The 56264-nt window shown below is 45.1% G+C and carries 58 protein-coding genes (1 of these 58 running past the window's edge); 27 read left to right on the top strand and 31 right to left on the bottom strand.

Translation table 11 applies throughout. The annotated features are described in order from the left end of the window. The 3 genes from QUA02_RS19245 to QUA02_RS19235 all read right to left on the bottom strand — a co-directional run. Window positions 1-2011 carry the 5' portion of a dynamin family protein gene (locus QUA02_RS19245; protein ID WP_333029944.1) on the bottom strand. The gene continues 68 nt to the left of window position 1, outside the view, so 2011 of the gene's 2079 nt are visible here — the first part of the coding sequence; it begins with the start codon at window positions 2009-2011; its stop codon lies off the left edge, out of view. 228 nt (window positions 2012-2239) lie between these two features. Next, window positions 2240-2566: a hypothetical protein gene (locus tag QUA02_RS19240; RefSeq protein WP_333029943.1), complete on the bottom strand. Its 327-nt coding sequence runs from the start codon at window positions 2564-2566 to the stop codon at window positions 2240-2242. 206 nt (window positions 2567-2772) lie between these two features. Continuing rightward, on the bottom strand, window positions 2773-3297 hold the full coding sequence (locus QUA02_RS19235; protein ID WP_333029942.1) for a pentapeptide repeat-containing protein: 525 nt from the start codon (window positions 3295-3297) through the stop codon (window positions 2773-2775). Between the two features lie 228 nt (window positions 3298-3525). Between QUA02_RS19235 and QUA02_RS19230 the strand changes: the two genes are divergently transcribed. Continuing rightward, complete coding sequence (locus QUA02_RS19230) at window positions 3526-5064, top strand: SagB/ThcOx family dehydrogenase (protein ID WP_333029941.1); 1539 nt, start codon at window positions 3526-3528, stop codon at window positions 5062-5064. 45 nt (window positions 5065-5109) lie between these two features. Here the strand turns inward: QUA02_RS19230 and darG are convergent, their stop codons facing one another. From darG to mnmE, 3 genes are all read right to left on the bottom strand, one after another. Next, window positions 5110-6144 carry a type II toxin-antitoxin system antitoxin DNA ADP-ribosyl glycohydrolase DarG gene (darG, locus tag QUA02_RS19225; protein ID WP_333029940.1) on the bottom strand — a complete coding sequence of 345 codons (1035 nt, stop codon included), beginning with the start codon at window positions 6142-6144 and terminating at the stop codon, window positions 5110-5112. Window positions 6145-6168: 24 nt separating this feature from the next. Continuing rightward, complete coding sequence (darT, locus tag QUA02_RS19220) at window positions 6169-6795, bottom strand: type II toxin-antitoxin system toxin DNA ADP-ribosyl transferase DarT (protein WP_333029939.1); 627 nt, start codon at window positions 6793-6795, stop codon at window positions 6169-6171. 86 nt (window positions 6796-6881) lie between these two features. Next, window positions 6882-8267: a tRNA uridine-5-carboxymethylaminomethyl(34) synthesis GTPase MnmE gene (gene mnmE, locus QUA02_RS19215; protein ID WP_333029938.1), complete on the bottom strand. Its 1386-nt coding sequence runs from the start codon at window positions 8265-8267 to the stop codon at window positions 6882-6884. A 622-nt stretch (window positions 8268-8889) separates the two neighbouring features. On the opposite strand from mnmE, the gene QUA02_RS19210 reads away from it, so the two are divergent. Together QUA02_RS19210 and QUA02_RS19205 are read left to right on the top strand one after the other, a co-directional pair. Beyond that, window positions 8890-11088, top strand: coding sequence for a tetratricopeptide repeat protein (locus QUA02_RS19210; protein WP_333029937.1), 2199 nt, complete (start codon window positions 8890-8892; stop codon window positions 11086-11088). Between the two features lie 196 nt (window positions 11089-11284). After that, window positions 11285-13474, top strand: a complete 2190-nt coding sequence (locus QUA02_RS19205) for a tetratricopeptide repeat protein (RefSeq protein WP_445305186.1) — start codon at window positions 11285-11287, stop codon at window positions 13472-13474. Window positions 13475-13582: 108 nt separating this feature from the next. On the opposite strand, the gene QUA02_RS19200 is transcribed toward QUA02_RS19205, so the two are convergent. The 3 genes from QUA02_RS19200 to QUA02_RS19190 all read right to left on the bottom strand — a co-directional run bounded on the left by QUA02_RS19200 (window position 13583) and on the right by QUA02_RS19190 (window position 17486). Beyond that, on the bottom strand, window positions 13583-15010 hold the full coding sequence (locus QUA02_RS19200) for a protein adenylyltransferase SelO (protein ID WP_333029934.1): 1428 nt from the start codon (window positions 15008-15010) through the stop codon (window positions 13583-13585). Window positions 15011-15124: 114 nt separating this feature from the next. Continuing rightward, window positions 15125-15676 carry an REP-associated tyrosine transposase gene (locus QUA02_RS19195; RefSeq protein WP_333029932.1) on the bottom strand — a complete coding sequence of 184 codons (552 nt, stop codon included), beginning with the start codon at window positions 15674-15676 and terminating at the stop codon, window positions 15125-15127. 193 nt (window positions 15677-15869) lie between these two features. Further along, window positions 15870-17486 carry a Ppx/GppA phosphatase family protein gene (locus QUA02_RS19190; RefSeq protein WP_333029930.1) on the bottom strand — a complete coding sequence of 539 codons (1617 nt, stop codon included), beginning with the start codon at window positions 17484-17486 and terminating at the stop codon, window positions 15870-15872. Window positions 17487-17581: 95 nt separating this feature from the next. Between QUA02_RS19190 and QUA02_RS19185 the strand changes: the two genes are divergently transcribed. Together QUA02_RS19185 and QUA02_RS19180 are read left to right on the top strand one after the other, a co-directional pair. Continuing rightward, window positions 17582-18466, top strand: coding sequence for a 4-hydroxybenzoate solanesyltransferase (locus QUA02_RS19185; protein ID WP_333029929.1), 885 nt, complete (start codon window positions 17582-17584; stop codon window positions 18464-18466). A gap of 184 nt (window positions 18467-18650) precedes the next feature. Continuing rightward, window positions 18651-19619 (top strand): S1 family peptidase, encoded by a 969-nt coding sequence (locus tag QUA02_RS19180; RefSeq protein ID WP_333029928.1) that lies wholly within the window; start codon window positions 18651-18653, stop codon window positions 19617-19619. Here the strand turns inward: QUA02_RS19180 and QUA02_RS19175 are convergent. Continuing rightward, window positions 19526-19816, bottom strand: a complete 291-nt coding sequence (locus QUA02_RS19175) for a tetratricopeptide repeat protein (RefSeq protein ID WP_333029927.1) — start codon at window positions 19814-19816, stop codon at window positions 19526-19528. The two genes, QUA02_RS19180 and QUA02_RS19175, sit on opposite strands and share 94 nt — an antisense overlap. A 358-nt stretch (window positions 19817-20174) precedes the next feature. Between QUA02_RS19175 and QUA02_RS19170 the strand changes: the two genes are divergently transcribed. From QUA02_RS19170 to QUA02_RS19160, 3 genes are all read left to right on the top strand, one after another. Further along, window positions 20175-20429, top strand: coding sequence for a hypothetical protein (locus QUA02_RS19170; protein WP_333029926.1), 255 nt, complete (start codon window positions 20175-20177; stop codon window positions 20427-20429). A 106-nt stretch (window positions 20430-20535) separates the two neighbouring features. Continuing rightward, entirely contained in the window at window positions 20536-20757 is a 222-nt protein-coding gene (locus tag QUA02_RS19165) for a DUF8778 family protein (RefSeq protein WP_333029924.1), read from the top strand. Continuing rightward, window positions 20715-21077 carry a type II toxin-antitoxin system PemK/MazF family toxin gene (locus QUA02_RS19160; RefSeq protein ID WP_333029922.1) on the top strand — a complete coding sequence of 121 codons (363 nt, stop codon included), beginning with the start codon at window positions 20715-20717 and terminating at the stop codon, window positions 21075-21077. Before QUA02_RS19165 ends, QUA02_RS19160 begins: the two co-directional genes overlap by 43 nt. A 20-nt stretch (window positions 21078-21097) precedes the next feature. Here the strand turns inward: QUA02_RS19160 and QUA02_RS19155 are convergent, their stop codons facing one another. Continuing rightward, window positions 21098-21295, bottom strand: a complete 198-nt coding sequence (locus tag QUA02_RS19155; RefSeq protein WP_333029921.1) for a hypothetical protein — start codon at window positions 21293-21295, stop codon at window positions 21098-21100. Window positions 21296-21324: 29 nt separating this feature from the next. Between QUA02_RS19155 and QUA02_RS19150 the strand changes: the two genes are divergently transcribed. Beyond that, the gene (locus QUA02_RS19150; RefSeq protein WP_332985543.1) at window positions 21325-21693 is read left to right on the top strand and encodes a GIY-YIG nuclease family protein; all 369 of its coding nucleotides are present in this window, start codon (window positions 21325-21327) and stop codon (window positions 21691-21693) included. Continuing rightward, complete coding sequence (locus QUA02_RS19145; protein ID WP_333029920.1) at window positions 21690-21935, top strand: hypothetical protein; 246 nt, start codon at window positions 21690-21692, stop codon at window positions 21933-21935. The genes QUA02_RS19150 and QUA02_RS19145 overlap by 4 nt, the downstream gene beginning before the upstream one ends. Before the next feature lie 151 nt (window positions 21936-22086). Here QUA02_RS19145 and QUA02_RS19140 read toward each other — a convergent pair whose 3' ends face one another. Beyond that, entirely contained in the window at window positions 22087-22413 is a 327-nt protein-coding gene (locus QUA02_RS19140; RefSeq protein WP_333029918.1) for a type II toxin-antitoxin system RelE/ParE family toxin, read from the bottom strand. Next, window positions 22410-22673 (bottom strand): type II toxin-antitoxin system ParD family antitoxin, encoded by a 264-nt coding sequence (locus QUA02_RS19135; RefSeq protein ID WP_333029917.1) that lies wholly within the window; start codon window positions 22671-22673, stop codon window positions 22410-22412. Before QUA02_RS19135 ends, QUA02_RS19140 begins: the two co-directional genes overlap by 4 nt. A gap of 233 nt (window positions 22674-22906) precedes the next feature. On the opposite strand from QUA02_RS19135, the gene QUA02_RS19130 reads away from it, so the two are divergent. The 4 genes from QUA02_RS19130 to QUA02_RS19115 all read left to right on the top strand — a co-directional run bounded on the left by QUA02_RS19130 (window position 22907) and on the right by QUA02_RS19115 (window position 24414). Continuing rightward, entirely contained in the window at window positions 22907-23158 is a 252-nt protein-coding gene (locus tag QUA02_RS19130; RefSeq protein ID WP_193971080.1) for a DUF433 domain-containing protein, read from the top strand. After that, a complete protein-coding gene (locus QUA02_RS19125; RefSeq protein ID WP_333029916.1) occupies window positions 23158-23502 on the top strand; it encodes a DUF5615 family PIN-like protein in 345 nt (114 codons plus the stop codon). Before QUA02_RS19130 ends, QUA02_RS19125 begins: the two co-directional genes overlap by 1 nt. A 145-nt stretch (window positions 23503-23647) precedes the next feature. Further along, the gene (locus tag QUA02_RS19120; RefSeq protein WP_333029915.1) at window positions 23648-23968 is read left to right on the top strand and encodes a hypothetical protein; all 321 of its coding nucleotides are present in this window, start codon (window positions 23648-23650) and stop codon (window positions 23966-23968) included. A 20-nt stretch (window positions 23969-23988) separates the two neighbouring features. After that, window positions 23989-24414, top strand: coding sequence for a hypothetical protein (locus tag QUA02_RS19115; protein WP_333029914.1), 426 nt, complete (start codon window positions 23989-23991; stop codon window positions 24412-24414). A 213-nt stretch (window positions 24415-24627) separates the two neighbouring features. Here the strand turns inward: QUA02_RS19115 and QUA02_RS19110 are convergent, their stop codons facing one another. The 4 genes from QUA02_RS19110 to QUA02_RS19095 form a co-directional block, all read right to left on the bottom strand. Next, the gene (locus QUA02_RS19110; RefSeq protein WP_333029913.1) at window positions 24628-24972 is read right to left on the bottom strand and encodes a type II toxin-antitoxin system PemK/MazF family toxin; all 345 of its coding nucleotides are present in this window, start codon (window positions 24970-24972) and stop codon (window positions 24628-24630) included. After that, window positions 24959-25168: a toxin-antitoxin system, antitoxin component, Xre family protein gene (locus tag QUA02_RS19105; RefSeq protein ID WP_333029912.1), complete on the bottom strand. Its 210-nt coding sequence runs from the start codon at window positions 25166-25168 to the stop codon at window positions 24959-24961. The genes QUA02_RS19110 and QUA02_RS19105 overlap by 14 nt, the downstream gene beginning before the upstream one ends. A 165-nt stretch (window positions 25169-25333) precedes the next feature. Further along, a complete protein-coding gene (locus QUA02_RS19100; RefSeq protein ID WP_333029911.1) occupies window positions 25334-25696 on the bottom strand; it encodes a type II toxin-antitoxin system PemK/MazF family toxin in 363 nt (120 codons plus the stop codon). Then, on the bottom strand, window positions 25681-25917 hold the full coding sequence (locus QUA02_RS19095) for a hypothetical protein (protein WP_333029910.1): 237 nt from the start codon (window positions 25915-25917) through the stop codon (window positions 25681-25683). The genes QUA02_RS19100 and QUA02_RS19095 overlap by 16 nt, the downstream gene beginning before the upstream one ends. A gap of 141 nt (window positions 25918-26058) precedes the next feature. On the opposite strand from QUA02_RS19095, the gene QUA02_RS19090 reads away from it, so the two are divergent. Both QUA02_RS19090 and QUA02_RS19085 read left to right on the top strand, forming a co-directional pair. After that, complete coding sequence (locus QUA02_RS19090; protein ID WP_333029909.1) at window positions 26059-26556, top strand: TIGR00725 family protein; 498 nt, start codon at window positions 26059-26061, stop codon at window positions 26554-26556. Between the two features lie 8 nt (window positions 26557-26564). Continuing rightward, window positions 26565-27086, top strand: a complete 522-nt coding sequence (locus QUA02_RS19085) for a thioredoxin domain-containing protein (RefSeq protein WP_333029908.1) — start codon at window positions 26565-26567, stop codon at window positions 27084-27086. A gap of 264 nt (window positions 27087-27350) precedes the next feature. Here QUA02_RS19085 and QUA02_RS19080 read toward each other — a convergent pair whose 3' ends face one another. Further along, entirely contained in the window at window positions 27351-27482 is a 132-nt protein-coding gene (locus QUA02_RS19080) for a hypothetical protein (RefSeq protein ID WP_333029906.1), read from the bottom strand. Window positions 27483-27666: 184 nt separating this feature from the next. Between QUA02_RS19080 and QUA02_RS19075 the strand changes: the two genes are divergently transcribed. Continuing rightward, on the top strand, window positions 27667-28551 hold the full coding sequence (locus QUA02_RS19075; RefSeq protein WP_333029903.1) for a substrate-binding domain-containing protein: 885 nt from the start codon (window positions 27667-27669) through the stop codon (window positions 28549-28551). A gap of 5 nt (window positions 28552-28556) precedes the next feature. Then, window positions 28557-30521, top strand: a complete 1965-nt coding sequence (locus tag QUA02_RS19070) for a sensor histidine kinase (RefSeq protein WP_333029900.1) — start codon at window positions 28557-28559, stop codon at window positions 30519-30521. Window positions 30522-30564: 43 nt separating this feature from the next. On the opposite strand, the gene wecB is transcribed toward QUA02_RS19070, so the two are convergent. Next, on the bottom strand, window positions 30565-31695 hold the full coding sequence (wecB, locus tag QUA02_RS19065) for a non-hydrolyzing UDP-N-acetylglucosamine 2-epimerase (RefSeq protein ID WP_333029898.1): 1131 nt from the start codon (window positions 31693-31695) through the stop codon (window positions 30565-30567). Between the two features lie 267 nt (window positions 31696-31962). On the opposite strand from wecB, the gene QUA02_RS19060 reads away from it, so the two are divergent. Then, window positions 31963-32532, top strand: coding sequence for a pseudouridine synthase (locus QUA02_RS19060; protein ID WP_333029896.1), 570 nt, complete (start codon window positions 31963-31965; stop codon window positions 32530-32532). A 54-nt stretch (window positions 32533-32586) separates the two neighbouring features. Here the strand turns inward: QUA02_RS19060 and QUA02_RS19055 are convergent, their stop codons facing one another. Beyond that, window positions 32587-33426, bottom strand: coding sequence for a hypothetical protein (locus QUA02_RS19055; RefSeq protein WP_333029894.1), 840 nt, complete (start codon window positions 33424-33426; stop codon window positions 32587-32589). Window positions 33427-33614: 188 nt separating this feature from the next. On the opposite strand from QUA02_RS19055, the gene ctpB reads away from it, so the two are divergent. Continuing rightward, window positions 33615-34934 (top strand): carboxyl-terminal processing protease CtpB, encoded by a 1320-nt coding sequence (gene ctpB / locus QUA02_RS19050; RefSeq protein WP_333029891.1) that lies wholly within the window; start codon window positions 33615-33617, stop codon window positions 34932-34934. 250 nt (window positions 34935-35184) lie between these two features. Here the strand turns inward: ctpB and QUA02_RS19045 are convergent, their stop codons facing one another. From QUA02_RS19045 to QUA02_RS19030, 4 genes are all read right to left on the bottom strand, one after another. Continuing rightward, the gene (locus QUA02_RS19045) at window positions 35185-36489 is read right to left on the bottom strand and encodes an Nramp family divalent metal transporter (RefSeq protein ID WP_333029889.1); all 1305 of its coding nucleotides are present in this window, start codon (window positions 36487-36489) and stop codon (window positions 35185-35187) included. A 196-nt stretch (window positions 36490-36685) separates the two neighbouring features. Then, window positions 36686-38683, bottom strand: a complete 1998-nt coding sequence (locus QUA02_RS19040; protein WP_333029888.1) for a heavy metal translocating P-type ATPase — start codon at window positions 38681-38683, stop codon at window positions 36686-36688. Between the two features lie 213 nt (window positions 38684-38896). Beyond that, the gene (locus tag QUA02_RS19035; RefSeq protein ID WP_333029885.1) at window positions 38897-39331 is read right to left on the bottom strand and encodes a VOC family protein; all 435 of its coding nucleotides are present in this window, start codon (window positions 39329-39331) and stop codon (window positions 38897-38899) included. A gap of 217 nt (window positions 39332-39548) precedes the next feature. Beyond that, window positions 39549-40058 (bottom strand): TIGR02652 family protein, encoded by a 510-nt coding sequence (locus tag QUA02_RS19030; protein WP_332985363.1) that lies wholly within the window; start codon window positions 40056-40058, stop codon window positions 39549-39551. Between the two features lie 106 nt (window positions 40059-40164). Between QUA02_RS19030 and QUA02_RS19025 the strand changes: the two genes are divergently transcribed. After that, complete coding sequence (locus QUA02_RS19025; protein WP_333029883.1) at window positions 40165-40710, top strand: gamma carbonic anhydrase family protein; 546 nt, start codon at window positions 40165-40167, stop codon at window positions 40708-40710. A gap of 193 nt (window positions 40711-40903) precedes the next feature. Here the strand turns inward: QUA02_RS19025 and QUA02_RS19020 are convergent, their stop codons facing one another. From QUA02_RS19020 to QUA02_RS19000, 5 genes are all read right to left on the bottom strand, one after another. Next, the gene (locus QUA02_RS19020) at window positions 40904-41191 is read right to left on the bottom strand and encodes a thioredoxin family protein (protein ID WP_333029881.1); all 288 of its coding nucleotides are present in this window, start codon (window positions 41189-41191) and stop codon (window positions 40904-40906) included. Between the two features lie 160 nt (window positions 41192-41351). Beyond that, on the bottom strand, window positions 41352-43034 hold the full coding sequence (locus QUA02_RS19015; RefSeq protein WP_333029879.1) for a SulP family inorganic anion transporter: 1683 nt from the start codon (window positions 43032-43034) through the stop codon (window positions 41352-41354). A gap of 213 nt (window positions 43035-43247) precedes the next feature. After that, window positions 43248-44246 carry an IS630 family transposase gene (locus QUA02_RS19010; protein ID WP_333029877.1) on the bottom strand — a complete coding sequence of 333 codons (999 nt, stop codon included), beginning with the start codon at window positions 44244-44246 and terminating at the stop codon, window positions 43248-43250. 129 nt (window positions 44247-44375) lie between these two features. After that, window positions 44376-45599 (bottom strand): RNA-guided endonuclease InsQ/TnpB family protein, encoded by a 1224-nt coding sequence (locus QUA02_RS19005; RefSeq protein WP_333029875.1) that lies wholly within the window; start codon window positions 45597-45599, stop codon window positions 44376-44378. 296 nt (window positions 45600-45895) lie between these two features. Further along, window positions 45896-46108, bottom strand: coding sequence for a hypothetical protein (locus QUA02_RS19000; RefSeq protein WP_333029874.1), 213 nt, complete (start codon window positions 46106-46108; stop codon window positions 45896-45898). On the opposite strand from QUA02_RS19000, the gene QUA02_RS18995 reads away from it, so the two are divergent. The 6 genes from QUA02_RS18995 to QUA02_RS18970 all read left to right on the top strand — a co-directional run bounded on the left by QUA02_RS18995 (window position 46108) and on the right by QUA02_RS18970 (window position 51177). Beyond that, on the top strand, window positions 46108-47028 hold the full coding sequence (locus tag QUA02_RS18995) for a ComEC/Rec2 family competence protein (protein WP_333029873.1): 921 nt from the start codon (window positions 46108-46110) through the stop codon (window positions 47026-47028). The genes QUA02_RS19000 and QUA02_RS18995 overlap by 1 nt on opposite strands. Window positions 47029-47066: 38 nt before the next feature. Next, a complete protein-coding gene (locus QUA02_RS18990) occupies window positions 47067-47387 on the top strand; it encodes an ArsR/SmtB family transcription factor (protein ID WP_332985369.1) in 321 nt (106 codons plus the stop codon). Window positions 47388-47671: 284 nt separating this feature from the next. Continuing rightward, window positions 47672-50083: a GH116 family glycosyl hydrolase gene (locus QUA02_RS18985; protein WP_333029947.1), complete on the top strand. Its 2412-nt coding sequence runs from the start codon at window positions 47672-47674 to the stop codon at window positions 50081-50083. A 75-nt stretch (window positions 50084-50158) separates the two neighbouring features. Further along, window positions 50159-50575: a XisH family protein gene (locus QUA02_RS18980; RefSeq protein WP_333029871.1), complete on the top strand. Its 417-nt coding sequence runs from the start codon at window positions 50159-50161 to the stop codon at window positions 50573-50575. Further along, window positions 50563-50898, top strand: coding sequence for a XisI protein (locus QUA02_RS18975; protein ID WP_333029869.1), 336 nt, complete (start codon window positions 50563-50565; stop codon window positions 50896-50898). Before QUA02_RS18980 ends, QUA02_RS18975 begins: the two co-directional genes overlap by 13 nt. 12 nt (window positions 50899-50910) lie before the next feature. Continuing rightward, window positions 50911-51177 carry a hypothetical protein gene (locus tag QUA02_RS18970; RefSeq protein ID WP_333029868.1) on the top strand — a complete coding sequence of 89 codons (267 nt, stop codon included), beginning with the start codon at window positions 50911-50913 and terminating at the stop codon, window positions 51175-51177. Here QUA02_RS18970 and QUA02_RS18965 read toward each other — a convergent pair. After that, the gene (locus QUA02_RS18965) at window positions 51146-51598 is read right to left on the bottom strand and encodes a leucine-rich repeat domain-containing protein (protein WP_333029867.1); all 453 of its coding nucleotides are present in this window, start codon (window positions 51596-51598) and stop codon (window positions 51146-51148) included. The genes QUA02_RS18970 and QUA02_RS18965 overlap by 32 nt on opposite strands. Window positions 51599-51686: 88 nt before the next feature. Next, window positions 51687-55961 (bottom strand): choice-of-anchor Y domain-containing protein, encoded by a 4275-nt coding sequence (locus tag QUA02_RS18960; RefSeq protein ID WP_333029866.1) that lies wholly within the window; start codon window positions 55959-55961, stop codon window positions 51687-51689. Window positions 55962-56264 lie beyond the last annotated feature (303 nt).

Raw genomic sequence — 56264 nt, 5'->3', positions numbered from 1 at the left:
CCTCCAATTTTTTCAAGCGCTCAGATTCAGCCTGACAATTAATCTCGCGAGATTCCTTTTGTTCGAGCAAATTATCTAATTCTGCTTTCCGAGAATTAATATCATCATTCATGCGATCGCCCACTTCCCGCCCGTAAACATCAAAACACTCTTTCACAGCATCGTGAATCGGCTGCCACTGCTCTTGTGCCACCTGCGGCAGATATTTCACTAACTCTTTTTTCGCCGCTTTCACCAACTGTTTGTGAGCTCCGTCTGCTTGCAAAACCCCAACACCCATCCCCAATAAAGCCAAGTACAGCGGCCCCAAAACAATCCCCGTAAAACTAGCAAAAATCGTACTGACGCTCAACACAGTAATTAAATTGAGCAGAATATTTTTCCAGTCAAAACCCGCTCCTGCCATTGCTACGCCCGCCAGGTTTCCGCTGGTTAACGAAAACAATCCCATCGCCCATTTTGCCCAAGCTGGCGAGTTATCTTCCTTCGAGTTGCTGACTGCTGCCGGTATCTTTTGCCCGGTCAGTTTTTCGGTGATTTTTTCAGTCACTTTCGTGTAAGATGCTCCGTAATTTGCCGCACTTTGCGATAGCTGCGAAAATGCTGAATTCATCTCTTGTTCGGCCGTGAGAGTCCAAGCTGCTAGTTTGTCGTTGATGTACTGCTCGAATGCTCGTCTGAGCGATGCTTCAAAGGCTTCTCGCTTGTCTTGGCTGAAGAAATCCAGAAATCTCAGCTCGGGTTGATACCGCAAGAAATCTGTTTCAAAGGTATTTTCTAAGTTGAGAACGTAGATGCGGAAAGAATCTGCGATCGCCCGCGATTTACTATCTCTAACTCCGATAATTTCCTGTTTAAATTCATCGCGGATTTGAGTCAACTTCTTAAATTCCGGCTCAACTGAATTAATCTTTTCCTTCAACTCGTTGACATCGCGATCGAGCAATGGTAAACGGCGCCCAACAGCTTCGCGGACGCGAGCAGAAATTTGACGCGCCAAAGTCCTCGCCGGACGCAGTTCGGAAATAGCCCTTTCCTGCGTCAAAAACGTATTCAGTGCCGCCATAAACTCGGGAAAACCAGTTCCTGCCAAATCCGCATCCGGGTTTTTCACTCGCAACCTGAGCGCCTTAATTGAAGTAATTGCAAACACTCGCTCGTCGTAAATATCGTGTCCTTCTGTTAAACAATATTCAGCCAAATTAACTTTAAAAACTCGCCGCAGTTTCTCTTCTGCTTCTGCCATTTCTTCAGTATCGTCCGGGTCAATCAAACTTTCCCGCACTTGATCCCAAGCATTGATCAGAAAGAAAATGCTCAATCCGCGATTTTTGATGTAATTTTCTAGATAGCGTCTTTCACCCATCGTGCAAGGCTGAGTTGCCCTGAGCACGAACAAAATAGCGTGGCAGTTGTTGATGTAACCTAGAGATAATTCGTTGCGGGCTTCTGTGTCGTTGAGTCCGGGACTGTCTACTATTTCTATGCCTTTTTCTAGCAAAGGCAAGGGATATTCTACTACGGCGCAGTCGATATCTGGAAATGCTGGTTTCTTTTCTTCTTCTAGGCGTTTTGCCTCAGCGGGGTCAATTGTATAGTTCTGTTTGAAACTTTTAAAATCTAGCTGTTTGGGGCTTTTGCCGTCATTGAAATAAACAGTTACTTTTTTTTCGGAACCGTAGCGCAAAATCGTCAGCAAAGCCGTACAGGGGTTGACATCGCTGGGCAGTAAGTTTTCCCCGATTAAGGCATTCAGAAAAGTGCTTTTGCCGCGTTTCATGTCGCCTAAAACAAGCAGCCTAAAGACTCCTTGGCGCAAGTTTTTGCTGGCGAGATTGATGTCGGCGTTTTCTGTTTCTAAACCGAGTTTTCCCGATGCTTCGCTTCCTTCTAGTTCGGATTGATTGATGGCTGTGGCGATGTTGCTGAGGCGATCGGCAATTTCTCGGCGGACGGTGGCTACTCGCTCTAAATCGTTGAGAAAATTGCTGGTTTCTACTTTAAGGTTCATGGTTTTTTATTGATAGTTTTCCGAGCGGTTTGTGCGAGAATAAGCTAAAAGCAACTTGATATCAAATCCGTGGCATCGGAATTCGTATTACCCACAGTCAGGACACGGCAGTGCCGTTTCCCTACAATTAATAGGCGTGATAGTTACATCTGTTTCGAGCTCTGATTGTTTGGGAGTAGGGAAACGGCATTGCCGTGTCCTCCGTTACTAAAAGTTTTGGGTGATTTTCTAGTTTTCTTCAACAAATATTTTGTAAGCAATCAAAGCAATCCCTCCAACTATCACCGCAGTTGCCAGCCAAGATGCGATGCGAACTGCAACGACAACAGCAATGACAATGCCTGTAAATTGAGCGGCTGCTATGATTTTTCGGCGCCATTGTTTGAGTTTGCCCTTAGTTTTGCTGTCTGGTTCTTCGTACTTGCTCGTTAGATGTTCGGGCACTGAGCGGTCGATTTCGGCTTCTAGTTCGCGGAGCCGAATTTCTTGTTCGCGCCTCCGCAGCTCTTGTTCTTTGTGCCGGAGTTCTCTTGCTTTTTTATCGGGAGAATTCATAACATTTACCCTGTTTGCCAGTTAAAAAGTGTGTTATTTATTGTCTGTGTTGCGGAGCGATAAGTTCTCTACAACTGTAACTCACATTTGCCGCCGTGTCGAGAGGTGTTAAGAAATTTCAAAAAGGGCGATTCCCTACGGGATAGCTACGCTTCACGACCTTTTAAGCCGATCGCCCTACGCCCTAGACTAGGCGGCGTTGCGAATCATCGATATCCTTCGGGGCCGATGGTAGTGCGATCGCAATCAGCGTCGGACAAATCAACCAAACGCGATCGAAATAAGTTGCACCCAGCTAATTGAGCTTTAGTTAACTTTGCTTTCTCCAAATTAGCTCGGCTCAAATCAGCATATCTCAAATCGGCATTGCTCAAATCTGCATTGTACAAATCCGCACCTTGTAAATTAGCTTTCTGCAAATTAGCACCTTGCAAATTAGCGTGGCGCAAATTAGCTCTTGATAAATTAGAACCTGACAAATTAGCTTCCGACAAATTGGCTTGATAAAGTTGAATATCGCCCAATTCAGCATCTTGCAACTCTGTTTTATAAAGATTGGCTTGAGTCAGATTTCCGTAGGGCAAATAAGCTCGCCTGAGAACGCTACCAGAAAGGTTTATTTCTGCCAAATCTGCTTGAAACAAGTTATCTCCACTTAAGTCAACTGCGTCAAAGTTTCGCTTGCCCTCAGAATACTGAGCGAGCAATTCCTCAGCGCTTAGCTTTTGCATTTTCATCCCTTTATGAGGACAGCTATTGCAGCCAATCCATAACGATAATTGATACTTATTTTTTTGCGTATTTATACTTAGGCATCTTCTTATGTTAAGCTTGTGTAACAACGATCGCACTTTTTCTAAGATTTTTTTTATATTTGTAAATTTCTGCCTTGCTCAACCAGTAAGCGGTCGGTAATGTCAAGATCGATAAACAAACCAAAGCCAATTCTCTACTGAAATATGCCAGAACTTCCTCTTTCCATTGCTGAGCACTACCACGAACAGACGAAATACGACCCTGAAACGATTGCTGCCAAAAGCAAACGGCTAGATTGGACAGAGCAACCTGTTCCGTTCAAAGAATATAAAATTGGAGCGTATTTTGACCTCAAGCCTTATCTAAAAGACCCCTCGGAGGATTCCGATGCGGCTCCAGATGCCGGTTGGTGGCACCGCTTGTCCAGCTTGTTGCTGTGCAGCTACGGGTTGACGGCGAAGGTGCAGACGGTAGACGACAGCTACCTGTATTTGCGATCCGCACCGTCTGCGGGCGGGCTCTACCCAGCAGAGGTTTATTTAATATCTCGCGGTACGCCGCATTTGCCGGCCGGACTTTACAACTATCAGTGCAGAACTCATTCACTTGTTCATTTTTGGGACAGCCAAATTTGGCCGGCGTTGCAAGCAGCTTGTTTTGGGTCGCCGGTGCTAGAAAATACCCAATTGGCGATCGCCGTTACCACTGTTTTTTTCCGTTCTTCTTGGCGTTACGAAGACCGAGCTTATCGGCGAATTTTCCTAGACACCGGTCATTTATTGAGCAATATCGAGTTAGCTTGCGCCATCAACGATTACCGACCTCACCTGATTGGAGGATTCGCCGACGAAGCGATCGATCAATTACTGTACATCGACTCGGAACAAGAAGGAGCGATCTGTTTAATTGGTTTAGCCGACTTGCTGGATATCGACCAAAACTTGCCAAAATTTAAAACAGCTTTCCCCGGAAACACCACAACAGATTACCCGCAAATTTCGGAAGGTCAACTTTTAGGATTCCTCCACAAAGCGACACAGTTAGAATCAGATCCCACCGGAGCTGATGGCTGGAAATTTGATGAAACTGAAGGGGAATTAGAGGATAAATACAACTTTCCATTTTGTACTAAAGTCTCGACTGTCACTCCTTCGATTCCTTGGGGGGTGAACCTGGAAACTTTAGAAAGCACTATGATCAAAAGGCGTTCTACCCGTGCTTATACAGGTGCTTCTTTGAGCTTGGGCGAACTGCTGGCCGTGCTCGATTTCACTTACCAGCCGCAGCACTATATCGACCAAGGATTAGACAGTTCTCCCGACTATTTCGATCTGAGTTTGATCGAGACTTTTATCGCTGTTTCGGGAGTGAATGGGTTAGAAGAAGGTTGTTACTATTACGCTCCGAAAGCTCAAGAATTGCGGCAAATTAGGTTTAAAAATTTCCGCAGGGAGCTGCATTTTTTGTGTTTGGGGCAAGACTTGGGCAGAGATGCGGGGGCGCTGTTGTTTCACACGGCGGATTTGAAGAGGGCGGTAGCAAAATATGGCGATCGAGTTTACCGATATTTGCACATGGATGCGGGTCATTTGGGCCAGCGGTTGAATTTAGCAGCTATTCAACTGCGTTTGGGTGTCAGCGGTATCGCGGGCTTTTTTGACGATCGGGTGAATGACGTTCTCGGTATTCCTGCGAGTGAAGCTGTGCTTTATATTACAACTCTGGGAAGACCTCGATCGTGAGCCAGAATGAGTCATCAGTCAGCATTAGTCAACGCAGAAAGTATCCTAACAAAACAAATTCTGCTCGCGAAGCCGCTGCCACGCTTTGCGAATATGTTGAGGCTTAAATAGTTCGCTCTTGCGAATGTTCCATTCGCGTACAAGTTCGATCGCTCTTTCGGAATCCTCTGCTGCTTCCCTATTTTCCTTAGCAACCCAGTGAACAGTTGCCAGCAGTTCCATTCCGTAAGGAGTTTCAAAACCGTTGATTAAGTTGCTAACACGCTCTAGTCGCTCAATAGCATCGGGGGCATTTTCTAAAAACTTCCGCGCCGCTATTTCACCGTCAGACAACACATAGATTTGTGCCTCTCTACTCCTGTCTCCATAACCTCGAATAAAATGCCCTTCCAGCTTCTGCAAAACATGATTGAGATTATTTGCATAAGGGCCGTACTTTTCTTTCACATACTGCAATTTTAGCGGTTCACCTGCTACCTGAAGAAAATAAGCTAGCTTTTGAATTTCCAGCATTGTCAACCGATAGCCAGGAATTCCGTACAGATGCAGCAAGCGAACAAACAAGGCACGAGCGCGAGTCATTTTTGGTTTTTCGGTAGCAACCTGCATCGTATCAGCTTCAGGATTACCCTGCGGTTCAAACAGCAGCACTTGCACGTTAGGCAGTTCCAAAAACGCCGATTCAATGAGAGGTTTTACCGTTTTCCAAGATAACCCGCCGTTCCCGCAACCCAGCGGAGGAACCGCAATGGAAGTGATGCCCAATTGCTTGATTTCTTGAATCAAAGCTGTTAGTCCAGATTTAATATCTTCAATTTTTGACTTGCCTTTCCAGTGGCGTTTTGTGGGAAAATTAATAATGTATCGGGGATTGAATAGATTGCCAGTAGATATTACAAACATTTGTCCTGGCTGCACTTCACCAGCGCGACAAGCCTTTTCATATTGGCGGAAATTTTCGGGATATGCCTGCTTGAACTGCAAGGCAATTCCTTTGCCCATAACTCCAACACAATTAACTGTGTTGACTAGGGCTTCGGCATTTACTTTTAACAGGTTGCCTTGCTGAATTTCAATCACTTTTATTTCCAAATCTTTCTTATCTTAATAATACCAATTATTGCGGACTATGACTGATGGCTTGTGTGTAAAATTTTGTAAAATATTCTCTACCTGTGTTTTTATTGTATCGCTCATAACTCCGATTTCTGTTATTAGCTGCCAAGGGAAAAAGTAGCGAACCAAAAACTCGGCTTGACGCCTGCGTTTTCTGTCATTATCTTCGTTTGTGTCATTCCAGTAAAGCGATTCCATGACATCCCAATCGATCGCACCTAGATAGTTGAGGTCGTCAAAAAAATCGGTAAATGTCATGACTGCATGACCGTCAGTAAAAACAAAAGATAAATCTTCAGCCTCGATATTCTCTATACTAGAAACCAGGTGAATAACTGCTGCCTGACCTTGAGTGTAGTTTTCTACATTGCCACGACTAATAGTATATAGCATCGGAGAGCGCGGAGCAAAATAAAATGGAACATAATCATGCAATACTCCACCTTCACCGCACGGAACATAAGTTGTAGCGCGACGATATTGGATATTTTCGTAGGCGATATTAGTGTAGTTAGTTTGTGTCTCAAACATAACATTGTAAGCGAACAATCCACCTTGAGAAATAATAGATTCTAGATTGTCAATGTGGGTGATGTGGTAAATAGGTATTGGCACTGCTGTTATCTGTTGGCTTTTTCAGGTTTAAGACACAATTATAATACCTGCTTACTTACTCAAAGATAAACAATTTTTTACCCTTGTTATTTGCCAATGCAAAACTTGCTAAATATTCTGTCCAGCACTGATTCTGTCACTTCTTCTCCCGTAACTTCACCCAATGCTTGAATTGCGCCGCGCAAATCTATTGTCCAGAAATCAAAAGGCAATTTGTTGCTAATAGTATCCGTGCACTGTTCCAGAGAAATTTTCGCTCTGGTTAAGGCTGCTGCTTGCCGCTGGTTGATTGCTAAGTCTGAGTTTGCTGCTTGCAAATTTCCGCCGCTGACGGCATCTAAGATTGCTGTTTCTAAGTCTTCTATGCCTCGATCGAGGGCGGCGGCTGCGGTAACTATGGGATGAATTTCAGGGGGAAAAGGTAATTCGGGAATTGTTTTTACTAGGTCGATTTTGTTGATAATTATAATTAGCTGGCGGTGCTTTACTTGTTCGTAAATTTCCGAATCTTCCTCTGTCCAACCCGCTTCCGCGTCAATTGTCAACAACACTAAATCGGCTTGTTTTGCTGCTGCGCGCGATCGCTCAACGCCGATTTTTTCTACCTTGTCCTCCGTCTCCCGAATCCCCGCAGTATCCAGCACCTGCACGGGAATTCCTCCGACAACTAACTGCGATTCTACCACATCCCGCGTCGTACCGGGCAAATCTGTGACGATCGCCCGATCGCTCTTACTCCACGCATTCAACAAACTCGACTTTCCCACATTCGGCCGCCCGACAATCGCCACTTTCAAACCCGTTCTCAACAATTCACCGCGATCTGCCGAGAGCAAAATTGTTGACAATTCCGCCAAAATATGATTTATTTGCAAAGAAGTTTTAGCTTCATCTAAAGGCGGCAAATCTTCCTCAAAATCAATTCTCGCCTCAATTTCTGCCAGCACATCCAAACAAGTTGCTCTCAGTTGGCGAATTGGCTGCGCTAATTTTCCCTGCAAAAGGGCCAAAGCACTTTGTGCAGCAGCCGGCGATTTTGCTCCCACCAAATCTGCAATACTTTCAGCTTGAGTTAAATCGAGCCTCCCGTTCAAAAAAGCCCGCAGCGAAAACTCTCCCGGCCCGGCCAATCTCGCCCCGTTTTCCAAACACAACTGCAAGACTTGCTGCACGGCCATAATGCCGCCGTGACAGTGAAATTCCACGACATCTTCGCGAGTGAAAGAACGCGGCGCTTTCATGATTAGCAGCAAAGCTTCATCGACTAATTCTTCAGTTTTGGGGCGGCGGATGTGACCGTAAAGAATGCGGTGAGACTCCCAGATTTGCCCTCCTGGGGCGCGAAACAGAGTTTTGGCAATTTTTAAGGCTGCGGAACCGGAAAGTCGCACAATGCCGACGCTGCCTTGTTGGGGAACTATGGCCGTGGCGATCGCTGCGATCGTTCCTCCTTTTGTTAGTGATTCAGACATTTTTATTGTTTACAGATTCCAAATTTATCTTAATGTTTGTTTTGGGCGATCGGGCAATTGCTGCTCTGTCTTCGAGGATATAAATCTCTGATTGGTTCTTCAAAAAATTAAAATAGCCGCCATTTTGTGCAAGCTGCACCAGTTCCTAAGTCAAAGAGTAGGGGAGAGTTGGTAATATTTTTCCTAGGCTCGTTAATTGCTCGTCGGCGGCGAGAGGTAAGATAACTTTAATTAGGGATTTAACCAGTTGTACGTTCATTTGACTGACCTCCGGCGTGGTTGTTAAATTATACATATTTCATTGACAGAATAAACAATTTCAGCGAATTTTTTGTAAGATATTAGAAGAGCGCAGCCGCGCTTGACTTACATAGGCAATCCGATCGCCCGTTTGCTCAGTCAGTGGATTTTAGATTTTAGATTTTAGATTTACTCCACAGATGAATCGGGGAGCTTCAACTCGGGTCTAAAATTTTGGGCGTCTCACGACTCCTGTCGGAAAGCAAATATTCGTTTTTGGGCGGGAGTCACGGCCCGATCGAACTTAAATTACTCAGCCAAATGTTTGGGCTATCGTGATTTCATGCGATAATGGAACATTAACAGGGTAGAGGGTTCTCGCATGATTGGTCAACTTCTCGACAGACGTTACCGCATCATTAAAGTCACAGACTCAAGTGAGGTGGGAAAAACTTATCTAGCAGCAGATACTCACCGTCCCGGGTATCCGCAATGCACTGTTAGAGAAATGCTGCTCCCCGGCACAAGTTCGCAAACTCCAGAATTAGTCAAAGTTATATTTCAAAGAAACGCAGAAATAATTGAAAAATTGGGAAAACACGACAAAATCCCCGAATTATTGGCATATTTTGAGGAAAATCAAAGTTTATACTTAATTGAAGAATTTATTGCCGGATCGCCTTTAAGTCAAGAACTAATACCCGGTGAACCTTGGTCTGAAGACAAAGTAATTGGTCTGCTATCAGAAATATTAGAAATTTTGGTGTTCATACACTATAAGGGTTTCATTCACCGCAGAATTCAACCAGACAGAGCGATCCGGCGCGAGTCAGACGGCAAATTTGTGTTGGTTGACTTTAGCTTAGACAAAGAAATTAACCCGGAACTCGCTAACTGTCATTTGTTGGCGCAAACCTCCCCGAACTCTCTTAAACGGCATGAGGCAAAAAAACAGGATTTGGGGGATGAGTCATTATACGTGCCGATCGAGCAATCGATCGGCAACCCCCGCTACAATAGCGACATCTACGCTCTAGGTACGATCGCCCAGCTTGCCGTGACGGGACTCTCACCCAACGAACTGAGTGCCTTAAAAAACAACAAAAGCGAAATTCCCTGGCGAAACCGGGCAACTTGTTCGCCTGTCCTAGCAGATATTATCGATCGAATGGTGCACCCCGACTGCGAGGAACGCTATCAGGAGGCCGCCGAAGTTTTGGCAGACCTCAAACAAATCGCCGTAAAATGGGAGGTTGAGCCGCCGCCAGCCACAATCATCACGGACGCTATGAGTAAACCGCCGAGACACCGCCAAACTAGACTGCTGCTGATGGCTGCAACAGCCTCCGCTTTAATCTTGACAGCACTCATAATTTACTTGTGGCAGAGTCAAAGTCCGGCGAGGGCAAAAGAATTGTTAGCCCGCGGCGTTGCAAAGGCGCAACAAGGGGACAAAACAGGGGCGATCGCCGATTATACAAGCGCGATCGCCATGAATCCCAGCGATGCGGAAACTTACTACAAGCGAGCCAATACTCGCTACGACATGGGCGCCACCGAGCAAGCAATACAGGATTACACGCAAGCAATTAAAGTCAATCCCAGCCACACCAAAGCCATCTACAATCGAGGTCTGGCCCGCCGCGACACCGGCGACAAGCCCGGGGCCGTGGAAGATTTCACCCAAGTAGTGCGGCTCAATCCCAGCGACGGTGAGGCATACTATCAGCGGGGTTTAGCCTACTACGATTTGGCCGACTACCGCACGGCAATTTCTGACTACACTCAAGCAATTCGGCTCAATCCCAACGATGCTACCGCTTACAGCAATCGGGGTTTAGCTCGATCGGCCGCGGGCGACAAAACAGGAGCAATGGCAGATTTTACCCAAGCAATTCAAATTAGCCCCAAACAAGCTGGCGTTTACTACAGTCGCGGTCGATCGAGATTTAATCTGGCAGATTATCAAGGAGCGATGGAAGATTACAGTAAGGCGATCGAATTGGAACCAGAGCTAGCTGATGCTTATACCAATCGGTGCAGCGCTTACTTAAATTTGGCAACCTACGACAAAGCGATTGCAGATTGCACCCGAGCAATTGGCCTCGATCCCAAAGATGAAGCAGCTTATAACAACCGCTGCATTGCTTATCTGAATTTAAAACAATTTCAAAAAGCCAGCGAAGATTGCAGTTTGACGATCGGACTCAACGGCAACAATCCCAAAGCATACAGCAATCGAGGATTAGCTCGATCGGCTTCGGGAGACAATCCGGGTGCTGTGGAAGATTTTACTCAAGCAATTCGGCTCAATCCCAGCGATGCAGTAGCTTACAGCAATCGCGGTACTATTTACTCAGAACTAAAAAATTACCCTTTAGCGGTTGAGGATTTTGCTCAGTCGCTGCGGCTCAACCCCAACAATGCTAGCGCTTTTTACAGCCGAGGCCTCGTCCGCCGCCAACTCAAAGACCGTACCGGGGCGATCGAGGATTTTCAGAAAGCTGCAACGCTGTTTCTAGAACAAGGAAGAGCCGACGGTTTCCAAAACGCACAAGCACAAATCAACGACCCTAAATAAACTCTTAGTTATCAGCCATCAGCCATCAGTCATCAGTCATCAGGAAGAATGAAGAATGAAGAATGAAGAACGAAGAAGGAAGAAGGCAAAATTACCAACTCCTAATTCCCAATTACCAATTCCCAATTACCAATCACCAATTCCCAATTCCCAACTCCCAACTCCCCGTTACCAATTCCCAATTATCGATATGAACATGGTTGGTCAACTTTTAGACAGGCGTTATCGCGTAGTGCAAATTCTCAGTTCGGGAGCTTTCGGACAAACTTATTTAGCTGTCGATACTCGCCGCCCGGGCCACCCTCAATGTGTAGTCAAACAACTTCGCCCTCCTAGCAACACTTCCACAGTTCTCAAAACAGCTTACCGCTTATTTAAACAAGAAGCAGAAATATTAGAAAAGCTGGGAAAACACGAGCAAATTCCATTTTTACTCGCTTATTTTGAAGAAGGAAATCAATTCTATCTCGTCGAAGAGTTTGTGCCGGGACACGCCCTAAATAGGGAAATTGTGGCAGGTCAACCTTGGCGGGAAGAACGAGTGATCGATCTATTGGAAGAAGTGTTGCAACTTCTCGCTTTCGTACACTCTCAGGGAGTGATTCACCGCGATGTTAATCCCTCCAACTTAATCCGCCGCAAACCAGACGGCAAATTAGTTTTAATTGACTTCGGCTCGGTTAAAGAAGTTGCAAGTCACGTCAGCGACTACGATACAGAATTTCCGCGCACCATTGCTACTGGAACTCCGGCTTATATGCCGATCGAACAATTTCAAGGCAACCCGCAATTTAGCAGCGACCTCTATGCAGTCGGGATGATGGCCGTCCAAGCTATCACGGGTTTGCCCGGTACGGATTTGCCAAAATTGCAAGATCCGAGTCCTTCTCATACGGGGGAGATTGTTTGGCGAAACCGAGTTCAATGTTCTCAGGTACTGGCAAATATAATTGACAAAATGGTCTGTCATCAATTTGGCAAACGCTATCACTCTGCTGAGGAAGTTTTGGCAGCTCTCAGCAAGTTGAGACACCGCCAAGAGCCGGGGAATACGGCTCAAAAGAAAAATATTTCTCCGAGCTTAGTGTCTTTTGATAGTTTTTCGTCACGTTTGGGAACTCGGTTTTGGTGGCTGATTTTGGCTGGCTTCGGGGCGGCGATAGCTCTGGTATTTCTATTTAGTTATTGGAGCCGCCCGAATCCGATTAAAGCTAAGGAATATTACGAACAGGGAGTGGAAAAGTCTCGCAATCAAGATGCGGAGGCAGCTTTGCAGGCTTTTAATAAGTCAATTCAATTAAATCCTAACAATGCTGAGAGTTTTTATCAGCGGGGTAATGCTAATTACGATTTAAAAAAGTATCAAGAAGCAATTGCCGATTATTCTCAGACGATTGCTCTCAATCCTAAATATTTTCAGGCTTATTTTAACCGGGGCCTAGCCCGTCACGATTTTAACGACAAGCGCGGGGCGATTGAGGATTACACTCAGGTGTTGAATCTCCAGCCCAACGATGCTGATACATATTATGAAAGGGGAGTTGCTTATTTAGAACTGCAAGATTACAAGACGGCTATTCAGGATTTTAACGCAGTAATTCGGTTGCAGCCGAACTTTATTAAAGGTTATCATTCGCGGGGGTTGGCTCGCGCTGCGAGCGCAGATTTGCAGGGGGCGATTGGAGATTATACTGAAGCAATTAAACTCGATGCTAAGAATGTTGATGCTTTCTACAGTCGGGGGAGAGCTCGCTTTCACCTAGGAGATTATCAGGGAGCTTTGGCGGATTATTCTCAGGTAATTGCGATCGATCCCAAGAGTGGAGATGCTTACGCTAATCGTTGCAGTACGCAGTTGAATTTGGGAGCGTATCAAGCGGCGATTGACGATTGCACTCAGGCAATTTCTCTGAGCGATGAGGATGGGGTTCCTTACAACAATCGCTGCATTGCTTATTTAAATTTGAAGGATTATCCGAAAGCAATTGCCGATTGCACTCAAGCGGTGACAGTAAATCCGAATGATTATAATGCTTTGAGCAATCGTGGTTTAGCTCGCAGCGGAGGGGGAGATGCACAGGGGGCGATCGCCGATTTTACCGCAGCCATCGGGTTCAATCCCAACGATGCTGAAGCTTACGCAAATCGGGCTAAGGTTTACCAGCAGTTAAATAATTATAACAGTGCGATCGCCGATTACGTGCAAGCCATTAGGATCAATCCGAATTATGCCGCGGCTTACTACGGTAGAGGATCAGTTCGCCGCTTATTGGGAGACAAAGCAGGAGCGATTAGCGATTATGAAAAAGCAGGCAAAATCTTCCTGGATCAAGGACTTACTGGCGGTTACAAAGATTCACAATTTGAAATTGAAAAACTCAAGTAGTCAGTTGTTAGTTGTTAGTTGTTAGTTGTTAGTTGTTAGTCATCAGTCAACAGTCAACAGTTAACAGTCAACAGTTAACAGTCAACAATGCCCCATGCCCAATTCCCTTTAAGAATTTTGAATTCGTTTAACCAATTCATAAAACGGTTCCCAATTATCCTCAATAGCTATGGGTTCCCAAACAGCCTCAATCGTCGGTCTCAAAAGCGATTGTTCGGGATTGTGCCTGTGCAACCTATCCGCCATTTTATCCAGATCGTCCGCCGACAAACTTTGCAAAACGTGACAATAAAACTGCCGCCAATGTGCTATCAACTCCGTCGGTTCCGCCTCACTAAAAATTTGACTGGCATCATCTCGCCAAGTGCGATCGAACTGTCTTCGCAATTCAAAAAAGAAATCGTGATAGCCTACTTGAGACTCCGCCAGCAATTTAATTGTCAGTTGCAACAACTCATCAGCATCTGCTTCTGGCAATTCCTCAAATCCCAATCTATTAAGCATCAACTGCCGGTAAGCTGCATTATAATAATCGCCAAACTTTGCCAAAGCAGCATCCATATCAGCTTGAGCGATCGCGGCTGCTAGCGGTTGCTGGAGCTTCTCTAAATTCCCCTTGCAAATAAACGGTTGATTCCCGTAACAATAAAGACCGTAATGGTCGAAATAAGCTGCTGTAAATTCCGGCTTGTAAGTTGGGATAAAAGCGAAAGGCCCGTAATCAAAACTTTCTCCAGTAATCGACATATTATCAGTATTCAGCACTGCGTGGCAAAATCCTGCTGCCATCCACTGAGCGACTAATTCAGCTACTCGCTTGACTAAATCCGCATAAAATAGCGCATACTTCTCAGCCGGCGAAACAGCCGCATTGCTTGCTGCTAAATGCAGTTCAGGATAGTAATATTCAATAACAAAATCTAAAAGTTTTTTAGTTAAATCTGGGCGGCGGATATAGTTTAGTCTTTCAAAAGTGCCAAACCGGATGTGAGAATGGCTAAAACGCACCATTACGGACGATCGCGTCGGAGAGGGTTCGTCGCCCCGCCACAAAGCATCCCCAGTTTCAACTAAACTAAAACAGCGAGATGTCCGAACTCCCAATCGGTGCAAAGCTTCGGCGGCCAAAACTTCGCGAACTCCCCCTTTGAGAGTAAGTCTACCATCAGCGCTTCGCGAGTAGGGAGTGCGGCCGGAACCTTTAGTGCCGAAGTCGTAAAGTCTGCCGTCAGTGCCGCGAACTTGACCGTACAAAAAGCCTCTACCGTCGCCTAAATTCGGGTTGTATTCGTTGAATTGATAGCCGTGGTAGCGCAGTGCGAGAAAGGGACGGACACAGTGAAATTCGCCGAATGCTTCGATGAAATGTTGGTCGGTTACTTGGGCGGGGTCTAAACCCAATATCGGCAATAATTGGTCGTTGCGAAACCGGAGAATGTGCTGCGGAAAATCGGCCGCCGGGACTTCATCAAAATAGTCGCCGCCGAGGGATTCTAGGGCGGGTTCGTAGTTTAGGGAAAGCAAGGGATTTGACATTTTTTTATTTTATCTTGAAATTGGCGAAATTTGCAATTCATTGTAGGGTGCGTCAGTTGTAAAAATTTTGAACGATAGACAGAGAATCTTCGGCTGACGCACCCTACAGACTCACTACTCGTGACCAATATGTGCCGGAATATCTGGGATGTCATTGCCTCCCCAATCTTCAGGATAAATGCTTTCGGCAACAAATCGATGGAAGCTAGAATATTGCCAATCTTTGGGGGACTGGCATAAACCATGTTTGACTGGATTGTAATGAATATAATTGCAATGATTAGCATAGTCTGTTTCATCTCTAATTAAATGTTCCCAAAATCTTCGCTGCCAAAGATTTCTTTCTTTCCGTTTTTGTCTGGATTCGCTAATTTCGGCGTGTATTCCTAATTTGTCAGCGCATTCATGTGTGACAAAACTTTTAATGAATCGCCAACGAGTTGCATAATTGTTATCACCCTCTGGTAGCGTCCAAATACAATGTATGTGATTTGGCAATAAAACAATTGCCTCAATTGAAAAAGGGTAAAGTTGCTGGACTCGGAGTAGGGACTTTCGTAAAGATTCCCGAGCAATATCGCTGCACAGCCAAGGAATTCTTTGATAAGTGAGTTGGCTAAAAAAGTAGGTTGCTCCGGGTATGGTGGCTCTCCGGTAGTTCGACATAATATTCAGTTAGTAGTCGTTAGTTATTGTCGGGTGCGTCAGGACTGAATCTTTTCTCACATTGCTAATTTTTTCGCCTGACGCACCCTACGGTTAGTTATTGTCGGGTGCGTCAGGACTGAATGTTTTGACGACAGACAGATAATTTTCGGCTGACGCACCCTACAGTTGCTACAGTTGCTGTGCCTTGTATTTAAACTGGAACGAGAGTCGGTTCCAAACTTGCCACTAATTTGAGATTGTACTCATCTTCAAAAGACGGCTTTTTATAATCCAAACTCCACAGTTCCAGGGCGCAATCGTCCCCGGAATTGAGCGGTTGCAGACGCAAGTGAAACTCTCGAACTTCCGGGCGGTGTTCGCATTTGAAATCAGAGATTGCGCCAATCTGCCGCCTGTCCAAAGCCACAGCCAACCGCAGAAAAGGATGCAATTTACTAACTACTTCCCGGTATTTTTTAGTGAGAACTATAAAATTTTCGTGCTTCTTTTTCGGAGGGTTTTTTCGGTGATAGCGAGCCAAGTTGGCAATTACTTCAATCTCTGTTTCAGTGTATCCCAATAACTCACCATTGCGAATTAAATAGTAAGAATGCTTGTGGTGCGCCGAATGGCTGACGTACAAACCGCAGTTGTGCAGAATCGCGGCCGCCCACAGCAAATCTCGTTCTTCGGTTCCCCAATTGTGCAGAATTCCTTGAGTTTGGTCGAATAAATTGAGCGCAAATGCTGCGGTTCTTTCGCTTTGTTCTAAATTGACTTGATATTTGTCAGCCATGTGGTGAATGCTGCGCTGGCGGATTGAACCTTGATAGCGCAAGCGGTTTTCAATCAAACCGCGACTCAGCATCCAGTCAACAATTACGCCTTCTCGTAAAGAGCGATCGCAAACAGTCAGCGATTCCATTCCTAATAGTGTCATCGCTTCTTGCAAAATCAAAGCGCCGGCCAGAATAATTTCCGCCCGCTTGTCCGACATTCCCGGAATTGCCAGCCTTTCCGAGTAAGAAAGTTTGCGAAAGCGATTGACTAAATCGCGCAAATCTTTTAAACTTAACTGATATCCGGCTAGGGGATTCGGCACTGTTCCCAACTTTTCGCGAGCGTTAATTGCAGCCAGAGTTTCGATGGTTCCAGCAGTGCCGATCAAGCGCAGAGGTTCGCCAGCCTTGAATTGAGAGCGCAATTCGTCGATCGGTCTTTCCAGCGAAATCCGAATATAAGCTTGCAAATAAGCAAACTCCTCCTTGCTAATCGGGTCTGTTTTGACAAATTCTCCTGTTAAGCGAACAGCGCCAATTTTGGTACTGGTGAGACAGCGAGGCTCAGAACTGTCTCCTAAAATCAACTCAGTAGAACCGCCCCCAATATCAATAATCACCTGCGACTCATTGTTAAACTCCATACCCGAAAGAACGCCGAGATAAATTCTCCGCGCTTCTTCCTGACCGGAAATTAAGCTAACATTAAGGTCTAATTCGTCAGCAACTTGCTGGAGAAAATCCCGCCCGTTAGGGGCTTCCCGAACCGCACTCGTAGCAACAGCGATAATTTGTTCAGCATTGAAAGTTTTAGCAATATCTTGAAAACGGCGCAGAGTGGCCATCGCCCTTTCCATCACTTCTGACTTCAAGCAACCTGTCTTAGCCTCGCAATCGCCCAACCGAACCGTATCTTTTTCTCTAGCAATAATCGTAAACGCGGGCAATTTCGGATCGATCCGCGCCACCACCACGTGAAACGAGTTAGTACCCATATCAATAGCAGCAATAATGCGATTTGACTCCGCAGAAGCAAGTGAATTAACCATAGGAGTGTATCGGGGTTGACAGATATTTTTAATTATTCCATGAATTTACTGAGCCATCGGCTTAAAATATTAAAAATCTCCAATCTAAAATTAAAATGCTTACCGAGTCCGATCGCCAACCCGAATCCACATTGCTAACCGTCTTAAAGCTTTTGAGATGGGACAAACCAGCAGGAAGGCTCATTTTAATGATTCCAGCCCTCTGGGCCGTTTTTTTAGCAGCAGACGGGAGGCCGCCCGCAGCATTGGTGGGCGTGATAGTGTTGGGCACCTTAGCCACGAGTGCGGCTGGATGCGTCATCAATGACTTGTGGGATCGCGATATCGATCCCGAAGTAGAAAGAACGCGATCGCGCCCGCTAGCATCCCGCGCCCTCACCGTGCAAACTGGAATAGGAGTTGCATTAATTTCCTTTGCTTGCGCGGCGATTCTCGCATTTTATCTCAATCCGTTAAGTTTTTGGCTGTGCGTGGCCGCCGTACCCGTGATTATCGCCTACCCGCTAGCAAAAAGATTCTTTCCTGTACCGCAATTAGTGTTATCAATTGCGTGGGGTTTTGCAGTTTTAATTAGTTGGAGCGCCGCGGTTGGGAAACTAGAATTAGCGACTTGGCTGCTGTGGGGTGCAGTCGTGCTGTGGACGATGGGATTTGATACAGTTTATGCGATGAGCGATCGCGAAGACGATTTGCGTTTGGGGGTGAACTCCAGCGCTATTTTTTTTGGGAATTATGCAGCTAATGCTGTGGGTTTTTTCTTTGTTGGTACTGTCGGTTTGTTAGCAGCAATGGGAATTAATCTGCACTTGCACATTGGTTTTTGGCTGGCAATTTGTGCGGCGGCAATTTTGTGGTTGTTGCAGTACAGTCAACTGCAAAAAGCGGATATTCCTAGGCGGGTTTATGGTCAAATCTTTAGCCAAAATGTTTGGGTGGGCTTTGTAATATTGGCGGGGATGATTGTTGGGGAGATTTTTTAGACTCCGCCTAGGTGGGTGGAGGATGATTTCTTCGCACCCGAAAATTTTGTCCTCTACTAATTTGATTGCTTTTTCTAGATTATTCTACTTTGGCTAAAGGCGATTAGTAGTTGGTGTCTAGGCAGTTAGTGTAATAATTATATCAGTAGATCAAACTGTTAATGTCAGCGAATGAGGTATAATTATGAGCCTGCTTTCACATTTTACTGGAAAAATCAAAGATAAGCCAGTAAAATCTGTGAAGCAGTGGCAAATTTTAGCAATCTCACTGCTACTAACTGGCATCTTGAACGGTTTAGCGCGAGAAACACCCGAACATTTTTCAGCAGCATCTCCTGCTATTTCCGAATCAGTTAATCAGCAAGTTTCAGAAATTGCAAATCTTGTCACTGTCAGAATTTTATCTGATTCTGCGTCCGGTTCTGGCGTAATTATTCAGCGTCAAGGACAAACTTATACTGTTTTGACTAACAATCATGTGGTAGCTGATAATAAAGACAAAACTTATCAAGTATTGACAGCCGACGGACGGACGCATATTGCTAAATGGCTACGCTCGTCTCAGTTTGGTAAAGTAGATTTAGCTTTAGTGCAGTTTACCACTTCTCAATCCTATCGAGTTGCGGAAATCGGAAACTCAAATAAGCTATCGGTAGGAGATGCGGTTTATGCTGGGGGTTTTCCAAATTGGCATTGGATTAATTCAGAGTCTATAGAGAAGACTCGGAATTGGGGGCTAAAAGCTTTTAAGTTAACGAGTGGGAAAGTGGGAATGTTGCCGGCTCAATCCCTTGAGAGTGGATACCAACTTGGTTACACTAATGATATTGCCGAGGGCATGAGTGGCGGGCCTGTATTGGATATTTCGGGTAAGTTGGTGGGGATTAATGGTAAATCGAAATATCCTTTGGGGGGAATTGATGTGTTTAAGTTGGCGGATGGGAGTGTGCCTTCTCAGGCTGTTTTTCGGCAGATGGAAGCTTTGAGTTGGGCGATTCCGATTGATACTTTTCAGGAGTTGGCCAGTCATCTGAAGGCATGGTTATTCTCAGTTTGTCGCTACTGTTCGGATAGTTTTTTTACTCGGTTGACAGCATATTGCTCATCACTTGTCTTTCCTTGTTGTTTATACAAATCAGCGGCTTTTTGGTAATCTTCGATTGCACTCTGTTTGTCGTCAAGAGTAGATTTGAGATTACCCCGATTGTTGTAGGCATCAGCATAGTTGGGATTAAGTTGAATAGCCCGATCGTAATCTGCGATCGCATCTTCTTTTTTCCCTAGGGCATACTTGAGTAAACTCCGATTGCTGTAGGCCATAGCATTGTTAGGATCAAGCTGAATAGCCATATCGTAATCTGCGAGCGATTTTGTAGTCATTACCTTATATTGCAGTTATTGAATTTTAATGAAGCTGCTTCCCCGACGGTTTAGAGAAGTACGCCGAATCCGATCCGAGTGTTTGATAATTATCAATAATATTATCACAACAAAATAATTATTGGCAAAACTATTGGCGGACATTACTACATAATCAGCTCATTGGGTAAAGGTGGATTTGGCGAAACCTACTTAGCACAGGACGAATATCTACCCGACAAGCCCCAATGTGTGGTCAAAAGATTCAAGCCCCAGTCCAATGATCCCTTCTTGCTGCAAGAAGCCAAACGCCTGTTTTAAAGCGAACCTTAACACCTGTACAAGTTAGGTGGCCACGATCGCATTCCGCAGCTATTCGCCCACTTCGATGAAAATCAAGAATTCTATCTCGTCCACAATAGATTTTGCAGCGCTATCTGGAATTATAGCGATCGCCCTTTCTAATAATTCAGAAAGGCTCTCGCCCATAATTCGTCAAAAGAGCGATCGCCCTTATTACATCCGCGTTAATCTGCGTCCATCTGCGGTAAAAAAAGAGCGAGATCCCTTTCTCAGCCAAATGCAGAAAGGATCTCGCTCATGATTGATCAAAAGAGCGAGATCCCTTATTGTTGCATTCAACTAACAAAAAATTGTCATTTCAGTCAATTGTTGCTAAAATAATTACAAAAAACTATTCTGATTAGCCAATGAGCGACATCTCTATCAGCTTGCCAGATGACTTACTCACATACGTCAATCAAAAAGCGCCCAACCCCAGTGCTTTGATAGAATCTCTCTTAAAACAATGGCGAAAACAACAAGAAAACCAAGCTTTAGCAGAAGCTTGCAAGCTAATTGACGAATTAGATTTAGGATGGGATGACGAATGGCAAGCTCAAGCGATTACCGACTGGGAAGCATCTGGATAGCTAGATTCGATCCGTCAGTAGGCACAGAAATACGCAAAACGCGGCCTGCCTTAGTCATTTCTGGTACGCTGTTCAACGAGCGGCGCAGCAAAGTTACTGTTTTGCCATTTACCTCAGCTCGTCCTCACGATCCTCGGATTTCTGCTGCTGCGATCTTAGTACCCGCATCCCCACAAAATGGTTTAGATGCAGATAGTTTGCTAGTCTGTGTCGATCCCATGACTTTCGACAAAACGAGATTAGTACAACAAGTCGGCCAATTGGAATCCGAGCTATTTTCCCAAATTCAAGAGATTTTGCAGCGCTATCTGGAATTATAGCGAGATCGCTTTCTAATAATTCAGAAAGGCGATCGCCCATAATTTATCAAAAGAGCGATCGCCCTTATTACATCCGCGTTAATCTGCGTCCATCTGCGGTAAAAAAAGAGCGATCGCCCTTTCTCAGACAGACTCAAAAAGGCGATCGCTATTTGGAATGAATTCGCGATGGCTTTTTTGCGGTTCATTGAAAGAGCGATCGCTTCTACTTGTAGCATGGAATAACCGCTTGCATCTGGCAATTTCCATGACCAACCCCATCCAGCAAGAAGCCCGCCAAATTCTTGATAATCTTGCCTTTACCCCCTTCGATCGGTGCCATCCCCTCAGCCACGACTTCGACACAATTCCTGCTAGAGTTGGTTTGTACGCCTTTCGACATCGCATTCAAGGATTACTCTACATCGGCAAAGCCAAGAACCTCCGCGATCGACTGCGAGGTGGTCACAAAGCCTTCCTCTGGGGCTGGCTCGATCGCTACGATCCAGATGATGTAAGGATCGCTTTTGTTACCCTCAACCAATGGCAAAAACCAGGGTTATTATATGAATTAGAAACCCTCATACTTCAAGCTACAAATCCTCCCTACAACGTTAAAATTCCCAGAGAACAATGACTCAGACTCTCAAGATCCAACACTTACCACCAGAAGCTATTCATTCGCTGATGACTTATTTACCTGACTATGTGAAAGTCGCTTTGATGGAAAAAGCTACGCAGCTAGAATGTTCTATGGAAGCTGCGATCGAAATGGCAATTGCTAGTTTTCTAGACTCAGAAGCTTTCAGCTTTGAAGATTGCCTATTATCGCAACGTCTTAAGGAATCAGAATTGGTAGAATTTCCCCAAAAGAAATAGGGTGCGATCGCCCATCATTAATCAAAAGAGCGATCGCCCTTCTTGCATCCGCGTTAATCTGCGTCCATCTGCGGTTAAAAAAGAGCGATCGCCCTTTCTAATAATTCAGAAGGGCGATCGCTCTTCAACTTCCGACCTAAAAAGTAAAGATTTATTCATTCTCATCAACATTATCAAAGATATCTTCGATGTCCCGTGTCCCGTGAATCACGCGCAAAATTTCTACCTCTGAGCCTATAAGACGGTAGAAAATTAGATATCTTCTAAAACCTTTAATAGCTTGTTGTCGCACATCGATTAAATTAGGATGAGCAAATTGACAGAGCTTTCCCATTTTTGGGATTTGGGCCAATTGTTTAAAGGTTTCTTCCGCCGCGACAAGAAAGCGATCGGAAGCATCCATGTTATCTTCCGCAATGTAAGTGGCTAATTCAATCAAGTCACGGATAACTTGCGGACGTTTTTGGAGGGAGGTCATTTTTCTTCGTGCAACCCCTGATTCTGGGAAATACGCGATCGCACAGCTTGACGAATCTCCATCCAATTTTCCTCAGTCATCGCCGTAGGATTTCCCGATTCCAAACCCTCTAATAACATCGCTTCCAAACGTTCTGAAGCTTTACGTTTTTGGTCTTGGCGAATTAACTCACGAAAATACTCGCTAGCTGTACTGTAACCACCTTGAGCTACCTGTGCTTCTATATAAGTTCGCATTGAGTCAGGTAGAGAAATATTCATGCTTGTCACGGGTATTACTTACCTCATTTAACTAGTTATTTTTAATATGGCAGATTTTGCCATCTTTTGTCAAGTCTCACAACCAGTAATTTTTTAATAAGAAATTGGGAAGAGCGATCGCCATTTCTTAGGATAATTCAGAAGGGCGATCTCTTCTGCTAAATTTATGATATAATTACCCATCAGTTACAGCTAGACTTGCCCACTTCTTTTAATATAAAGGAGTAAAGCCCGTGAAAATAGAAGAATTACTGCAAAGAAAAGGAATTATTCACCGCGATCCAGAAATTATGAGCGGTGTCCCCGTATTTGTGGGCAGCCGCGTCCCCTTAAAGACTTTTTTCGACTACCTCGAAGGTGAAAGCGGTTTCGCAGAATTTATTAATGATTTTCCTTACCTAGAAAGTCAGGCAATTAAAGTGCTAGAAAATCTAACTAAAATGATGCTCTCGCTAGAAAATCATTCAAATGCTTATACTGCTTGATGAAAATCTCGCTTAGTCAAAAACTCAAGCAACCTTTTTTAGACGAGGGTCATTCAATCAGCAATGTTTATGACATGGGGTGGAGAGGCCTAAAAGATAGGGAAATTCTGGAGAGATCGGAGAATCATCCTTTTGATGTTTTTATCACTGCTGATAAAAATCTTCCCTATCAACAAAATCTTGCAAGTCGTGTTATTACAATTGTGGTGTTAGATTCTAGCAGTACGAGGCCCGACCATCTAGTACCTTTAATGAGACAAGTTAGCACTATGATATCGTCGCTGCCAGCAGGTTCGGCAGTTCGCATTAATGATGCTGGGGATGTTGTTTCCATTAGTCCTTGAGGGAGATCCCTGTCGCCCTTTATCAACTATCCGAAAAGAGCGATCGCCCTTTCTAAGGATAATTCAGAAGGGCGATCGCCCGTTTTATAATCAAAAGGGCGATCGCTTCTACCAATCCTCATCCAAAACCAAACTTCCCCGAACTATGTCATCAGGTAACATCCTAACTGTCACAGATGTTCTCAATTTGCTTGTCAGTGGAATCGATAAAACTACCCTCGAAACAGAACTTACTGCTTCCGGTCGGATATCTACTCCAGCTAGAGGTGGTTCAAAAAGCGGTGCAGGTACAATTTGGACAAGCCCAAACACTCAATACAGTGTCAGAATTATGACTCAACCTGATGGTTCATCCTATGTTCGTGTTTACAATGGCCCAGGAGGAGGCGCACCCGCAGAACAACCCCTAAACACATCAGGAAAACCCGGAAGTCGTGGAGACACCCACTTTATTCTGCTCCCTTAATCCCATTTATTCGTCAGATTATGAACTTTCAACAAATTTGGCAACAATACGATTTTACCGAATCAGAATTGCTATCGATGGGGTGGCAATTTCCCTATGATTATGTCCTCAATCTCAACTACTATTGGCAACTAAATCCAACTAATTCTACTCCTGGAGTTGCTACGACAGACCAATTTTTAAACATTATCCTCAAAACCTGCATTCGACTTGACGTACAAATCAACCCAAATCCTGATGAGTTAGATCGAAAGCCTACAAACCTCGGCACAATCATCGGCTGGGGGCAAGTTACTCCCTCTCCTTGGTTGGAAACTCTATCCCTTTCTCCTAATGAGTGGGTGCATCTGTTCTTTGAAATGGGTGGAAATAACAAAATTGAAGCTCTTTGTCGATCGCTAGTTATCGAACAATTAGTCAAACAACCCTTAGCACTCAGTTCATAAAAGGAGATAAATACCATGTCATCCCCAGAACTAAACCTAGCCGATAACTGGGAATTCACAGAATTATGGGTAGAGAAGCTAAACTCTGGCTGTTAGAGGATGAATACGAACGAGTAGAACGTTGGTTACAATTGGAAGCAGCATGACCCCTATTTTTCGGAAAATGGGGAAGAGCGATCGCCCTTTCTCAGGACAATTCAGAAAGTAGATCGCTCATTTCTCCCCTATAATTCCAATCAATCCCTCTTTCAAAGACTGAATATCTACATCTTGAAGCCTTCCCAATTTTTTGAGAATCGGTTTTTTTTCAATTGTCGTAATAACTGGCTTAATCATAGAAGGTTTTAAAAGCCCAGCCGATCGCCAATCTGTGATGATAATATCACCGACTTTCGGACTACTGCTAACTTGACTTGTTATACCCATAAGAATGCGAGCGGGATATTCTGTATTATAAACGTCAGAACTAATCACCACTGCTGGACGTTTTTTATTGGTAGTTTGATCGGTAAAAGGAAACGGAACTAAAACCACATCACCAAAATTATAACTCGTCATACTCCGCGTCCTCTGGGTTATCCCAAATTTTAGCAAAAGCTGATTCTGAGAGTTTAGTCGCAGCATAAACGAGCTGACGAGCTTCACTTCGCGTTAATAGGAAGTCGATAAAATCTTCTAATACCGTGATTTTATCTGGCGGTAAACTGCGGATTTTTTCCATCAGCTTTGTTTCAGGGTTTTGGGCGACACTCATATTATCTCCCACTTTTTTAATTAAAAAGTAGCATATATTTGATATTTCGTCAATCGCTAGTTATCGAACAATTAGTCAAACAACCCTTAGCACTAAGTTAATAAGTACCGAAAAGAGCGATCGCCTCATAACTCTTGATTATTTCTTCTTTAAAAAGCTTGAAAATTACAAAGCAAACACAATTCTGAGAGCTAGATCGATTTTTAGTAAAACCTCTGGCTCAACTTCACCTCGGATATCCACCAAGCGAGAAAAATAATCTATAGGGCGCGTTTGCAAACAATCTGCAAGAGATTTTTTTGTTAATCTATTTGCTTCTGAAGGTTCAATCTCCACATTACTCCTAATCTTGGCTTTTTTTTCACTCCAAGCAGTAATTGGAACCACCTGAATTATGGGAACTCTCTCATTATAAGTATTGTTAGTCACAATAATGCAAGGTCTAATTTTTCCAGTTTCCGAACCCCTAGTAGGGTCTAGATTGACTTCAATAATTAGCCCCCGTTTCAGTTTTATTCCTTCGGCCATTCTTCTAAACCTAATTCCGCCAATTCCTGTAACTCTGTCTCTTCTGCATAGACTTCCGCATAGAGCATCGCCGATTCTTTCAACTGCTCGGTTTCTAACGCTAATTTCAACCGTTGAATCGCTATTCTAACCAATTCACTAGGATCTTTAAATCCATAGTTTTGACAGAGTTCTAAAAATTTTATCTGAGATTCATCTAGTTTAAATGTTTGCTCTTTCATAGTAAAAATACTAGGAAGGTTCGGGAAGTTAGTTGTGTCAAAAGCTGTTTTTATGAAGCCACTATTTATATGATAACATACATTCGTAGATAGTGCAAAAAAAATAGCAAGTATTAATAACACCCTATTCACCCCAAAACTATGAAAAAAATCATCGTTGGCATCATGGGCCCGGGCGATAGTGCCACACCAACAGACTTAGAAAACGCCTATCAACTCGGACAACTCATCGCCGAAGCAGGATGGATATTGCTAACTGGCGGTAGAAATGTCGGCGTCATGGATGCCGCCAACAAAGGAGCAAAATCAGCTAACGGTTTAACAGTCGGCATCCTTCCGGGAAATGACACTCGCGGCATTTCTGAAGCTGTAGATATTGCCATTGTCACCGATATGGGAAACGCCAGAAATAATATTAACATTCTTTCTTCAGATGTAATAATTGCTTGCGGTACGGGCACGGGGACGGCTTCGGAAATCGCCCTCGCTCTGAAAGCTAACAAACAAGTTATCTTGTTAAATCACAGCGCCGAAAGTCAACTTTTCTTTAAAAATTTAGCACAATTTAACATTTTTGTGGTAAACAATGCTGTAGAGGCTATGAATCAAGCTCGCGAAATCCTAGTAAATCCAAGATGAAATCCCAGATGAGACTAAGTAAATTCAACTTTTGTGCGATCGCAATTTTCCTGACTTTGGGCATTTTCGGCAGTACCAAAGCAGACGGAGGAATTGCACAGTTCAGTTTCAGCAACAAATCCACTCCTAAATTAGCACAAACCCTCCCTCCTCCTCCCCCTTCCGCCCAGCCTGTTACCGAACAAGAAGCGCCACCTATTCGCAGCGAATCCGTGCCCGATCAAATAGGTTTAGCAACCCATTTGCAGACCATCAAAGCTAGAATGTACGGTGCTTACTGGTGTCCTCACTGTCACACGCAACAAGAACTTTTTGGCAAAGAAGCATTTACCGCAATTACTTACATTGAGTGCGATCCCAGAGGCAAAGATGCTCAACCGGATTTGTGCAAAGCTGCCAATATTAAAGCTTATCCCACCTGGGAAATTCGAGGGAAATATTACACGGGCAGGCAATCTTTGGAAAAACTTGCTATTTTATCCGGTTATAAAGGCAGCAGCAATTTTCAGCCACAAGTTCCCTCTCCTTAAAAATATCTAACTGAAAAGGCAAACATTCTTAGCGACAGCACCGAAACTCACCTAAATCAAATGATTTCGGATTTTCGCCGTTTTACCTCGATCGCAAATCAATCTATGAATCTCAACAAAAAAATACTCATCTGTAACTGGCAATCAAGATAAATTAGTCAGGATAAGCTGTTCTGCATTTAAATTGTATGTTAAAAAACAATCAAACTCTTGTGGAGTGGGCGTCCCGCCCGCCCTGAATATACAATTTAAATGCGCGGCAGCTTAAAAGCTTCCAGATAAACCTGTAACAGTAATAATCGATCGGGCTGCATTCTCTGCGATCGCATCTATCATAACTATCATGCGGTGGCTAATCCTATCAAACACCATGACAAAACATTGCGCTCGACTCATTGCAAATTTTAATTATGTAGCATACAATTTAGTAGGGGTGAAATCAACCGCGAGATATCAACTCGCAACTCGCTCAAAAATCAAAAATCAATTGATCGAGTTGCGACCGCGATAAAATACTGAAAAGCTCGATTTTTGAGTACCCAAATCATCTTTAATAGCGTAGGATCGTAGGAATTTGAACATGAAACAGAATTTACTTAGCGTAGCTTTAAGTGCGATCGCCCTCCTATGTCTTCCCAGTTGCAGTACGACGACCAGCAGTGCCGCCACGACAACAGCGCCCACGACTGCGGCAACGCAAACCCAAACCTCGCTCAAAGTTGGGGGATCAAGCAGCACGTTGGGTCTGATTAAGGTGCTGCAAACCAACTACGAAGCTACCGCAAAAAACGTCAAAATTACCCAGCTAGAACCGGGGCAGTCCGAAAATATAATTGATGGGATTAAACAGACATTCGTCGATATAGGTGTAATCTCGAAAAAATTAAAGCCAGAAGAAAATGATGGCACCTTAGAGTCTCGTGAGGTTGCCCAGGATGCCCTTTTAGTTGCCACTCATCCCAGCGTCACAGGGGTGAAAAACCTCACGACTGAAGACCTCAAAGGCATTTATAGTGGCAGCATCACCAACTGGAAGGAACTCGGAGGAACCGATGCTAAAATTGTACTGCTCGATCGCCCAGAAGATGAATCTGCCAAGCGGCTCCTGCGCCAACATTACCTAGGAACAGATTTGAAGAATTCACCAGCAGCAATTGTATTTCGGAAAGAAGGGGAATTGATCGACGCAATTCAAAGCACTCCTTACAGCATCGGTACCTTTTCCCTAGCTCACGCCATTTCCAATAAACTACCTGTCAACCGCCTCAGCCTCAACGGGGTTGAACCAACACCAGAAAATGTCAAAGCGGGCAAGTATCCGATGGTTCGGACAATTTCAATTCTCTGGCACAAAAACCCGACCGAGGCTACTCAAGCGCTAATTCAATACATCTCTAGTCCGCCAGGAATCAACGCGATAGAGGAGTCTGGCTTTATTTCCGTGACCCAATCCGCCAAGGATTAAGAGCTGTGGCCATCCAATCCAGATACGCGCGGTTACCCGTTTCCGTCAAGTTGTTATCGCCTCTGTTGTTGGCATTTTTGAGTCTATGGACTGTCGGAACCTTGGGTTTTGGTTATTTTGCTAGAAACAATTTAGAACAGATGGCGCGAAAGGAGATCGTGGATCTGGCTAGTATGCTGCAGGAAACTCTAAAGCAAAGGCAAGAATCACTAAGTTTGAAAGCCCGTTCGGTGAGTGAGGATAATGATGTCATCAGAGCAGTAGCTGCGGGCGATCGCGCTTTATTACTGCGGACTGTATTACCAATCCAAGCTGGTTTTAAACTGGATTTGATCAGAATAGTTGACGCTGATGGTCAAGTCTTAGTGTCTTCACAGTTGGGAGCAATAAGACAGGCGACATTGCAGGATGCCTCTGTGAACCGTGCCGCCCGAACCGGACTAGAGTTATCGGGAGTTCTCCTGGCAGAAAACCCGGCTCCATCTTCCATGATTGGGTTAATATCAATCAAATCATCTCAAAAGATGCTAGCTGGTTTGGTTGCGGGATTAGCCATTGACGACACAGCGCTCCAGTCGATTCGCGGCGACACATCCATACATTTGGTGGCTGTTGACGGCGAGAGGGTGACGGCTGCTACTTTGCCACTTCCGCGCGATCGGTCTTGGCAATTTCCCCAGCCAGAGGCGTTGCCCACTAAGATCGGGATTGCCGGCGAAGCATACATGATCAAAACAATCGAGCTACAAGGTTTCGATGGGGCAACTCTCAAAATTGCTGTACTGCATTCTGCCAAGGAAATGGAGCAAGCAGAACAGCAGTTGTGGTTTGTGGTGGGTGGCTTTGGTCTATTGGGAAGTGTCCTGATCGCAGTTGTGACGATCGGAGGTTTCCGTATGACTCAAGCTCTGAGCCGTCGCATTCAAGGATTGACTAAGGCAACCCAGCAATTAGCCGCAGGCAATTTAGCCATTGGTATTCGGGTTGATAGTCAGGATGAAGTGGGGCTTTTAGCTCAGGGATTTAACAGTATGGCGGAGCAGCTTATAGCTCGCGATCGGCAACTGAACCAACAGGTGCAACAACTAGAGAGTACCCTTGAAGAACTGCACCGCACCCAGAGTCAGATGGTGCATCACGAAAAAATGTCGGCACTGGGGCAAATGGTGGCAGGGATAGCGCACGAAATCAACAACCCGGTCAGCTTTATCTACGGCAACCTGTCTCATCTCAACAATCACATCCATGACTTACTGCGATTACTAGATGCCTATAAAATAAACTATCCCAACCCGTCCCCATCACTTCAAGATGACCTAGAGGATGTGGATCTAAACTTCCTAAAAGAGGATCTCACTAAGATTCTTAAGTCGATGAAAGTGGGCAGCGCTCGCATTCGGGACATTGTGGTTTCGTTGCGTAGCTTTTCTCGTCTGGATCACGCGGAATTCAAGCCTGTCGATCTCCATGAAGGCATTGATGACACTTTGATGATTTTAGAACATCGCCTTCAAGCCAAGCCAGAACGCCCAACCATTGAAGTAGTCAGACAATATGGCGAGTTACCGTTGGTAGAATGCTATGCAGGTCAACTCAATCAGGTGTTTATGAACTTGCTATCAAATGCGATCGATGCTTTGGAAGAGAGCAATGAAGGACGTAGTTTTCAGGATATGGTTGACCAACCGAATCGGATTTGGATTAAGACTACCAAAACAAAAGAACAGTGGGTGCAGATTGCGATCGCCGATAACGGTACAGGTATTCCAGAGAAAGCGCGATTGCGCCTATTCGATCCCTTCTTCACTACTAAACCCGTAGGCAAGGGGACAGGATTAGGCTTATCCATTAGCTATCAGGTGGTGAAGGAAAAGCATGGAGGAAAACTCTGGTGTGATTCCACCCTGGGCGAAGGCACGAAGTTTGTGATTGAGATTCCCATAGATCGGACTCAGCCAACAAATACTTGAGAATCGGTTTTCAGTTTTTCGACTCACTGTCAACCGTCAACCGTCAATTGACAACTGTCTTCTCACTAAAATACTCTTCAACAATTTTCAAAATCCGCGAGGCTGCTAAACCGTCTCCAAAGGGATTAATGGCCATTGCCATTGCGTCGTAAGCTGTAGAATCACTGAGCAATTCTGCGGCGGCTGCGGTAATTGTATCAGAATTTGTACCGACAAGTTTAGCGGTTCCGGCGGAAATTGCTTCTGGTCTTTCTGTGGTTTCTCGCAATACTAAAACAGGCTTTCCCAAACTAGGTGCTTCTTCTTGCAGACCGCCGGAATCTGTTAAAATTAAATGACATCTCTGAATCGCTCCTACTAATTCTGCGTAATCTAAAGGTTCTGTTAAAAATACTCTTGGATGGTCGCCCAAAAGAGCTTGCAAAGGTTCTCTAACAGTGGGATTTCGGTGCAGGGGTAGCAGTAAAGCTGTGTCGGGAAATTTATCTAAGATTTGGAGAAATGCGTGAGCAATTCCTTGTAAGGGTTCGCCCCAATTTTCGCGGCGGTGAACTGTTGCTAAGATAGTGCGATATTTGCTCCAATCTAAATTGGGAATGTTGCATTCTGGTTCGCGTTTGGCTACTGACAGCAAAGCGTCGATGACTGTGTTGCCTGTCAGGTGAATTCCTCCCAAAACGCCCGATCGCCCTAAATTATCTTCAGCCAGCGCTGTCGGGGCAAAATGCAGCCGTGTGAGCTGAGATATCAACCGCCTGTTAGCCTCTTCGGGATAGGGATTGAACACGTCGTCTGTCCGCAATCCGGCTTCTACGTGACCTACGGGTATTTTCTGGTAAAATGCAGCCAAAGCAGCGGCAAAAGCTGTGGTTGTATCGCCCTGAACTAACACGATTTGGGGCTGCAACTCTTTAAACAAATCTTCTAAACCCTGCAAACTGCGGGAGGTAATATCTGTCAGGGTTTGCTGGTGCTGCATAATTGCTAAATCGCGATCGGCTTTTAGATCGAACATTCGCATTACTTGCTCGACCATTTCTCGGTGCTGACCGGTTAAAATTACTTGGGTGTCAAAGGTTGGCGAACTTTTGAACAGTTGAATTACTGGGGCTAGTTTAATCGCTTCCGGGCGAGTTCCTAAAACGATGCAAACGCGGTGTGTGGCTTCGGGCATGGTAAAATTAGATGTAAGTTGATTCATATTTCTTGGAACAGGCATCTTGCCTGTTTTTGGCCTTGGTGCAGGATATCAGTTTATCCTCACATCTTTCACCATTCTTAAGAACGGGCAAGATGCCCGTTCCACAAAAACTCAATTTTATTGTGAAACAGGCATCTTGCCTGTTCCTAAATAGGTAATTGACAATGATGCAATATCTCCGTTGATACCTATTTAGTTAATATTAAAACCAAATCGTAGATTTTTAATCGTTAATTTGTTATGCCCTATCGGTACATTTTATTTTACAAACCCTATGATGTTTTAACTCAATTCACTGACTACTCAGGGGAAGCTAAACGCAGCACTCTCAAAGATTATATTCCGATTCCTGATGTTTATGCCGTCGGTAGGCTCGATCGCGATAGTGAAGGTTTGTTGCTGCTAACCGATGACGGACAAATGCAGCACCGCCTCAGTGACCCGAAATTCGCTCATCCCCGCACTTACTGGGTGCAAGTGGAACGAATTCCCGATGCAAGTGCGATCGCCAGTTTGCAGACAGGTGTCACAATTCAAGATTATCGGACTCGATCGGCAAAAGTGCAATTATTGTTAGAAGAACCACCTTTGCCGCCCCGGGAACCGCCGATTCGATTTCGCAAAAACATACCGACAGCTTGGCTGGAAATGACCCTCACAGAAGGCCGCAACCGCCAAGTGCGCCGGATGACCGCAGCAGTAGGGTTTCCGACGCTGCGGCTGGTCAGGAGTGCGATCGGGCATTTGCGTCTGGAAGGTCTCAAACCCGGTGAATGGCGCGAACTAACTCAAGCTGATTTTAGATTTTAGATTTTAGATTGGGGAATTACAGTCAACAGTCAACAGTCAACAGTCAACAGTTAACTACTTTCGAGCCGGCAAAATAAAACTCTCCTTTCCATTCTTATCTTTTTGCACCTGAGCTCCCAACTTGACAAGAGCTTGTTTCGCCCTCATTCGCACCAACTTATCAGTTGTTTGAGCATAAACCGTGCTCCAAGCAGTAAACCGCACCGGCACGCTGTCGGGATCTCGGCGCAAATACTCAGCAGTTGCTCGAAACATCGGCGCCAATTTCGACCCTTCCGGGGTTTTTTCCGCCCACTCAGCGGCCATTTCGTGAGAGTTAATTGACTCGGGAATATCCCCCAACAGCAGCAACTCATCAAGACCTTTAGTTCGCCACACTATCCACGCTTGGGGATTAATTTGCGGCGAAAGGGCGCTAGTACCGCGCTCTATAAACTTAACAGCAGTTTCAGGCTTTCCCTGATAAAAAGAAATAGCTGTGGAAAGAAACAGGTAAATGTCAGCCCATCGCGGGTCGCGCCGCGTAACTATGTCAAAATAATCTTGGCTCAAATTGTAGCCCGTCACCTCTCGCGCTTCGTCGTCGCCAAAATACTGCAAAAATTTGAGAAATGTCCAATCTGCAATTAAATTATCAAACCCAAAACTAGGAATAGTTTTGAGCATTTTCAGCCGCAGGGCTTCTTGCTGGGCTTCTTGCTGCGCGGCTTGCTTGAAACTGGCAGCAGAAATTGCAGAGAGCGGCTTTTGCACCGTAGGAACAACTGGAGGCATCCCGCCCAACTGCCCGCTCGACTGCATGGTAACGACCCCCGCCAGCGCTGCTAGACCGATAAGTCCATTAATGAGCAGGCTCAACCACTTACGCGAAAATTGTTCGATTTTAGCTTCCACGGCACATTTAAATCCAAGTTTAAAATTAAGTTTATTGAAATAGAGTAATGATTGCTTGGCGATCGACTGTGAAGCTCGTTAAACTATTCACAGGGATGGTTGAGCCTCCACAACATAGTTTAAATGGTAGTTTGAGATTTTTTAGCAATCTAAAATCTCAAATCAAAAATCTAATTGAGCAAAATTCAATGAATCAAGCCCGCAGACGCTTTTCTAAGTTACAGGCAGCCCTGTTCAGTGGGGCGATGGCAACAACCGCTTCGATATCTTTACTCGTTCCCGGCCTGAGTCAATCAGTCCGCGCCGAGCTTCAAGATAGCCCCAAAGCTGTCTTAGACGAAGCTTGGCAAATTGTGAACCGAGAGTATGTTGATGGCAGCTTTAACAAGACTGACTGGCAAGTAACTCGCCAAGACTTGCTGAGCAAAAATTATACCTCTCGCGAAGCTGCCTACACTGCCCTCCGCAAAGCCCTAGAGAAATTAAACGACCCCTACACGCGCTTCATGGACCCGAAGCAGTACGAAGCGCTGACGAATCAAACCTCTGGGGAACTGACAGGGGTGGGGATGAGGCTCGAACAAGACGAGAAAACGAAAGCAATTACGGTAGTCGAGCCGATGGAAAATTCCCCGGCCCTGAAGGCAGGGATTCAAGCGGGCGATACGATTTTGGTGATTGACGGCAAAGCTACCAAAGGCATGACTGTCGCGGATGCGGCTCAGATAATTCGGGGCGCTGAAGGCACGAAAGTCACGCTGCGGATTGCTCGTGAGGGCAAAAGCGAGTTTGACATCACTCTGACTAGGGCCAGAATTGAGGTAGCAGCGGTTCGCTACAGCCTCAAGAATGAAGGCGGGGAGAAAGTCGGTTACATCCGCTTGCAAGAGTTTAGCTCCCACGCGGGCGAACAAATGCAGTCGGCGATTAAAAAGCTCTCGGATCAGAAAGTCGATGCTTTTGTGTTGGATTTGCGCGGCAATCCCGGCGGGTTGCTGCGAGTCAGCATTGATATCGCGCGGATGTGGATGAATACAGGGGCGATCGTCCGCACAGTCGATCGAGCCGGAGATTCTCAGGAAATGCGGACAAATCGCACTGCGATTACTGACAAGCCTTTGGTGGTGCTGGTGGACGACAACTCCGCGAGTGCTAGCGAGATTTTGGCTGGTGCTCTGAAGGACAACAAGCGCGCAACTGTGATGGGCGGCCAAACTTTTGGCAAAGCTTTAGTGCAGTCGGTGCATTCTTTGTCTGACGGTTCGGGATTGGCGGTGACGATCGCTCACTACTATACTCCCAACGGTACTGATATCAGCCACAAGGGCGTTACTCCCGATGTCAAAGTCGAAGTAACAGACGAACAAAAGCTGAAATTAGCCAACAAACCGACGCTGGTTGCGACTAAGGACGATCCTGTTTACGCGCAGGCGATCGCACTTTTGAAAACTAGCGCTGCGTCGGCCCGTCCCCTTGCTGGTAATGAGGCTCTTGTTCCTCAGAAATAGTTGAAATTGGCATTCATTTACAATTAGCTTTAAAACAAAACCCGCCGGCGCGGGTTTTTTTTTTGTAGATATCATATCAAATCCGGTGGCATCGAAATTGATATTACCAACAATCAGGACACGGCAGTGCCGTTTCCCTACAATTAATCGGGCGATCGTTACATCTTTCATCGATTTCGATGGATTATTTTCGGGTAGGGAAACGGCAATGCCGTGTCCTCCGTTGCTGTGTTGCCGAAATTGCCAATTGCTAGAAAATGGTTTGTAATAACAGCCAACTATTTAATCCTACTATAATACTAGCCACTAACCAAGCTACTGCTTTCAGCCAAAATGGATTCACAAACTCTCCCATTAAGCGGCGGTTTGAGGTAAACATTACCAAGGGAATTACCGCAAAGGGTAATTGCAAACTGAGAATCACTTGACTGAAAACCAGCAAATTAGTTGTACTGCCTTCACCGAAAAGGATAATTGAGATCAAAGCTGGTACAATTGCCACCAGTCGAGTCAGCAACCGCCGCAACCAAGGCCGCAGGCGAAAATTCAAAAACCCTTCCATCACAATCTGTCCTGCTAGAGTTGCAGTCAAGGTTGAGTTCTGCCCCGAAGCCAATAAAGCAAAGGCAAAAATTGCACTAGCAGAACCCACGCCCAGCACCGGAGAAAGCAGTTTGTAAGCATCTTGAATTTCAGCTACTTCTTGATAGCCCGAAAAGTGAAATGTTGCAGCAGACAATATCAGAATTGCTGAATTAATAAACAAAGCTATTGACAGCGCTACGGTAGAATCAATTGTGCTAAATTTAATTGCTTGCCATTTTTTATCGGAGGTTTCTTGCCAAGCACGAGTTTGCACGATCGACGAATGCAAGTAAAGATTGTGCGGCATCACAGTTGCCCCCAAAATACCAACCGCAATATAAAGCATTCCCTGATTTTGCAAAATCTCTAGCTTCGGAACATAACCGAGTAAAACTCCTCCGGCATCTGGTTTGGCAAAAATCATTTCGGCAATAAAACAACCGCCAATAATTGCAATAATCGTAATTACCAAAGCTTCTATATAACGAAAGCCTTTCCCTTGTAGAAATAACACCATTATCACATCTAGCGCAGTGATGCACACTCCCCAAACTAAGGGTATGCCAAATAGCAATTGCAGTCCGATCGCACTGCCAACAAGTTCAGCTAAATCGCAAGCAGAAATCGCAATTTCACAAAGTATCCACAGCAAAAAACTGACTCGCGGACTGAAATAATCTCGACAAGCTTGTGCCAAATCTCGTCCCGTTGCCACTCCCAAACGCACGCAGAGTGATTGCAGCAAAATTGCCATCAAATTAGATAGCAAAATCACACTTAATAGCGCATAGCCAAACTTTGCTCCCCCCGCCAAGTCAGTCGCCCAGTTTCCGGGGTCCATGTAACCCACTGAAACCAAATATCCAGGCCCTGCGTAAGCCAGCATCGTACGCCAGAAACCTTTGCTGTTGGGAACGGGGATGCTGCGGTGGACTTCAGGCAAGCTAGGCCTATTTTCCGAGTCAGTCATTGGTTTTACCGTTCAACACTTTTCATATTGTTTTCATAATCTCACAAATTCGGCTAAATTTCATCAGTCCTATGGCTCAAAATCCGGCGGAGTCAGCGTATATATTAAGTTGTGTATATTTTGAGATTGAACCGAGGTGCGCGCGATCGACTAAGATTAGGTCGATCGCCAAAAATCACCCTTGTCTGCGAATACTCTATTTCAAAACTCTAGTTGCATTGAAAATAGCTGCTAAAGCCACCCCAACATCCGCAAAAACTGCTTCCCACATTGTCGCTAAACCAAAAGCACCCAAAGCAATAAATATGCCTTTGACTAACATGGCAAAAATGATATTTTGCCAGACAATATTGTGAGTTTTTCGGGCAATTTTCATGGCTTCAGCTACCTTTGACGGTGCATCTGACATAATTACAACATCGGCAGTTTCGATCGCCGCATCCGAGCCCAAACCCCCCATCGCTATGCCAACATCAGCTCTAGCAAGCACTGGTGCATCATTAATTCCGTCCCCGACAAAGACAATTTTATCGCCTTTTCTAGATTGACCGATCAGTTTTTCGATCGCCTCGACTTTTCCTTCGGGTAATAACTCGGCTAAATAGGAATCTAAACCGAGCTTTTTCGCAACACTATCGGCTACAGCTTGATTATCTCCTGTGAGCATCACGATTCGCTCAACACCCAGTTTCTTGAGGTCGCGAATAGCCTGTACTGCGTCTTCCTTAAGCTCGTCAGCAATCAAAATATACCCAGCGTAGCGGTTGTCTACTGCTAAATGCACGATCGTACCTTCAGCATTGCAGACATCATGAGAAATGTTTTCTCGGTGCAGCAAACGGTCATTTCCCGCAAGCACAATTTGATTATTTAATTTTGCTCGGATGCCGTGTCCCGCTATTTCTTCGTAATCTTTCACATCCGATGAATCTATTTTTCCGCCGTAAGCTTCCAGAATAGATTTTGCGACTGGGTGATTGGATTGAGATTCTATTTTAGCCGCTATTGCCATTAACTCTGTTTGGGAAAAACCATTGCTAGGCACTATTTGTGCCACTTTAAAAACTCCTTTAGTTAGAGTTCCTGTTTTGTCCAAAACAACTGTCTTGACTGCTGTCAGCGTATCTAAAAAAGTCGAGCCTTTAACCAAAATACCGCGCTTGGCTGCACCGCCAATTCCCCCGAAGTATCCCAGAGGAATGCTAATCACCAATCCGCAAGGGCAGGAAATAACTAACAAGACTAAGGCGCGGTAAACCCACAAAAATCTGTCTGCATTAGTTGCTCCTGAAATCAACAAAGGCGGAATTAAAGCCACTGCTAGCGATGCAAATACTACAAAAGGCGTGTAGTAACTGGCAAATTTGGTGATAAATTTCTCAGTTTCAGCTTTTTTACTTCTGGCATTTTCTACTAATTCCAGAATTCGGGAGATTGAAGATTCGCCAAAGATTTTGGTAACTTTGACTGTGAGAACTCCTGTCTGGTTAATTGTTCCCGCTAAAACTGTTTCTCCAACTTTCACGGTTCGAGGTACTGATTCTCCAGTTAGTGCAGACGTGTCAATCTGAGAATTGCCGTCGATAATTTCACCGTCTAAGGGAATTTTTTCTCCCGGTTTGACAAGGATGATATCGCCGACAGCTACGGTTTCTGGCGAAACTTTTTTGATGTCGCCGTTGTCCTTGAGGTTGGCATAATCTGGGCGAATTTCTAAAAGCGATTTGATCGATTGACGCGATCGCCCGATCGCAAATTCTTGAAAAAGTTCTCCGATTTTGAAAAACAACATCACCCCGACTGCTTCAGGGAGTTTGTGAATAGCGACAGCGCCGAGTGTTGCTACAGTCATTAAGAAATTTTCATCAAACACTCGGCCTCGCAGAATGTTGCGGCCGGCGCTGGTTAAAACATTCCATCCGCTTAAAAGATAGGCTGGGATGAAAACCAGATATTCACCTATAGAATAGGGCGTGTTGTGCAGTTTTTCTTCAAAAATTAAACCGCCGACAAATAGTAGAACAACCGATATAACAGGAATCAATTCTTGCTTCAGGTTAAAATCTCCGTTCCCGTGGTCGTGGCCGTGGCCGTGGTCGTGGCCGTGGTCGTCGTGGTTATGATTCTCATGGCTGTGTTCGTGGTGGTCGTCGTGACTACAGCAGCCGGAATCGCTCGATTTGGCTTTTTGCATGGTGTTTCCTGGGTTTTTGCTTACGCCTGATAGTATGAATAGATGTTCATATTATATAGGAAAAAGACAATGTACTAGATTTTGAATTCAAAATCTAGCTATTTTTGAGAAAAATATTGTTAAGTTGGTAGGGAAGGTTACTAGGTATTAAGAGTAATAATTATTCTCAGTTGACGATTGAGAGAGAGAACGATTATCAGCGGCGGTTAGTTATTAATTAAGCCGTCGGATAAATTCTAAAGGCAAACCGTCTGTATCGGCAATAAAAGCTACTTCGTAAACATTTTGCCCGATCGCCTGTTGAGTCGGTTCTAACAAAACTTTCAAAGCTTGAAACTCGTTTGGTTGGTCTTTAGCAGCTTCCTCAAACCGCTCTTTCAGAGACTGCAACCAGCTAGGCAAGTCAGTTGTCGCCTCAGTTAAATCGAAAGATAAATGATAATATCCAACATAATGCTCGTCTCCGAAAGCATCCGGTGCGGGTTTTGGTTCCGGGATTTGAATTAGTTCGATGCGTCCGTTGAGACCTTCCATCCAACAGGCTAGGGTGTAACCTGTGGTAAAGCGATCGCTGACAGTAAATCCCAACTGTTCGTAAAAGGCGATCGCCCGGTGAATATTAGCAGTGCGAATCGAGGCGTGGTGCATTTGATTTTGTCAGTTGGCAGTTGATAGTTGTCAGTTGATAGTTGTCAGTTGATAGTTGTTATTAATCGGCCTTATGATTTGTTAATCATTAGTTACTTTATTTACTTATTACTGATAATTCCAGACTCAGGAATAAATTTAGTCTGTTAATTTCCTAATGACAACTGCCAACTGTCAACTGTCAACGGACAACTGTCAACGGACAACGGACAACGGACTATTCAAACAACCTAAAATAGGGATATCTAATCGGAACTCCCGGCTCTTTTTCCAAATCAAAATTAATCACTTCCCAGCAAGGTTCCTCCTGGGGCTCGGGGCTAAAATCCACAGGCAAACCGTACAGCCTCGGCCGCGGCGATTCCGACTGACCCCGCCAAGGCGTGCTGCGTTCCAAATAAGCGCTGATTAAGTCCCGATAGCGTTGAGCAACGATCACGCGAGTTGCTCGGTAGCCTTGAGTATAAAGTCGATCGAGCGCTTCGTGAATTTCAAACCGAATCCCGTCCGGGTGGGTGTGCTGGCGATACCATTCATCCTCCCAGCGGCGCCAGTGCCGCCCAGACTGAAGGTGAACTAAATCGCCCGTTTTTGGATCTGCCTCAAAAGCCCCGTGACGCGGACACAAATAGGTATCCGTGAGCGTTAGAGCCGGAATTGTTTGGCGACAGTGGGGACACTGAATTTCCGGGCCAAACATCGGGTATTGCAAGGCAACTTCAATCATTTATTTGCGTCCCAACATATTTTCTCTGCAAAAGTGCCAAATAGTCTTATTATATCGCGTATCAACAGTCAGTTAATCTGCTAGAAGTATAACGATCGACCAACAAATGAGCAATCTCCACAAACCTCTGCCTGCAATTCCTTCCTATTGGCCCTTGCCGGATCTCTCCCAAGCTGCTTTTGTGGCCCAAGGCGCTGTTGTCATCGGCAGGGTAGAGGTGGCTGCGGGCGCTAGTATCTGGTACGGGGCGGTGGTGCGGGGGGATGTAGAGCGAATTGCGATCGGCTCAACTACCAATATCCAAGATGGAGCAATTCTGCACGGCGATCCGGGGAAACCGACTGTTTTGGAAGATTTCGTGACAGTCGGACACCGAGCCGTGATTCACTCAGCTTACATTGAACGGGGTTGTTTGATCGGGATTGGGGCGATCGTCCTCGATGGAGTCAGGGTAGGAACAGGCTCTATCGTCGGTGCAGGGGCTGTTGTCACCAAAGACGTTCCCCCTCACACGCTAGTTGCGGGAGTGCCTGCCAAGCGCCTCCGGGATGTCTCTGAGGAAGAAGCTGCGGAGTTGGTGGAACACGCTAAACGTTACGAAAAGTTGGCTTTGGTACACGCGGGGAAAGGTTCTGATTTGGGATTTGATTAGTTGATACAATAAGATTTTTAGCAAAAAACTATTAGTTTCCAATGGCTTACACCGCGCAAAAAATCCTCACCTTTGAAACATTCCTCAATCGATATTGTGACAACTTCCGCGCTGAAAAAGCGCTGGTTTTAAGCGATCGGTAAGGGTCTAGAAAAAATTGTAGCACTTTTTCACGTATCAGATACTTCATCTCCTAAAACATTCGACTCAAAAAATCTCCACCATCGGACAAATGAGTCAATTCCAGAAGGAAGGATTGGATTTTTTTTGATGAAACCTGCCGCCCTTGACTCACAACCCTGCCATCAATCACTAAAGCTGGAGTACAGCGCAGTCTTAGTCGTTTCACTTCTTCAATATCTGCAATGCAGTTAACTTTTGCGGTGATGCCCAGTTTAGCGATCGCCGTTAAAACATTGTCTTCGAGAAAATGACAATTTTCGTGATGAGTGCCAATAATTTCAATGTCAAATGTATGCATTAGTAAGTTTCTCCAAACAGACATGGCGGAAGTTTATAATCGCAATTTAACGATGACAATAGTTGCTGAATTGTTGCTCCTAGTTTCATCGGTTGAACGGTTGGTGAAGAGTTCCCTTTGACGGTAGATACAAAAGATGAAACTAGGAGCAGTGGCATTTTCAGCGTTTAATCAGTTCTTCAGACTGACTAACTGATGGAGGAGAGAGAGGACAATTGATTGCCGTTGGAGTTAACGTGCAAATTGCTGCATCAGTTGTCTCGAAACAGTTTTCTTTACCAATTTTGTCCAGCAATCTGGTGCGTTCTAACAAGTTTTGAACTTCAGGTTGTAAGCCAGTCAAAAGGAGGCGACAGTCATGTCGTTTCAAATCGCGATAGATGTCTTCCAATGCCACGAGTCCAGTAGTGTCCATATTGGGTACAAACCGCATCCGCAAAATTAGATACTTCACTTCAGGTTCATCCCGCAGGAAGGTAACAAACCGCTCTGCTGCCCCAAAAAATACAGGCCCATCAACCCGATAAACGGCAATTTGTTTGCTCAATTCAAGGGGTACACCGGGCGGAAAGGCTTCTGTTTCGGGGATTTTCGCCAAATTGAGCTCGCTCATCCGCTTAATGAATAACGCCCCAGCAGCAATTAGCCCGACCTCCACCGCCAGCACCAAATCAAACAGAATGGTGACCATCCAAGTGAGCATCATGACGGCGAAGTCAGAGTAGGTTGCCCGCATCAGTAAGCCGATCGCTTCCCACTCAATCATCCGCACACTCGTCACCATCAAAATTCCTGCCAATGCTGCCAGGGGAACTTGAGCGGCTAAAGGTGCTAATGTCAAAACGATGATTGCCAGTGCAACCCCGTGAATGACTCCAGACAACCGGGTTTTGCCACCCGATCGCACATTCACTGCTGTACGGGCGATCGCTCCCGTTGCTGGAATACCGCCAAAGAATGGAACCACAATGTTTGCTAAGCCCTGACCAATCAGTTCGCGATCGCTGTTGTGTTTCTCGCTAACAGTCATACCATCGGCAACCACAGCAGATAGCAGCGATTCAATACTGCCCAATGCGGCTAAAGCTAATGCCGGATTAATCAATTCTCGGATCACCCTAAAATCATTAGCGTGGGGAATCCCTTGGGGCATCGGCAACGATTGTGGGATAGAACCAATGGTGGGAACATCGAGGTGAAAGAAAGAGGCGATCGCCGTTGCCAGCACCAACCCTACCAATGAACCCGGTATGGCAGTCGTAATCCTTGTCCAAAATAGCTTGGTCAGAATCACCACAGTTGCCAACCCGACTGCCTCTAGGTTTAATCCTTCCCAATGGGTAAGGGTTTGCCAGATGCCCGGTAAAAAATGTTCACTACGGGGCAACTGCAACCCAAAGAAATTATTCAATTGTCCGCAAAAAATAATCACAGCGATGCCGTTGGTAAAACCTGCTGTGACTGGATAGGGAATAAACTTGACCAGTCTACCTAGTTTGGCGACGCCCAGGGCAACTTGAATAATTCCTGCCATTACCCCGGCAATCCACACCTTCTCGATACCATATTGGGTGACAATCCCAATCAGGACTACCGCCATCGCTCCCGTGGGCCCTGTAATCTGCACCGGGGAACCACCAAATACCGCCGCCACGATGCCCGCCACAATTGCCGTGTAGAGTCCGGCTTTAGGTTCGACGCCACTGGCCACAGCAAACGCCAAGGCCAGAGGAAGGGCAACCACGGCAGCAGTCAGCCCACCAGTCAAATCACCTCGCCAATGAGCAAAGGTGCGATCGAACCAAAACCGCAGACCACCCATGAAACTGTTTGCTACTGTCATTTAGTTCCAAAAATCTCCTGATGTCTTTGAATTTCTATATCTGAGAATATTCAAAGTCTTGCATATAGATTAACACTCGTGCTAGATTGTGGCAACCAGCAATCCACCAGGGAATTTTTACCCCGCTGCTGCAATAGCCATCATCTACGAGGATTAACCCTCTGCGGTTGGTACTCGTAGAGAGTTAAAACTGGATCAAACATATATAAGTAGCTAGACAAAATTAATTACATAGTTTTCTCCAAATTCTTTCAGGATGTTTTCCACAGAGGTAACAAAAGTTCCCCAACTCTTGTAAGCAGATATCTCAATCCATTCATACTTAATAAACCGCCATAAAATTTCAATTAAATTTAATTCCGGAGAGTAAGAAGGTAACTCAAAAAGAGTAATATTACGTTGTTTCCACTCTTCAATTTTGTCAACAATAGCATCACTGGTATGAATAGAAGCTTGATCTGTGACAATCACCGTTGGCTTATGTACTGCGGGAAAAAAAGCATCAATACAGGCAATAACCACATCTGAATTAATAGTTTGAGATGAAATATAAGTTTCAAGATGGTTATTTCGATTCATGATTCCTAGTACATTCATTCGCTGACTACGACGACTAGGGATTGTTAAATATTCTCCGATATCCTGCCAGCCATAGGGGACACAAGGAATCAAACAAAATCCCGTTTCATCCAAGTAATATAAATCAATTTTACCCTCATCATCCAATCGCTTTAATTCTTCTAATTGTGCCTTTTTATCTTGATATTCCTGGGAGGGAGGCTTTCCTCCCACTCCTTTACGCATGCGATGCCAACTCATGTTCAGACTTTTTAGTATTCTTTGAATTGTTTTTATACTCGGATTTATCCCCCAGGCTTCTTGAACTTTTTGGCTAACATTTTTTAATTGTCTTGGTGATTGTTTAGTCCACTCTTTGATTTGGGCTTTTTGCGAAGAGTTAAATAGTGATTTAGCACCTCTTCCTGGTTTATTATAAAGTCCGATCATTCCTTCTAATTCCCACCGATTGAACCAGTTATAGAGTGTCTTATAACTTATTCTGAAAATATTCATTAACTCTCCTTTTTTTACTCCTTGCGAAGCTAATATGAGGCAATGTGCTCGTTGACGTACCTGATGATGTCGGCTTTGGCGATGAATTCGTTGTAGCAATTTAGACGAAAGAGGGTTTATTTCTCTGATAAACATCATATGAAACTGTAATTAACTCATAATTTTGCCGCAAATATCATTATACTATGTATTTGTGTAATTAATTCTGTCTGACTACTTACCGAGATGGGTTACATTGAACGACCTTTTGTGACATACTCCCGACGCCTATCTGAGTACAGATAAGGCACGGGCTTCGCAACCAATCCGGCTATTGCTTAGGAGGCGTTGCGCTTTAAGGACTGGATGACCCTCAGCCCTGCTTCTGATGTTGATTGCTGCATTATGGTCGCGGTCGAGACTGCACCCACAGTGAGGACAGTCATGCCAACGAATATGCAGTTTTTTAGGTACTTTCTCACCACAGGTGGAGCAATCTTGTGAGGTGTTATGGGCACATACGGTCACTACTAGCAAACCAGCATTTACGGCTTTGTTTGTCAGTATCAACAGGAAGCTTGACCACCCAGCATCCAACACAGATTTAGCCAACCTTGTACGAGCAAGTCCTTTTACATTTAAATCTTCATGAGCGATTACGTCATATTTCGACAGCAAATGATTAGCGGTATTGAAATGGAAATCTTTTCGCTTGTCTGCAACTTTCTTGTGTTGCTTCCCAAGTTGTTTGACGGCTTTCTGTCTACGGTTGCTTCCCTTTTTACGACGCGATACTCGTTTTTGAAGAACCCGCAAGCGCTTTTGAGCTTTCCGGTAGTGCTGAGGAATAGAAACCGTCTCACCGTCGGAAGTTGTCAAGAACTCCTTTAAACCAACATCAATTCCGGTGATTTTATCCGCATTAAAGTCTGGTTTAATTTCAGGAACGGTTTTGTCTTCTAAGGAAAGAGTCAAATAGTAACCATCAGCTTTCTTAGTGACAGATGCAGTTTTAATTTTGAATCCGCCAGGAATAGGACGATGCAAGACAACCTTAACTTTTCCGAACATCGGCAAGGCAATCTGATTACCTTGCAAACATCCTTCTTTTATCTGAGGATAGGTGAAAGTGCGATAACGATTACGCGCTTTAAACCGAGGCTTACCACTTCGTTTACCGTTGCTATCACCCTTGAGAAATCTGTCAAACGTTACTTTGACTCGCTTGACTACATCTTGGAGGACTTGAGAATAAATCTCGCTGTACCAAGGATGGGTTTTTTTTAGTTGTGGTAGCGTCTTTTTTTGAGAGTAATAGTCTGGGTTGTCGCGCAGTTCTGGTAGATGACAAACCAAAGGGCAAGCGTTAGCAGGAGAACGGTTTTGCTCAAACCAATTACATCTATCAGCCAACAAGTAATTGTACTGAGCGCACAACATTGACAACCACTTGTCAATTTCAATGAGTTGCTGTTTTGTTGGACGTAATCGGTATTGGTAAGCGGTTCTCATGGTTGCCCTCCTTGAGTCCTATGTTAGCATTATTGTGTTCGCATTGACAACACAACATGAAAAACAAAAACCTTCATATTCGACTATCCGAGAAAAGGATTAATAAACTTAGGGCTGTAGCTAGCGCTAGAGAAAAAACTATCACTCAGATGGTAGAAGAGTGGATCGATCGTCTATCCAATACATCTCTTGATTGACTTCGTACCTACGTCAATCCGCCTATCCATCCCGACGCCAATTTGAGTACAAATATAGCGCGGGGCTTCCGGCGAAGAAAGCTAAATGGAACTGAAGATTCATGTCGGCGTTGGTGCGTTGTCCGCCTTCTCCCTAATTTCCAAAACATTGTTCTTGCTCGATATTTTTCTCGTACAGATGCGAGCGCCCATCTGCAATTTCTGAGGCGATCGCGACCGACGGCATTTTATGCTGTCATATTCGATTTTATTCCTAATTAAAGTGCGATCGAGTGGCACAGCAGCTTGTTTTTTGTAGAGTAGCAAAGACAATGAATATTAAAATTTTTGATGTCGATCGTGGCTTTTGCTCTGCCATTGAAGCCGATGACTATCGTACAGCCCCGATTGACTGTGGCTACAGTTTTCGCAATAATTTTCGACCGAGCTGGTATTTTCTAAATCATCGAACCCGTCACCTCGATTACTTAATCGTACCCGCTTACACCGAAGAGCATTTAAAAGGCTTCTCTGATTTAACGAGTCATTTATTGGAACATAATTTTTCGATTGATTATTTGATTGCTAATCCATCAATTGATGCAAATAGTGTTTCTGAGTTAGCCGTTCGGAATCCCGGCACGGGGAAAGAGATAAAACTATTAAACAAACTTTATAATGGGCAGACAAATGTAGATCAAATGATTCATCTAGGGGATGTGACTATTTCTTTTTTCTGCAACCAGTATCCAGAGTTTCTTGACGTTCATAATCGCAGCCTAGTTACCTTCCTGTATGCTCGGGATGTCAATACGATCTTTCCCGGTAATTTGAAGACACAAGGGTGGCGCGGTTTATTGCGAAATCCTAAATTTCGCGATCGACTTCGCCAAGTCAACCTATTTGTCGCTTCCAATCACGGACAAGAAGATGGTTACTGCCCAGAAGTATTCAACTATTGCAGCCCCGATCTGATTATCATCCCTAACCACGTTCATCAGCCGCTTGGGGCCGACCGCATCCGTCAGTATGAACGTCATGCCAGGGGTTTGTGGACAACCTTCGGTAAGCAACGAGTGTTAACCACCGGCGATGCCAGAACCATCACGATCGATCGACCGCCAAGTGAATCACTACAGGTAATTACTCAAAAGCACAAAGTCTATTCTATCAGAATCAATAGAAATCGATACCTTAACGCCCCCCGGATTACTCCAGACGGTCACTTGTATGACAGAACATCAGAATGTTAAGATGACCCAAAAAGCTTTAAGAATACTTAGGTAATAGAATGGCATTGAAACCCAGCGATTTTAAAGCAGACCTGTTCAAGGTGTTGTCTAATCCAGTGCGGATTCAGATTCTAGATACCCTGCGAACACGAGAGCGCAGCGTCAACGATATCGCTGACTGGCTGGAAATAGAGCCTTCGTCTATCTCTCAGCAATTAGCCGTGTTACGAAGCAGGAATTTGGTGACAAGTCGCAAACAAGGCAACTTTGTGTTCTATTCCATTCGTGACCGGGCTATTTTCAAGATTTTGGATGCCGCGTTAGAAGTATTTAACAACCATCTGGTTGACGTGCGAGATGCCCTGGAACAGTTGCAATAAGAACTAAGGGCTGGTTTATAGAAATCAAGGTTTTGCCAATAGACATCTCCAACAAATAATCTCAAGCTTTTTATAGACGTAGGGCGTAGGCAGAGGTGATCTGGGCGCAATATCTTATTTTTCCAAGATGTCGATCGCTGATTATATTCTGCCCCGATAAAGTGGCTTGCTGCAATCTAAAATCTAAAATCTAAATCAGAAACTGGGTTTTTTGTGTAAGTCCTATATATACTATTAAAGCCCTGCCGGAATCGCACCGATCGCCCTTGCCACTAACACCTATCATGAACGATCGCACATCTCATCCAAACATCCCCCCGCACACCTGGAAACGTCCCATCGGCCAGGGTTGGGACAATCCCTACACAGTACGCTACGCAAGCAATCTCGACGACGGCCCCTGGCACGGAATGCCTCTGGGCGGGTTCGGTGCCGGGTGCATCGGGCGATCGTCCCGCGGCGACTTCAACCTCTGGCACATCGACGGCGGCGAGCACATTTTTCGCAGTTTGCCCGCTTGTCAGTTCAGCGTTTTTGAAGAAACTCAAGGCAAGAAACAAGCTTTTGCACTGTCCACTGAACCGCCTACCGATGGCAGTTTGTCGAGTTGGAAATGGTATCCAAAAGAAGGAAGAACAGAAGAGTCTAACTCTGGGAGTTATCATGCTTTGTATCCGCGCAGTTGGTTTGTTTATGAAAATGTGTTTAAAACTCAATTAAGCTGCGAGCAATTTTCACCAATAGTACCTCATAACTATCAAGAAAGCAGTTACCCAGTCGCCATGTTTGAATGGGTGGCGCACAATCCTACAGATGCGCCGATTACTCTCAGCATCATGCTGACTTGGGAGAATATTGTCGGTTGGTTTACTAATGCCAATAAGTCGCCGGAAGTGATGGTGCGAGATGATGGCAGTCCATTTTATGATTATCAATCCCGGTGGGGAGAAAGTGGCGGAAATTTGAATTTGTTGGTGGAAGATTTTCACCGGATCGGTTGCGTGATGACGCGGTTGACTGCTGATGGCGAACCGCAAGAGGGGGATGGACAATGGGCGATCGCAACTATTACTAATCCGGCAGTAGAAGTATTCTATCAAACTCGCTGGAACCCGGCGGGGAATGGCGAGGATATTTGGCGACACTTTTCTGCTGAAGGTTTGTTGTTGGATGACAAAGACGAGACAGCAGCAGCAGCAGGGGAACAGTTGGCTTGTGCGATCGCAGTTCGCTTTACTATTCGACCGGGAAAAACTCGCAAAATCCCCTTTATTATAGCTTGGGATTTGCCCGTTACTGAGTTTGCATCGGGAGTTTGGTATTACCGCCGCTATACGGATTTCTTCGGGCGCAACGGCAAAAATGCTTGGCCGATTATTCGGACGGCGATGAAGCATTCGGATACTTGGCGCGAAAATATTGAAGCTTGGCAAAAACCCATTTTAGAACGGAAAGATTTGTCAGACAGTTTCAAAATGGCTTTGTTTAACGAGTTGTATATCCTAACTGACGGCGGTACGCTTTGGAGTGCGGCTGACGAACGCGATCCGAAGGGTCAATTTGGAGTTTTGGAGTGCATTGATTACCGCTGGTACGAAAGTTTAGACGTGCGTCTTTACGGTTCTTTTGCTTTGTTGATGCTGTGGCCGGAATTAGAAAAATCGGTAATTATAGCTTTTGCACGGGCAATTTCTGCGGGTGACGATACGCCTAGAATTGTGGGCTGGAATCAAGCATCGGCTATTAGAAAATCTGTCGGTGCGACGCCGCACGATTTAGGTGCTCCTAACGAACATCCTTGGGAGAAAACGAATTATACTAGCTATCAAGATTGCAATTTGTGGAAAGATTTGCCTTGCGATTTTGTGTTGCAGGTTTATCGGGATTTCTTGTTGACTGGTGGCAAAGATTGTGAGTTTTTGCAAGAGTGTTGGCCGGCAATTGTTGAGGCTTTGGCTTATCTGAAAACTTTTGATGAGGATGGGGACGGAATTCCTGAGAATTCGGGAGCACCGGATCAGACGTTTGATGATTGGCAAATGCGGGGGATAAGTGCGTATTGCGGGGGTTTGTGGTTGGCGGCGCTGGAGGCTGCGATCGCGATCGGCGAAATCCTAGAAGATGCTGCGCCGGAGATAATTCCTAACCCCCAAGAGAAGATTGCATTATATCACAGTTGGCTGCTACAAGCAAGACCTAGCTATCAAGAAAAACTGTGGAACGGTCAATATTACCGTTTGGACAGCGAGAGTAATTCGGAAGTAGTGATGGCAGACCAATTGTGCGGTCAGTTTTACGCGAAACTGTTAGGATTGCCGGATATTGTGCCGCCAGAATGTGCAGTTAGCGCGTTAGAAACTGTGTACGAATCTTGCTTTTTGAAGTTCAACGATGGCGAGTTCGGTGCGGCGAATGGGGTGATGCTGAACGGTTCGCCGGAAAATCCGAATGCGACTCATCCTTTGGAAGTTTGGACGGGGATTAATTTTGGGTTGGCGGCTTTTTTGGTACAGATGGGAATGGAGGAGAAAGCGTTTAAATTGACGGATGCGGTGGTGAAGCAGATTTATGAGAATGGGTTGCAGTTTCGGACGCCGGAAGCGATTACGGCGGCGGGGACTTTTCGGGCGAGTCACTATTTGCGGCCGATGGCTATTTGGGCGATTTATGGGGTGTTGACTGGTTTTGAAAGATGAAATAAAAAGCAGCGCAAATCTTGTTAGGTACGGTATAATGGCAGTTAAGTAATGCTGTGATTCTTATTTAAACAATTGCCTGCCAAAGATGCTTTTCACGATGCTGTTAAATCCGGCCTACAGAAAGAAGGGTGGGTGATTACTCACGATCCTCTCTTTCTGCGGGTGGGTGGGGTTGAAATGTACGTCGATCTAGCGGCGGAAAAATTGATTGCGGCGGAAAAAAATGGACAAAAAATTGCAGTTGAGATTAAGAGTTTTTTAGCAACTTCAAATATTTCTGAGTTTCATACTGCTGTCGGTCAATTTTTAAATTATCGTTTAGCTTTAGAGGAAGAAGAACCGGAAAGAAAATTATATTTAGCAGTTCCGCAAGATATTTATCGCTCTTTTTTCAGCTTGCCATTTATTGAGCGTGTTATCAAGCGCTATCAACTTGAGATCATAGTTTATAATCCTGACGGGGAGGCGATCGTCCAATGGCCAACATAGAAGTCTATCGCGAGTATGTTCAAGCAATTCTGAAGAAGTATGAAAGCTATCAGTCAGAAAATGACCCGATCGCATCTCAAATCATTTTTGATACGGAACGGGATCATTATCAATTAGTCCATGTGGGGTGGCGTGATTGGCGTCGTTACTACGGCTGTGTCGTACATATTGATATCCAGGATGGTAAAATCTGGATACAGCATGATGGGACGGAGATCGGCGTTGCTAATGAGTTGGTTGATTTGGGTGTGCCGAAGCAGGATATCGTTTTGGCGTTTCAAGCGCCTTATAAACGAAAGTATACCGAATTTGCGATCGGTTGATTCAACTTGCTTATGAATTCTGTGTTAAAAAAGTATGGCGTTAGTGTTGAGTTTCCTGATGTCAGCGGTGCAGAACACTTGGAAATGCTGCAAATTCGCGATCGCCTTGCAGAAATTGAGTCTGACTTGAGTGAAGCAGAAAAGACATTGCTCATCAAGGGCGATCGCCAATTAATTGAAAAGGTAAACGATTTTTATCAGGAATTGTCGGGCTTTGTTAATTTAGCTGACATCAGAAAAGCTCAAGCTATTCCTCTATTTCATTGTTCCAGAGGCTGAGGGAAGTTAGGTTGGTCAAAGATTTCAAGGGTATAGTGTCTGATATTTTATTGAAACTGAGGTCAAGGGAAGTTAGTTTAGTCAGAGATGCCAGAGGTGTAATATCTGATATTTCCTCGCCGACAAGGTAGAGTTCACCTAGACTTGAAAGGTTGTCATTAACTCGTGCGCACTCATTAGTTGCAGCTTGACCCAACAACGCATCAACAGTAATTCTAGCCCCTGGGTTCAAAGTAGCTTTATTAACACACCACTCGGTAAAAGTTTTGTAGTTTGCTGTCGGTGTTTGCTGGGCGACAGCCTCCGGCAATCTGTCGCTGCCAAGAATTAGAATTAAAGACAGACTGAAGATGATACACTGCCAAGCATACTGCTGCGCAATTAGAGACAAATTCCTGTTGTCTAAAAGCTTTTTCAACATTTTGCAAATCTCTCAATTTTTATCGAAAATCCCTGAGTGAATTCATGATAGCATCGCTTATGCGGGTGAAGAAGGACTGAAGTCCTCACTACGAACCAAAGTCAATTACGATGAAATCTTGTTGTGTGATGAGATTAGCTGGTACGCCGTTGAGGGTAGCTAAGATTTGATTTGTGTTGGCAATTTTGATTAAAGTTGCACCGCCGTCTTGAACTATGCTGAGTCGATCGCCCTTTAAACCTCCCATTAAAATAAATACATCCTCACCGGGCGTAAAATCAGCAATGACATCGCCACCATCCCCCGCAGCCAAGCAAAAGTAATCGCGCCCGCTTCCGCCAATCAAAGTATCGTCACCCTTGCCGCCGTACAGAGTATCGCTACCATCACCGCCGCACAATTTATCCGCATCTTCATTGCCAAAAATTAGATCGTTGCCACTTCCGCCGCACAAATAATCTTTTTGACTGCTAGCATCCGTCGCAATATTGTCAATATCTCCGAAAATCGTATCGTCGCCGTCGCCGCCGCAGATGGTGTCACTTCCCAAATCTCCAAACACCAAATCATTGCCAGAATCGCCGCAAATTATATCGTTATCTTTGCCGCCGCGTAAGGTATCATTGTCCTCGCCCCCAGCAAGAGTATCTTTGCTTTCTTGCCCGTATAAAAGGTCGTTGCCGTTATGGCCAAAAAGCAAATCTTTTCCTGTAAAGTCGCCGTCAGACGCATCAGAAGTGCCGCCAAATAAACTGTCATTACCTTCATCGCCAAGCAGGGTATCGTTGCCTTTGTCGCCCCAAATTACGTCATTATCTTTGCCTGCGATCGCCAAATCACGATCTTTACCCGCATAAATAATGTCATTCCCAGCGTGACCGACGAGATAGTCGTTATTTTCGTTGCCAAATATGGTGTCGCTGTCTGTATCTGCACCGACAGGGATGCTGCTAGGAAAGCCACCGTAAATATTGTCGCTGCCGAGTAAGCCAATTAGCAAGTCACTGCCGTTGAAACCGTTGATGCTGTCGTTAAGATTGCTGCCGGTTAATGTATCTTTGCCGTCACTATCGCTGAGAGTATTTTGAGTAATATTGGGTGCGGGGATGGAAGTGCGATCGGGTAAAATAGTTCGATCGCACTTACAGTCTTCCGAAGCAGCAGGAATTAGCGCAGGTTTGGGGGTTTCGGTTATTGGAGATGCGGTTTGGGCGATCGAATTCTGATTGGCGATCGGCGTTTCTCCCGGCGTCTGCGTCGAAATTGGAGTTTCCGCAGGCGTCGGAATTGGAGTTTCCGCAGGCGTTGGTGTCTGCGTCGAAATTGGAATTTCCGCAGTCGGAATTGGCGTCGGAATTAGAGTTTCCGTAACTATCGGAGTTGGCGTCGGAGTTGGTGTCGGAGTTGGAATTTCCGCAGTAGGAATTGATGTCGGAATTGGTGTCGGAATTGGCGTCGCAGTCGGATTTGGTGTCGGAATTGGTCTCGGAATTGAAGTTTCCGCATGAGTCGGAGTTGGCGTCGGCCTGGAAATTGGAGTTTCCGCAGGCGTTGGAGTTGGCGTCGGCCTGGAAATTGGAGTTTCCGCAGGCGTTGGAGTCGGTGTCGGAGTTGGAATTGGAGTTTCCGCAGGAGTTGGTGTTGGCGTCGGTGTGGGAGTTGGAATTGGAGTTTCCGCAGGAGTTGGTGTTGGCGTCGGTGTGGGAGTTGGAATTGGAGTTTGCGCAGGTGTCAGAATTGGAATTTCCGCAGGCGTCGGAGTCGGTGTCGGAATTGGAGTCGGTGTCGGAATTGGAGTTTGCGCAGGCGTCGGAGTCGGTGTCGGAATTGGAGTTTCCGCAGGTGTCGGAATTGGCGTCGGAATTGGAGTTTCCGCAGGTGTCGGAGTTGTATCTACAATAGTCAAAATCGCACTAGAAATCGCTCCCAAATCGGCTCCGCTAGTGGGATTATTAAGACTTAAATTAACAGTTTCCTTGTCTTCAATTGCCAAATCCTCAACAATTGGAATCGTGAAACTTTGAGCAGTTTCCCCACTTCCAAAATTTAATGTTCCCGATGTCTGGTTATAGTCACTACCAGCATTAGCAGTGCCGTTACTTGTGCTGTAACTGACAGCAGCAGCCACATTAGCATCTGTGCGAGTAACGGTAATTGTGGCAAAACTACCGTTTTCATTAACGCTGTAGTTGGCGTTGCTGAAGTTAAATGTGCCTGGATTGGTGAGGTTGATAATGAAAGTTTGATTTGCCGAAGTATCGACACCGCCGTTAGCTGTACCGCCACTGTCTGTCAAATTTAGAGTAATAGTAGCACTGCCGATCGCACCTGTTGCGGGCGTAAAAGTCAGTTGTCCCAAAGAGTCGATCGCAGGTTGTACGCTAAACAAAGCAGCATTGTCATTCCCGACTACTTGGAAAGCCACAGTTTGTCCCGATTCGTTGGCCGGGCCTGGAGAAATCGCAGTCGCCCATCCGGGGATGGTTTGCGGGCCGGAGTTGCGGTTGAGAGTGCGATCGACCCCTTTGACAAACGAGGGTGCATCGTTGACTGGATTAACTGCGATCGCCGATGTTATCGCATTAGTGCTAAACGGCGTTGTTCCCCCAGTAACAGAAGCGTTGACACCAGCTGTACCGCTAGCGACTCCGTTACTTCCATCCCATGCCCGAAAAGTAATTGTCGGTTCGCTTCCAGGGGTGCTGTAATAGTCCGGGTTGGGTACAAAGCGGACTCTCGGATTCGATCGATTTTGCAAGAAAACCTGCGTTAGGTTGATATTAGCCTTCGCCTCAGTAGTATTGTCGCCGAGGAATAGAAAGTTAGGAGTTTCGTAAGGGTCGATCGCACCTGCAAAGGCAGAATAATCTCGCAGCGGGCCTCTTAATTCGGGAATCCCGCCAAACATCGGGCTGCCGTCGTTAACCTCGCTAAAAAGAGAGTAACTGTCACCTTGAACGCTGAGAGTGTAGTTAGTAGTGCGATTGGTGTTGTAAGCAATATTTTCGGCAGGCAGAAATAAGCCGTTGGCTTGCCCGCCTGGATTGGGAGTAATGCCGTCTCCTTTTGCAAATATCCTGCCGGAACTTGCAGATAGCTGTTGGAAACCAATTTCAATTGCTTTGCGATCGCTGGTAACAACAACCATACTAAAACCCGCTTCATTTGGATTACTTCGCGATTCTGAAATAATTTGAAGATTAAAAGATATTTCAAATCCAACACTGACAGAACCTGCATTGCGATCGAGTACGGGAAATGACGGATTTAAAGGAGTTCCTAAAGCCGTGTGGCTGCTGTATCCAGCATAGATACTCTCGGTAGCAGTGCTGTTTAAATTAGCTCCATTACCACTAAATATTTCTGAAGCAGTAGAAGTAGGAGAAGCCGTATTTAAGTTTGTCAAATCCAGCCAACCTTGAGGACTGGGAGTATTGCCAACTAAGCCATTATAAAGAAAAGTCGGGCCGAGTACAGTTGCTGAACTATCAGAAACTGTGCCGAAATTCGTCCAACTATTGCCGCCGTTTGTTGAGAATTGCCAATTGCCGTTAGTATTGTCAACTCCCGTGACTGCCATACCAAAAGGATATCCATTAGGATCGCTTACCACATCGTAAAGATAGGCATAAATATTAATTCCCCTATTATTTGCGTTGGGCAAGTCTTCCCTCATGAATAATGGTATGGGATAGACAGAAGTATCCAAAATAGGAGCGCCGTTTGCCTCCTGGTTGCGGAGGCTGTTAATATAAATAGTGTTAATTCCGCCGTTGGGCAAACCGATAGAACCCGGACTGTTGACAGCATAATTAGCAGTTTTGTTGACCCCGCCAAGAGCGCTGGAAAACTCGACAGTGCCACCGTTGTTCGGTGCTGGAATTTGCACCTTAGCTGCACTGCCGAATGCTCCGTGGGTTCCCAATGTCCTCCAGGCGATCGAATCTACTGTATCGGTAGTTGTAGTGCTAGCATTATCAATATAAACAACATCTGAAGCTGCCAAATCCCCATCAAAATTCCCCGCTGGGAGCAGCTTTGTCAAAAATCCACCTTCGGGACTCAATCGAATGTTCCAATCGTTATTTGTTCCCGACGGTATGGGGTTGTAGCCTATCTCTTGATTAGCAGGCGAACCGCCGATCGCAATTATTGTTCCTGCTTTAAACACAGGAGCAATATTTGCCATATTAGTAAATCTGTAAGCAGAATATTTTGCTAATGTTGTAGTTGTGGAATCCCCCACAAAATAGCTCTGAAGCTGAGTTGCACTTATATCTTCTGTCAGCAGTAACTCTACATATTCGTTGCCTGTAATATCTCCAGTAGCGCGCTGGAATTCGTTAATAATTATCTGTCTCATCTAGATGCACCTAAATTTGAGATGATTATGTGTTTTTAGTCAACTGCTGTCACTTTTTTACAAACACTATAATTTAATTTGCGTAATTATACTGTCAGTAGTGTTTCAGTATTATTGGCTAATTCCGGTAAAAATTAGTACGAAAATAATATCTTGACAGCTTAGCAGTGTCAAGCAAAAGCTTGTATTATTGTCGATCGCACTCTTGGACGCAAAAAATGATTTGATATCAATTCCGGCTGCACCGGAATGATATAGAGGACACCGCGAGTGCCTAAGTCCCTACAATTGATCGTGGTAGGG

Source organism: Microcoleus pseudofavosus SVA1_A4 (assembly GCF_036700565.1).
Taxonomy (GTDB): Bacteria; Cyanobacteriota; Cyanobacteriia; order Cyanobacteriales; family Microcoleaceae; genus Microcoleus.
The sequence above is the reverse complement of the archived record's forward strand: the minus strand, read 5'-3'. Positions and strand labels throughout refer to the sequence as shown.

Bases quoted from the DNA above. Each gene is read 5' to 3' on its own strand.
- QUA02_RS19240 (WP_333029943.1), bottom strand. From the start codon at position 2,566: ATGAATTCTCCCGATAAAAAAGCAAGAGAACTCCGGCACAAAGAACAA.
- QUA02_RS19235 (WP_333029942.1), bottom strand. From the start codon at position 3,297: ATGCAAAAGCTAAGCGCTGAGGAATTGCTCGCTCAGTATTCTGAGGGC.
- QUA02_RS19230 (WP_333029941.1), top strand. From the start codon at position 3,526: ATGCCAGAACTTCCTCTTTCCATTGCTGAGCACTACCACGAACAGACG.
- mnmE (WP_333029938.1), bottom strand. From the start codon at position 8,267: ATGTCTGAATCACTAACAAAAGGAGGAACGATCGCAGCGATCGCCACG.
- QUA02_RS19210 (WP_333029937.1), top strand. From the start codon at position 8,890: ATGATTGGTCAACTTCTCGACAGACGTTACCGCATCATTAAAGTCACA.
- QUA02_RS19205 (WP_445305186.1), top strand. From the start codon at position 11,285: ATGGTTGGTCAACTTTTAGACAGGCGTTATCGCGTAGTGCAAATTCTC.
- QUA02_RS19200 (WP_333029934.1), bottom strand. From the start codon at position 15,010: ATGTCAAATCCCTTGCTTTCCCTAAACTACGAACCCGCCCTAGAATCC.
- QUA02_RS19195 (WP_333029932.1), bottom strand. From the start codon at position 15,676: ATGTCGAACTACCGGAGAGCCACCATACCCGGAGCAACCTACTTTTTT.
- QUA02_RS19190 (WP_333029930.1), bottom strand. From the start codon at position 17,486: ATGGTTAATTCACTTGCTTCTGCGGAGTCAAATCGCATTATTGCTGCT.
- QUA02_RS19185 (WP_333029929.1), top strand. From the start codon at position 17,582: ATGCTTACCGAGTCCGATCGCCAACCCGAATCCACATTGCTAACCGTC.
- QUA02_RS19180 (WP_333029928.1), top strand. From the start codon at position 18,651: ATGAGCCTGCTTTCACATTTTACTGGAAAAATCAAAGATAAGCCAGTA.
- QUA02_RS19175 (WP_333029927.1), bottom strand. From the start codon at position 19,816: ATGGCTATTCAGCTTGATCCTAACAATGCTATGGCCTACAGCAATCGG.
- QUA02_RS19165 (WP_333029924.1), top strand. From the start codon at position 20,536: ATGAGCGACATCTCTATCAGCTTGCCAGATGACTTACTCACATACGTC.
- QUA02_RS19160 (WP_333029922.1), top strand. From the start codon at position 20,715: ATGGCAAGCTCAAGCGATTACCGACTGGGAAGCATCTGGATAGCTAGA.
- QUA02_RS19155 (WP_333029921.1), bottom strand. From the start codon at position 21,295: ATGCTACAAGTAGAAGCGATCGCTCTTTCAATGAACCGCAAAAAAGCC.
- QUA02_RS19150 (WP_332985543.1), top strand. From the start codon at position 21,325: ATGACCAACCCCATCCAGCAAGAAGCCCGCCAAATTCTTGATAATCTT.
- QUA02_RS19145 (WP_333029920.1), top strand. From the start codon at position 21,690: ATGACTCAGACTCTCAAGATCCAACACTTACCACCAGAAGCTATTCAT.
- QUA02_RS19140 (WP_333029918.1), bottom strand. From the start codon at position 22,413: ATGACCTCCCTCCAAAAACGTCCGCAAGTTATCCGTGACTTGATTGAA.
- QUA02_RS19135 (WP_333029917.1), bottom strand. From the start codon at position 22,673: ATGAATATTTCTCTACCTGACTCAATGCGAACTTATATAGAAGCACAG.
- QUA02_RS19125 (WP_333029916.1), top strand. From the start codon at position 23,158: ATGAAAATCTCGCTTAGTCAAAAACTCAAGCAACCTTTTTTAGACGAG.
- QUA02_RS19120 (WP_333029915.1), top strand. From the start codon at position 23,648: ATGTCATCAGGTAACATCCTAACTGTCACAGATGTTCTCAATTTGCTT.
- QUA02_RS19115 (WP_333029914.1), top strand. From the start codon at position 23,989: ATGAACTTTCAACAAATTTGGCAACAATACGATTTTACCGAATCAGAA.
- QUA02_RS19110 (WP_333029913.1), bottom strand. From the start codon at position 24,972: ATGACGAGTTATAATTTTGGTGATGTGGTTTTAGTTCCGTTTCCTTTT.
- QUA02_RS19105 (WP_333029912.1), bottom strand. From the start codon at position 25,168: ATGAGTGTCGCCCAAAACCCTGAAACAAAGCTGATGGAAAAAATCCGC.
- QUA02_RS19100 (WP_333029911.1), bottom strand. From the start codon at position 25,696: ATGGCCGAAGGAATAAAACTGAAACGGGGGCTAATTATTGAAGTCAAT.
- QUA02_RS19095 (WP_333029910.1), bottom strand. From the start codon at position 25,917: ATGAAAGAGCAAACATTTAAACTAGATGAATCTCAGATAAAATTTTTA.
- QUA02_RS19090 (WP_333029909.1), top strand. From the start codon at position 26,059: ATGAAAAAAATCATCGTTGGCATCATGGGCCCGGGCGATAGTGCCACA.
- QUA02_RS19085 (WP_333029908.1), top strand. From the start codon at position 26,565: ATGAGACTAAGTAAATTCAACTTTTGTGCGATCGCAATTTTCCTGACT.
- QUA02_RS19080 (WP_333029906.1), bottom strand. From the start codon at position 27,482: ATGAGTCGAGCGCAATGTTTTGTCATGGTGTTTGATAGGATTAGCCAC.
- QUA02_RS19075 (WP_333029903.1), top strand. From the start codon at position 27,667: ATGAAACAGAATTTACTTAGCGTAGCTTTAAGTGCGATCGCCCTCCTA.
- wecB (WP_333029898.1), bottom strand. From the start codon at position 31,695: ATGCCCGAAGCCACACACCGCGTTTGCATCGTTTTAGGAACTCGCCCG.
- QUA02_RS19060 (WP_333029896.1), top strand. From the start codon at position 31,963: ATGCCCTATCGGTACATTTTATTTTACAAACCCTATGATGTTTTAACT.
- ctpB (WP_333029891.1), top strand. From the start codon at position 33,615: ATGAATCAAGCCCGCAGACGCTTTTCTAAGTTACAGGCAGCCCTGTTC.
- QUA02_RS19045 (WP_333029889.1), bottom strand. From the start codon at position 36,489: ATGACTGACTCGGAAAATAGGCCTAGCTTGCCTGAAGTCCACCGCAGC.
- QUA02_RS19040 (WP_333029888.1), bottom strand. From the start codon at position 38,683: ATGCAAAAAGCCAAATCGAGCGATTCCGGCTGCTGTAGTCACGACGAC.
- QUA02_RS19035 (WP_333029885.1), bottom strand. From the start codon at position 39,331: ATGCACCACGCCTCGATTCGCACTGCTAATATTCACCGGGCGATCGCC.
- QUA02_RS19030 (WP_332985363.1), bottom strand. From the start codon at position 40,058: ATGATTGAAGTTGCCTTGCAATACCCGATGTTTGGCCCGGAAATTCAG.
- QUA02_RS19025 (WP_333029883.1), top strand. From the start codon at position 40,165: ATGAGCAATCTCCACAAACCTCTGCCTGCAATTCCTTCCTATTGGCCC.
- QUA02_RS19020 (WP_333029881.1), bottom strand. From the start codon at position 41,191: ATGCATACATTTGACATTGAAATTATTGGCACTCATCACGAAAATTGT.
- QUA02_RS19015 (WP_333029879.1), bottom strand. From the start codon at position 43,034: ATGACAGTAGCAAACAGTTTCATGGGTGGTCTGCGGTTTTGGTTCGAT.
- QUA02_RS19010 (WP_333029877.1), bottom strand. From the start codon at position 44,246: ATGATGTTTATCAGAGAAATAAACCCTCTTTCGTCTAAATTGCTACAA.
- QUA02_RS19005 (WP_333029875.1), bottom strand. From the start codon at position 45,599: ATGAGAACCGCTTACCAATACCGATTACGTCCAACAAAACAGCAACTC.
- QUA02_RS18995 (WP_333029873.1), top strand. From the start codon at position 46,108: ATGAATATTAAAATTTTTGATGTCGATCGTGGCTTTTGCTCTGCCATT.
- QUA02_RS18990 (WP_332985369.1), top strand. From the start codon at position 47,067: ATGGCATTGAAACCCAGCGATTTTAAAGCAGACCTGTTCAAGGTGTTG.
- QUA02_RS18985 (WP_333029947.1), top strand. From the start codon at position 47,672: ATGAACGATCGCACATCTCATCCAAACATCCCCCCGCACACCTGGAAA.
- QUA02_RS18975 (WP_333029869.1), top strand. From the start codon at position 50,563: ATGGCCAACATAGAAGTCTATCGCGAGTATGTTCAAGCAATTCTGAAG.
- QUA02_RS18970 (WP_333029868.1), top strand. From the start codon at position 50,911: ATGAATTCTGTGTTAAAAAAGTATGGCGTTAGTGTTGAGTTTCCTGAT.
- QUA02_RS18965 (WP_333029867.1), bottom strand. From the start codon at position 51,598: ATGTTGAAAAAGCTTTTAGACAACAGGAATTTGTCTCTAATTGCGCAG.
- QUA02_RS18960 (WP_333029866.1), bottom strand. From the start codon at position 55,961: ATGAGACAGATAATTATTAACGAATTCCAGCGCGCTACTGGAGATATT.